Annotated in this window: 49 protein-coding genes, 1 tRNA gene and 2 pseudogenes (2 of these 52 only partly in view); 25 read left to right on the top strand and 27 right to left on the bottom strand. The window is 70.5% G+C overall.

What is annotated here, in order from left to right; translation table 11 throughout:
- From MUN76_RS14220 to MUN76_RS14205, 4 genes are all read left to right on the top strand, one after another.
- Positions 1-251, top strand: the 3' portion of a protein-coding gene (locus tag MUN76_RS14220) for an NADPH-dependent 2,4-dienoyl-CoA reductase (RefSeq protein ID WP_244685585.1). The gene continues 1,786 nt to the left of window position 1, outside the view; only the last 251 of its 2,037 coding nucleotides appear in the window; its start codon lies beyond the left edge, outside the window; it ends in the stop codon at positions 249-251.
- 41 nt (positions 252-292) lie between these two features.
- The gene (locus MUN76_RS14215; protein ID WP_244685583.1) at positions 293-1,639 is read left to right on the top strand and encodes a M20/M25/M40 family metallo-hydrolase; all 1,347 of its coding nucleotides are present in this window, start codon (positions 293-295) and stop codon (positions 1,637-1,639) included.
- Positions 1,640-1,722: 83 nt separating this feature from the next.
- A complete protein-coding gene (locus MUN76_RS14210) occupies positions 1,723-3,180 on the top strand; it encodes an MFS transporter (RefSeq protein WP_244685581.1) in 1,458 nt (485 codons plus the stop codon).
- Positions 3,177-4,055 (top strand): SDR family NAD(P)-dependent oxidoreductase, encoded by an 879-nt coding sequence (locus MUN76_RS14205; protein ID WP_244685580.1) that lies wholly within the window; start codon positions 3,177-3,179, stop codon positions 4,053-4,055. The genes MUN76_RS14210 and MUN76_RS14205 overlap by 4 nt, the downstream gene beginning before the upstream one ends.
- Before the next feature lie 32 nt (positions 4,056-4,087).
- Here MUN76_RS14205 and MUN76_RS14200 read toward each other — a convergent pair whose 3' ends face one another.
- Entirely contained in the window at positions 4,088-5,326 is a 1,239-nt protein-coding gene (locus tag MUN76_RS14200) for a flavin monoamine oxidase family protein (RefSeq protein ID WP_283248108.1), read from the bottom strand.
- A 113-nt stretch (positions 5,327-5,439) separates the two neighbouring features.
- On the opposite strand from MUN76_RS14200, the gene MUN76_RS14195 reads away from it, so the two are divergent.
- On the top strand, positions 5,440-6,942 hold the full coding sequence (locus MUN76_RS14195) for a PucR family transcriptional regulator (protein ID WP_244685578.1): 1,503 nt from the start codon (positions 5,440-5,442) through the stop codon (positions 6,940-6,942).
- Positions 6,943-7,006: 64 nt separating this feature from the next.
- On the opposite strand, the gene MUN76_RS14190 is transcribed toward MUN76_RS14195, so the two are convergent.
- Positions 7,007-7,567: a TetR/AcrR family transcriptional regulator gene (locus MUN76_RS14190; RefSeq protein ID WP_244685576.1), complete on the bottom strand. Its 561-nt coding sequence runs from the start codon at positions 7,565-7,567 to the stop codon at positions 7,007-7,009.
- Between the two features lie 361 nt (positions 7,568-7,928).
- Between MUN76_RS14190 and MUN76_RS14185 the strand changes: the two are divergent.
- The 4 genes and pseudogenes from MUN76_RS14185 (at position 7,929) to MUN76_RS14170 (ending at position 13,001) form a co-directional block, all read left to right on the top strand.
- Positions 7,929-9,571: pseudogene (locus MUN76_RS14185) on the top strand (ABC transporter substrate-binding protein).
- 9 nt (positions 9,572-9,580) lie between these two features.
- Positions 9,581-10,603, top strand: coding sequence for an ABC transporter permease (locus tag MUN76_RS14180; RefSeq protein WP_244685574.1), 1,023 nt, complete (start codon positions 9,581-9,583; stop codon positions 10,601-10,603).
- A complete protein-coding gene (locus tag MUN76_RS14175) occupies positions 10,600-11,454 on the top strand; it encodes an ABC transporter permease (protein ID WP_244685572.1) in 855 nt (284 codons plus the stop codon). Before MUN76_RS14180 ends, MUN76_RS14175 begins: the two co-directional genes overlap by 4 nt.
- Entirely contained in the window at positions 11,451-13,001 is a 1,551-nt protein-coding gene (locus MUN76_RS14170) for an ATP-binding cassette domain-containing protein (RefSeq protein ID WP_244685570.1), read from the top strand. Before MUN76_RS14175 ends, MUN76_RS14170 begins: the two co-directional genes overlap by 4 nt.
- A 193-nt stretch (positions 13,002-13,194) precedes the next feature.
- On the opposite strand, the gene MUN76_RS14165 is transcribed toward MUN76_RS14170, so the two are convergent.
- From MUN76_RS14165 to MUN76_RS14145, 5 genes are all read right to left on the bottom strand, one after another.
- Positions 13,195-13,458 (bottom strand): Rho termination factor N-terminal domain-containing protein, encoded by a 264-nt coding sequence (locus MUN76_RS14165; RefSeq protein ID WP_244685568.1) that lies wholly within the window; start codon positions 13,456-13,458, stop codon positions 13,195-13,197.
- A gap of 200 nt (positions 13,459-13,658) precedes the next feature.
- The gene (locus MUN76_RS14160; protein ID WP_244685567.1) at positions 13,659-14,663 is read right to left on the bottom strand and encodes a DNA topoisomerase IB; all 1,005 of its coding nucleotides are present in this window, start codon (positions 14,661-14,663) and stop codon (positions 13,659-13,661) included.
- The gene (locus tag MUN76_RS14155) at positions 14,656-15,819 is read right to left on the bottom strand and encodes a carboxylate-amine ligase (RefSeq protein ID WP_244685565.1); all 1,164 of its coding nucleotides are present in this window, start codon (positions 15,817-15,819) and stop codon (positions 14,656-14,658) included. The genes MUN76_RS14160 and MUN76_RS14155 overlap by 8 nt, the downstream gene beginning before the upstream one ends.
- Positions 15,820-15,969: 150 nt before the next feature.
- A complete protein-coding gene (locus tag MUN76_RS14150) occupies positions 15,970-18,327 on the bottom strand; it encodes a bifunctional alpha,alpha-trehalose-phosphate synthase (UDP-forming)/trehalose-phosphatase (protein ID WP_244685563.1) in 2,358 nt (785 codons plus the stop codon).
- A gap of 58 nt (positions 18,328-18,385) precedes the next feature.
- Positions 18,386-19,873 (bottom strand): YibE/F family protein, encoded by a 1,488-nt coding sequence (locus tag MUN76_RS14145; RefSeq protein WP_244685562.1) that lies wholly within the window; start codon positions 19,871-19,873, stop codon positions 18,386-18,388.
- A 150-nt stretch (positions 19,874-20,023) separates the two neighbouring features.
- Between MUN76_RS14145 and MUN76_RS14140 the strand changes: the two genes are divergently transcribed.
- Positions 20,024-20,374 (top strand): glycine zipper domain-containing protein, encoded by a 351-nt coding sequence (locus MUN76_RS14140; protein ID WP_244685560.1) that lies wholly within the window; start codon positions 20,024-20,026, stop codon positions 20,372-20,374.
- 193 nt (positions 20,375-20,567) lie between these two features.
- Here the strand turns inward: MUN76_RS14140 and MUN76_RS14135 are convergent.
- The 3 genes from MUN76_RS14135 to typA all read right to left on the bottom strand — a co-directional run bounded on the left by MUN76_RS14135 (position 20,568) and on the right by typA (position 23,509).
- A tRNA-Pro gene (locus tag MUN76_RS14135) sits at positions 20,568-20,641 on the bottom strand.
- Positions 20,642-20,801: 160 nt separating this feature from the next.
- Positions 20,802-21,458, bottom strand: coding sequence for a maltokinase N-terminal cap-like domain-containing protein (locus MUN76_RS14130; RefSeq protein ID WP_244685558.1), 657 nt, complete (start codon positions 21,456-21,458; stop codon positions 20,802-20,804).
- 146 nt (positions 21,459-21,604) lie between these two features.
- Positions 21,605-23,509, bottom strand: a complete 1,905-nt coding sequence (gene typA, locus MUN76_RS14125) for a translational GTPase TypA (RefSeq protein ID WP_244685557.1) — start codon at positions 23,507-23,509, stop codon at positions 21,605-21,607.
- A gap of 165 nt (positions 23,510-23,674) precedes the next feature.
- Here typA and MUN76_RS14120 point away from each other — a divergent pair, with 165 nt between their 5' ends.
- Complete coding sequence (locus tag MUN76_RS14120; protein WP_244685555.1) at positions 23,675-24,871, top strand: multidrug effflux MFS transporter; 1,197 nt, start codon at positions 23,675-23,677, stop codon at positions 24,869-24,871.
- A gap of 154 nt (positions 24,872-25,025) precedes the next feature.
- On the opposite strand, the gene MUN76_RS14115 is transcribed toward MUN76_RS14120, so the two are convergent.
- The 4 genes from MUN76_RS14115 to MUN76_RS14100 form a co-directional block, all read right to left on the bottom strand.
- Positions 25,026-26,747, bottom strand: a complete 1,722-nt coding sequence (locus MUN76_RS14115) for a dipeptide ABC transporter ATP-binding protein (protein WP_244685553.1) — start codon at positions 26,745-26,747, stop codon at positions 25,026-25,028.
- On the bottom strand, positions 26,744-27,739 hold the full coding sequence (locus tag MUN76_RS14110; RefSeq protein WP_244685551.1) for an ABC transporter permease: 996 nt from the start codon (positions 27,737-27,739) through the stop codon (positions 26,744-26,746). Before MUN76_RS14110 ends, MUN76_RS14115 begins: the two co-directional genes overlap by 4 nt.
- On the bottom strand, positions 27,732-28,658 hold the full coding sequence (locus MUN76_RS14105) for an ABC transporter permease (protein ID WP_244685549.1): 927 nt from the start codon (positions 28,656-28,658) through the stop codon (positions 27,732-27,734). Before MUN76_RS14105 ends, MUN76_RS14110 begins: the two co-directional genes overlap by 8 nt.
- Positions 28,659-28,832: 174 nt before the next feature.
- Positions 28,833-30,440: a peptide ABC transporter substrate-binding protein gene (locus MUN76_RS14100; protein WP_244685548.1), complete on the bottom strand. Its 1,608-nt coding sequence runs from the start codon at positions 30,438-30,440 to the stop codon at positions 28,833-28,835.
- A 367-nt stretch (positions 30,441-30,807) separates the two neighbouring features.
- Between MUN76_RS14100 and MUN76_RS14095 the strand changes: the two genes are divergently transcribed.
- Positions 30,808-31,635, top strand: a complete 828-nt coding sequence (locus tag MUN76_RS14095) for a CPBP family intramembrane glutamic endopeptidase (RefSeq protein ID WP_244685546.1) — start codon at positions 30,808-30,810, stop codon at positions 31,633-31,635.
- Positions 31,636-31,655: 20 nt separating this feature from the next.
- Here the strand turns inward: MUN76_RS14095 and MUN76_RS14090 are convergent, their stop codons facing one another.
- The 9 genes from MUN76_RS14090 to MUN76_RS14050 all read right to left on the bottom strand — a co-directional run bounded on the left by MUN76_RS14090 (position 31,656) and on the right by MUN76_RS14050 (position 38,721).
- Entirely contained in the window at positions 31,656-32,327 is a 672-nt protein-coding gene (locus MUN76_RS14090; RefSeq protein WP_244685544.1) for a hypothetical protein, read from the bottom strand.
- Positions 32,328-32,336: 9 nt separating this feature from the next.
- Positions 32,337-33,263 (bottom strand): homocysteine S-methyltransferase family protein, encoded by a 927-nt coding sequence (locus tag MUN76_RS14085; protein ID WP_244685543.1) that lies wholly within the window; start codon positions 33,261-33,263, stop codon positions 32,337-32,339.
- A complete protein-coding gene (locus tag MUN76_RS14080) occupies positions 33,260-33,481 on the bottom strand; it encodes a DUF4287 domain-containing protein (protein ID WP_244685541.1) in 222 nt (73 codons plus the stop codon). Before MUN76_RS14080 ends, MUN76_RS14085 begins: the two co-directional genes overlap by 4 nt.
- 96 nt (positions 33,482-33,577) lie before the next feature.
- Positions 33,578-34,339, bottom strand: coding sequence for a phosphotransferase (locus MUN76_RS14075; RefSeq protein WP_244685539.1), 762 nt, complete (start codon positions 34,337-34,339; stop codon positions 33,578-33,580).
- 96 nt (positions 34,340-34,435) lie between these two features.
- Positions 34,436-35,152 carry a GTP pyrophosphokinase gene (locus tag MUN76_RS14070; protein WP_244685537.1) on the bottom strand — a complete coding sequence of 239 codons (717 nt, stop codon included), beginning with the start codon at positions 35,150-35,152 and terminating at the stop codon, positions 34,436-34,438.
- Between the two features lie 102 nt (positions 35,153-35,254).
- Positions 35,255-35,896: a DUF1345 domain-containing protein gene (locus tag MUN76_RS14065; protein WP_244685536.1), complete on the bottom strand. Its 642-nt coding sequence runs from the start codon at positions 35,894-35,896 to the stop codon at positions 35,255-35,257.
- A gap of 31 nt (positions 35,897-35,927) precedes the next feature.
- Entirely contained in the window at positions 35,928-37,184 is a 1,257-nt protein-coding gene (locus MUN76_RS14060; protein WP_244685534.1) for a DUF6357 family protein, read from the bottom strand.
- 15 nt (positions 37,185-37,199) lie between these two features.
- Entirely contained in the window at positions 37,200-38,273 is a 1,074-nt protein-coding gene (gene ychF / locus MUN76_RS14055; protein WP_244685532.1) for a redox-regulated ATPase YchF, read from the bottom strand.
- Positions 38,274-38,292: 19 nt separating this feature from the next.
- Positions 38,293-38,721 carry a DUF1761 domain-containing protein gene (locus MUN76_RS14050; RefSeq protein ID WP_244685530.1) on the bottom strand — a complete coding sequence of 143 codons (429 nt, stop codon included), beginning with the start codon at positions 38,719-38,721 and terminating at the stop codon, positions 38,293-38,295.
- Between the two features lie 367 nt (positions 38,722-39,088).
- Here MUN76_RS14050 and MUN76_RS14045 point away from each other — a divergent pair, with 367 nt between their 5' ends.
- Both MUN76_RS14045 and MUN76_RS14040 read left to right on the top strand, forming a co-directional pair.
- A complete protein-coding gene (locus MUN76_RS14045) occupies positions 39,089-39,673 on the top strand; it encodes an exonuclease domain-containing protein (protein WP_244685528.1) in 585 nt (194 codons plus the stop codon).
- 55 nt (positions 39,674-39,728) lie between these two features.
- Complete coding sequence (locus tag MUN76_RS14040; protein ID WP_244685526.1) at positions 39,729-41,048, top strand: DNA recombination protein RmuC; 1,320 nt, start codon at positions 39,729-39,731, stop codon at positions 41,046-41,048.
- Here the strand turns inward: MUN76_RS14040 and MUN76_RS14035 are convergent.
- Positions 41,029-42,345 carry a PucR family transcriptional regulator gene (locus MUN76_RS14035; protein ID WP_244685524.1) on the bottom strand — a complete coding sequence of 439 codons (1,317 nt, stop codon included), beginning with the start codon at positions 42,343-42,345 and terminating at the stop codon, positions 41,029-41,031. The genes MUN76_RS14040 and MUN76_RS14035 overlap by 20 nt on opposite strands.
- A 126-nt stretch (positions 42,346-42,471) precedes the next feature.
- Between MUN76_RS14035 and MUN76_RS14030 the strand changes: the two genes are divergently transcribed.
- The 5 genes from MUN76_RS14030 to MUN76_RS14010 are packed head-to-tail and all read left to right on the top strand — an operon-like array spanning position 42,472 to position 47,365.
- On the top strand, positions 42,472-43,944 hold the full coding sequence (locus MUN76_RS14030) for an APC family permease (RefSeq protein ID WP_244685523.1): 1,473 nt from the start codon (positions 42,472-42,474) through the stop codon (positions 43,942-43,944).
- Positions 43,941-44,663 (top strand): SDR family NAD(P)-dependent oxidoreductase, encoded by a 723-nt coding sequence (locus tag MUN76_RS14025; protein WP_244685521.1) that lies wholly within the window; start codon positions 43,941-43,943, stop codon positions 44,661-44,663. Before MUN76_RS14030 ends, MUN76_RS14025 begins: the two co-directional genes overlap by 4 nt.
- Positions 44,663-45,487, top strand: a complete 825-nt coding sequence (locus MUN76_RS14020) for an SDR family NAD(P)-dependent oxidoreductase (protein ID WP_244685519.1) — start codon at positions 44,663-44,665, stop codon at positions 45,485-45,487. Before MUN76_RS14025 ends, MUN76_RS14020 begins: the two co-directional genes overlap by 1 nt.
- 23 nt (positions 45,488-45,510) lie before the next feature.
- A complete protein-coding gene (gene speB / locus MUN76_RS14015) occupies positions 45,511-46,479 on the top strand; it encodes an agmatinase (RefSeq protein ID WP_244685517.1) in 969 nt (322 codons plus the stop codon).
- Positions 46,469-47,365 (top strand): polysaccharide deacetylase family protein, encoded by an 897-nt coding sequence (locus MUN76_RS14010; protein ID WP_244685515.1) that lies wholly within the window; start codon positions 46,469-46,471, stop codon positions 47,363-47,365. The genes speB and MUN76_RS14010 overlap by 11 nt, the downstream gene beginning before the upstream one ends.
- Here MUN76_RS14010 and glpX read toward each other — a convergent pair.
- Positions 47,362-48,345 (bottom strand): class II fructose-bisphosphatase, encoded by a 984-nt coding sequence (gene glpX, locus MUN76_RS14005; protein WP_244685513.1) that lies wholly within the window; start codon positions 48,343-48,345, stop codon positions 47,362-47,364. The two genes, MUN76_RS14010 and glpX, sit on opposite strands and share 4 nt — an antisense overlap.
- 77 nt (positions 48,346-48,422) lie before the next feature.
- Here glpX and fbaA point away from each other — a divergent pair, with 77 nt between their 5' ends.
- The 4 genes from fbaA (at position 48,423) to MUN76_RS13985 (ending at position 53,495) form a co-directional block, all read left to right on the top strand.
- The gene (gene fbaA, locus MUN76_RS14000; protein WP_244685511.1) at positions 48,423-49,454 is read left to right on the top strand and encodes a class II fructose-bisphosphate aldolase; all 1,032 of its coding nucleotides are present in this window, start codon (positions 48,423-48,425) and stop codon (positions 49,452-49,454) included.
- A complete protein-coding gene (locus tag MUN76_RS13995; RefSeq protein WP_244685509.1) occupies positions 49,451-50,335 on the top strand; it encodes a DUF6264 family protein in 885 nt (294 codons plus the stop codon). Before fbaA ends, MUN76_RS13995 begins: the two co-directional genes overlap by 4 nt.
- Positions 50,336-50,571: 236 nt before the next feature.
- Positions 50,572-52,017 (top strand): MFS transporter, encoded by a 1,446-nt coding sequence (locus MUN76_RS13990; protein ID WP_244685507.1) that lies wholly within the window; start codon positions 50,572-50,574, stop codon positions 52,015-52,017.
- Positions 52,014-53,495, top strand: a complete 1,482-nt coding sequence (locus MUN76_RS13985; protein WP_244685505.1) for a pyridoxal phosphate-dependent decarboxylase family protein — start codon at positions 52,014-52,016, stop codon at positions 53,493-53,495. The genes MUN76_RS13990 and MUN76_RS13985 overlap by 4 nt, the downstream gene beginning before the upstream one ends.
- 60 nt (positions 53,496-53,555) lie before the next feature.
- On the opposite strand, the gene MUN76_RS13980 is transcribed toward MUN76_RS13985, so the two are convergent.
- The gene (locus tag MUN76_RS13980) at positions 53,556-54,587 is read right to left on the bottom strand and encodes a 4-hydroxy-3-methylbut-2-enyl diphosphate reductase (protein ID WP_244688798.1); all 1,032 of its coding nucleotides are present in this window, start codon (positions 54,585-54,587) and stop codon (positions 53,556-53,558) included.
- 116 nt (positions 54,588-54,703) lie between these two features.
- On the opposite strand from MUN76_RS13980, the pseudogene xseA reads away from it, so the two are divergent.
- A pseudogene (gene xseA / locus MUN76_RS13975) lies at positions 54,704-55,914 on the top strand (exodeoxyribonuclease VII large subunit).
- A gap of 30 nt (positions 55,915-55,944) precedes the next feature.
- Positions 55,945-56,466 carry an Lrp/AsnC family transcriptional regulator gene (locus MUN76_RS13970; RefSeq protein WP_244685503.1) on the top strand — a complete coding sequence of 174 codons (522 nt, stop codon included), beginning with the start codon at positions 55,945-55,947 and terminating at the stop codon, positions 56,464-56,466.
- Between the two features lie 162 nt (positions 56,467-56,628).
- Here MUN76_RS13970 and MUN76_RS13965 read toward each other — a convergent pair whose 3' ends face one another.
- Positions 56,629-57,123: the final stretch of a class II histone deacetylase gene (locus MUN76_RS13965; protein ID WP_244685502.1), read on the bottom strand. The gene runs 627 nt beyond the window's last position; the window shows 495 of its 1,122 coding nt (coding positions 628-1,122); the start codon falls outside the window, past its right edge; the stop codon is at positions 56,629-56,631.

The following is a 57,123-nucleotide window of genomic DNA, read 5'->3' as shown; positions in this document are numbered from 1 at the left end:
CGCAGTACCTCGGCATCGACGACGCCGGACTGCACGTGCGGATCAGCGGCCGGGACGGCGAGATCGAGGACCGCACGCTCGCCGTCGACTCCGTCGTGCTCTGCACCGGCCAGGAGCCGCGACGCGCGCTGCACGGGGAGCTCGCCGGCCTCGGGGTGACCGCGCACCTCATCGGCGGCGCGGACGTCGCCGGTGAGCTCGACGCGAAGCGGGCCATCGACCAGGGCACTCGGCTCGCGGCGGCGCTCTAACGGCGGTGCTCCCACGGAGTACGGCAGGATACGGTGGTGACATGATCGACCAGGGTGAGCCGACGACGGTGCGCGACGGCGCTGCCGAGCGGCTGTCGCGCATGATCCAGATCCCGACGGTCTCCGCGGAACTCGACGAGCGCGGGATCGAGCCGTTCGAGCGCTTCGTCGTTCTGCTCGCGGAGCTGTACCCGCGCGTCCACGAGCACCTGGAGCGCGAGCGGATCACCGACTTCGGGCTGCTCTTCCACTGGCGCGGGATCGACGCCGCCGCCGACCCGGCCGTGCTGATGGCGCACTACGACGTCGTGCCCGTCGATGAGAGCGACGCGTGGACGCATCCGCCGTTCGCGGGCCGCATCGCCGACGGCTACGTCTACGGCCGCGGCACCCTGGACGACAAGGGCCCGCTGCTCGTGGTCCTCGAGGCGGTGGAGAACCTGCTGGCGGCGGGCTTCACCCCGGCACGCGACGTGTTCCTGTCGTTCGGTGGCAACGAGGAAACCTTCGGCGACGCGGGCCTGCGGATCTCCGAGGTGTTCGAGGAGCGCGGCATCACCCCCTGGCTCGTGCTCGACGAGGGCGGGGCCGTGGTGGACGCGCCGCTGCCGTTCGTGCGGGGCACGGCGGCGATGGTGGGGGTCGGCGAGAAGGGCGCGACGACCGTGCGGCTGAGCGCCCGCGGCCAGGGCGGGCACGCCTCGGCGCCGCCGTCGCTCACCGCGGTGGGTCGTGTCGCACGCGCGGTGCAGCGCCTCACGCCGACGACGTTCCCGGCGCGCACGCCCGCCGGAGTGACGCGCATGCTCGGCCTGTTCGCCGAGCGCAGCCGCGGCCCCGCCCGGCTCCTCTACCGGACCCTCGCGGCGTCGCCGCCGCTCGCCGCTCGGGTCTTCAGCCTGCTCGGCGGCGAACCCGCGGCCCTCGTCCGCACCACGGTCGCGCCGACCATGCTCGCCGGGGGCACTGCGGCGAACGTCCTGCCGTCGCAGGCCAGCGCCACGATCAATCTGCGGATCGCCCTCGGCGAGAGCGTCGCGAGCACGGTGCGCCGGATCCGCCGCAGGATCCGCGATCGTCGGGTCGAGGTCACGGTGCTCGACGCGGGCGAGCCCTCCCCCGAATCGGCGACGGACAACGCGCAGTTCGCGTGCATCGAGCGCGCGGTCGGCCGGTCCCACCCCGATGCGCGTACCGTCCCCTACGTCATGATGGCCGCGACCGACTCGCGGCACTTCCACCGCTTCACCCCCGCGACCTACCGATTCGCGCCGCTCGCCATGTCGGCCGAGCTCCGCGCCACGATCCACGGCGTCGACGAGCGCGTGGCGGTCTCGGAGCTCGCGCGCGGTGAGATCTTCCATCGCACCCTGCTCCAGAGCCTCTGAGACTTGGAGGTCCGGGCCAGCGGTCCCGGATCCGGGCCCCCGATGCCCTAGGATCTGCTCAGGTGGTGAACAAAGGGGTGAGCATGCACCGAGTGACCCTCGGAACGCTGGCGGGTGTCGTCGGGTTCCTGGCATTCGTCGAGCTGACGAGCGGCTTTCTGCAGGGGTACTACACCCCCATGCTCACCGACATCGCGCGGCACCTGAGCGTCAATGACGCCGACGTGAACTGGCTCGAGGGGTCGCAGCTGATGCTCGCGGCCCTCGTGGTCCCGGCGCTCGCCAAGCTCGGCGACATGGTCGGACACAAGCGGATCCTGCTGTGGTCGACCGCGATCACCGCACTCGCGACCCTCGCGCTGCCCTTCACCGACTCCTTCGTCCTGTTCCTCGTCGCGTGGACCCTCCAGGGATTCTACGTCGTGTGGCTCCCCCTCGAGATCGCACTCATCTGGTCGCGGTCGCGGAGCAGGGAGGGCCGCTCGCTGGTCACGGCGCGAGCGGCGGGGATCCTCGTCGCGGCGCTCGAGACGGGTGCGATCACCGGGGCGCTGCTCGGCGGCCAACTCGTCGACACGCTCCCGCTCACCGTGGTCCTGCTGATCCCGGGGATCCTCGTCACCCTCTGCTTCTTCGTGATCCTGTTCGGCGTGCAGGAGTCGCCGGACCAGCTCGGCGGCCGGCTCGACCTCGTCGGCCTCTCCCTCATCTCGCTCGCGCTCATCGCCTTCACGGGCGGCCTCAGCCTGCTCCGGCTGAACGGCGTCGGGGACCCGATCTCCTGGATCGTCGTGGTGCTCGGGATCTTGCTCATCATCCCGTTCGCGCGCTGGGAGCTGCGCCACCCCGACCCGCTCATCGATGTGCGGCTGTTCCGCTCCCCCGCGCTCGCCCCGGTGTTCCTCACGGCGGCGCTCTTCGGCATGAGCGTCCTCGGCGCGCAGGCCCCGCTCTCGACGTTCCTCCGCACGGACCCCGAGGTGTACGGCTACGGCCTCGGGACCACGGGCTTCGTGACCTCGCTCGCCATCGGCCTCTACCTGATCGCGATGATCATCGGTGCGCTGCTCTACCCCTGGGTCGCCCGGATCGCGACGCCCCGGCTCACCCTCGTCGGCGCGGCCGGTCTCGTCGGGGTCGGGTACCTGCTCTTCGTGCCGCTCCACGACACCTACGCGCAGATGGTGACGAACATCATGGTCGCGGGCCTCGGATCGGGGGCGCTCGTCGCCGCGCTCCCCGCAGCCGCGGCCGCAGCCGCCCCTGCCCACCAGACCGGGGTCGCCACCGGGCTCACGAACTCGACGAAGACCGTCGGCGGGGCGATCGCCTCGGCGGTGTTCGGGATCGCGCTCATGCACGGCGCGTCGGGCGGGGCGACGGGAGGCACCGCGGGCTCCTTCGAGGGCTACGTCACCGTGTGGCTGGTGTGCAGCATCTCCGCGTTCGTGGCCGCGGCGGCCCTCCTCTTCGTAGTGCCGAAGCACGCGTTCCAGGATCGCGGCGCCCCCGTCCCGGTGCCGGCCTCGGAGCTGCCATGAGGCGCCATCTTTTCCCCCGCTCCGGCACCTCGGCGGGCACCGCACGCGGCGTGATCCCCGGCGCGGTCGTGCTGATCACCGGCGCCGCCCGCGGCATGGGCGAGCTCTACGCTCGCGCCGCACGGGCCCAGGGCGCACGGGCGATCGCGATCTGGGACCGCGACGAGCCCGCCGCCCGCCGGGTGGCGGAGGAGCTCGACGGCCCGGAGTGCACGGTTCGGGCGTTCATCGTCGACCTCGCCTCGCTGACGGACATCCGGCGCGGAGTGGCCGAGGTTCGCGCGCAGCTCGGCTCGGTGGACGTGCTGGTGAACAACGCCGGCATCGTCACCGGCCGACCGTTCTGGGAGCACGACGCCGAGCGCGACATCCGCGGCACGCTGGAGGTCAACACCCTGGCACCGATGTGGCTGACTCGGGAGCTGCTGCCCGAGATGCGCGCCGATGCGAGCCGCCCGAAGCGGATCCTCAACATCGCCTCCGCCGCCGGCACCCTCGCGAACCCCAACATGAGCGTCTACGCGGCGTCGAAGTGGGCGCTCATCGGGTGGAGCGAATCCCTCCGCCTCGAACTCGAGCGCGACGGGGCCCCTCACCTCGCCGTCACCACGTTCTGCCCGAGCTACGTGTCGACCGGCATGTTCGCCGGGGCGCGGGGTCCGCTGCTCACGCCGATCATGCGCCCGGGGGTGGCGGCCCGCGCCGCCTGGACCGGAATGCTCCGCGGGACCCCGGTCGTGATGAAACCGTGGACCGTCAAACTGGCGATGGCGCTCCGTGGCGTCCTCCCGACGCGACTGTGGGACCGCATCGCGGGACGGATCTTCCACGTGTACTCCTCAATGGACCGCTTCACCGGGCGCGCCCCGCGCTGACCCGCTGGGATCAGAGGGTCGGGATCGCGGGGTCAGCCGGCCAGGATCGCGCTCGCAGCGCGCACTCCGCTCCGCAGCGCGCCCTCCATCAGTCCCGTGAACTCCGGGTCCACGTACTCCCCCGCGAAGTGCAGACGCCCGACCGGGGCCTCGAGCGCCTGCGCATCATCCGCGTCGAACCCGGGAGCGTGCGCCGTGTACGCTCCGCGGGCGAGCGGATCGAGCGGCCAGGCAGTCATGACGGCGGGTGAGGCGGCGAGCGCCAGGTCCGAGCGCAGCGCGCGGACCCGCGCCTCCCACTCGGCGCTCCCCGACTCGATCCCGAGCGCGCGGAGCTTGCCGAGTTCACCGCCGAAGCAGTGCAGCACAGGGCCCACGCCACCCCCGAGTTCGTTGGCGGTCCAAGTCCAGAAGCGATCGCCGACGCTCATGACGGCGCTCGGCTCGGGAACCTCATCGAGTGCGAGGTGCAGCTTGGCGGCGTTGCCCTGCACGACCCCGGCGAACGCCGCGCGCTTCCACTCGGGCAGCTCGAGGCGCACCGCATCTCCCGCGGTGAGTACCCCGAACGGCAGGGCGATCACGGCGGCGTCGTACGTGTCCTCGCTGCCGCCCGACACCACGCGCACCACCGCATCGTCCTGCACCACCGCCTCCACTGCGGCCCCGAGCCGCACTCGGCTGCCGAGCGCCGCAGCCATCGCATCGGGCAGACCCTGGTTGCCGCCGCCGATCCGCCAGCTCGGCCGGGGTTCGAACGAGGCCACGTGCTCGAGCGTGTGCTCGGCAGTGACCTGATCCACCCGCGCGGCCGTCGACATCTCGATGCGGGCCTCGAGGGCCTCGCGCGCCGGACCCGCGACACCGATGACGTCGAGCACGTCGGCGACGGAGCGGGCGCCGGTCCCCTCGGCGGCCGCCCGAGCGGCGACTCCGCCGAGCTCGGCCATGTCGGCGGTCGTGACACTCGGGCGATCCGCGGGCGTGCGCACGTAGTAGCTCATGCCCGTGTCGACGAGTTCGAGCCCGTGCTCGGCGCATAGACCGCGCAGCACGTCGTACCCGGCGAGCACGAACTCCGCGCCGCGCTCGATCGGGTGCGGCACTCCGGACACCTGGAGCGTCTCGCTCCAAACTCGACCTCCGACCCGATCCCGGGCCTCGTACACGACGACCTCGGCTCCGCCTTCGACCAGGCGCGCGGCGGCAGCGAGACCTGCGAGCCCGGCGCCGATGACAGCGACCCGGGGAGGGGTGGTGACAGTGGACATGCGCGGAGCTCCGTTCGGTTCGAGGGTGGTACCGTCAGGCTAGGCTGCCGCCGTAGTTCGCCACCACGGTGAAAAGTGTGGATTTTGCCGTGTTTTTATACAATGTGATCACCATGCCCCCTTCACCGCCTCTCACCGCACTCACCGTGCGCGACCTCGTCGCCGATGCCACGCTCGGCACCCGGGTCGTGGCGGGGAGCGGCGGACTCGACCGCGCGGTGCTCTGGGCGCACGCGAGCGAGATCCCTGAGCCCGACCGCTGGCTCGGACCGCACGAACTGCTCATGACCGTCGGACTCTGCGTTCCGTCCGGAAGTGCCGCGCAACGCCAGTTCATCTCGCGGCTGGCCGACGCCGGGCTCGCGGGCGTCGCCATCGGCGAGGACGGCATCGCGCCGCGGCTCACCAAGGCCATGCTCGCGGAGGCGGACGCGCGGGGGTTCCCCGTCCTCGCGACCGGGGGTGATGTGCCCTTCGCCGCGATCGGCCGCACCGTCGCCGCGGCGAATGCCGATCGCCAGACCATGTCGGTGCTCCAGCTCGCCAGGCTGTACCAGGCCGTCGCTCGGCAGGACACCGACGGTCGCCGCTCGGGGCGGTACCTCCGGGACCTGTTCGGCGCGGATCTCACCGTCGTCGACGAGGCGACGGGCTGCGTCGTGATCGGGCCCGGGACGATCCGGTTCGATGCGTCCCGGTCCGCCGCCCCGTCCATCGCACCGCTCTCCAGTCGATCCCGATCCACGGCCCTGCGGTCCACGTCTCTGCGGTCCACGTCTCTGCGGTCCAGCCCGCCGACGCGGCTGCTGATCGCCGGCGAGGTCGCGCTCGACAGCCTCACGCTCGCCCACCTCACCCAGGTGCTCGCCGTGGAGGCCACTGCGATCCTGCAGGCGGCGTCCGATCAGATCGGGGGCTGGACGCATCGACTCGACGGTGTGCTCGCGGGGCGCATCGAGGCGGTGCGGGCGGCCCGCCACCACCTCGGTGACATCGCCGCGGACGCGGACGCGCTCCAGGTCGTCGCGGTGCCGCTCGGCGTGCCGGATCAGGTGGCTCTGGCCGTTGCTCTCGCAGGGATTCCCATCCTCGGTCTCTCGGTTCGGCGCGACACCGTGGTGATCGCCGCTCCATCGGCGCAGATCGCGCGGCTGCGGGAACTGCTCGCCGAGCTCGGGCATCCGGCGGGCGGATCGGCTCCGCACACCCGACTCGAGGACCTGCCGAGCGCGGTGGAGCAGGCGACCGAGGAACTCCAGCGCGCACAGGCGGAGGGCTCTGCGTGGAGGGAGTATCGCGGCGCTCCCTTGACGCTCCTGACCCGCTCGGACAGCGAGGCCCGGCACGCCATCGCGTCGGTGCTCCGAGGCCTCGCCGATCCGGACCCCCGTGCGACGGCGCTGAGGGAGACGCTGTTCTGCCTGCTCGACCACGATCTGCGCTGGGGAGCGACTGCCGACGCCCTCGGCATCCACCGGCAGACCCTCGTGCACCGCATGCACCGCGTCGAGGAGACCACCGGGCGCTCCGTGCGCTCGACCGCGCACGTGTCCGAGCTCTGGCTGGCCCGCACTGCGTGGCGACGCCTGGAATTCGTCGAAGGTTCCGCGAGCTGAGGATCGGCCACTTCGGACGTCAGCGGGGCCAACGCAGCGATCTCAGCGGAGCAGCGCAGCGATCTCAGCGGAGCAGCGCAGCGACTTCCGCGAGCCCGTCGGCCACCTGCGCCTCCAACCGGTGGCGCCCCGCGCCGAGTCCCGCCCAGCGCCACACGGACGCGATGAGCGCGGCGGCGATCGCCCCGGCGGTGATCTGGGCGCGTATCGACGCGGTGCCGTCGCGCTCCAGGCGCTGTGCGACAAGGTCGGCGATCCGGAGCTGCCGCACCGCGCGCCCGAGTGCGAGCTCCTCCTCCACCCGCATGGTGCGCGCCTCGACGATCGCGAGCGCCAGGGTCTCGGGCACGGGTCCCCCGCCGAACGCCGCGAGTGCGTCGTCGACCGGGGTAGCCGGATCCTCGAGCGCGGCGGCCAGTGCGTCGATCTGCGCGTCGAGCACGAACCAGAGGATCGCCGACTTGCTCGAGAAGTAGTTGAAGAAGCTCGAGCGGCTCACCCCGGTTCTCCGGGTGATCTCCGTGACCGAGGTCGCCTCGTAGCCCTGCTCGAGGAACAGCTCGCAGGCGGCGTCCGCGAGCATCGCGTGCGAGGAGGCGTGCGGGCGGCCGCGCGTAGAGGACATGCCAGCAGCCTAGAGGATCGATTCCGAGGGTTCGGTGGTCGACGCGGCCGGTGGTCGTGCCCGCTTGACTGCGGTACTGTCCAGCCCCTCCTTTGACGTCGAACGCCTCCATTCGCGCCGAACGCCTCCGAAGTGAGCGCGCAGATCGGGGGCGTTCGGCATCAAGAGGGGCGTTCGGCGAAGAAGGCGGGGATCGGCGCGCGGCGGATGCGCGCGGCAGCGACGCCAGCGGGTGCGCGCGGCGGATGCGCGCGGCAGCGACGCCAGCGGGTGCGCGCGGCAGGTGCGCGCGTGACCAGATCGGCATGCCGGGTGCGCTAGGATTCATTTGTTGTACCGAATCTAACAAGTAGGGATCGTCATGCCACGCACCTCTCCTCGCTCGCTCGCCGTGCTCGCCGCGGCCGCGGTCGGCGCCCTCGCCCTGAGCGCCTGCACCAGCGGACCCTCGGACGCCACCACCACCGCCGTCGACGGCGGCACGCTCGTCTACGCCACGGGCGACGCGGAGCCCACCTGCCTCGACCCCCACGTGGGCGGCAACTACCCGCAAGCCCTGATCTCGACCCAGTACCTGGAGCCGCTCGTCGGGCGCACCGCCGATGGCACGATCACCCCGTGGCTCGCGACCGAGTGGGAGACCAGCACGGACGGCCTGACCTGGGACTTCACGCTGCAGGAGGACGTCACGTTCACCGACGGCACCCCGCTCGACGCGGAGGCCGTCAAGGCGAACATCGAGCACCTGCAGGATCCCGAGACCCAGTCGTCCACCGGCTATCTCGCGGTCGAGAAGATCACCGAGGTCGAGCCGGTCGATGCAACGCACGTGCGGTTCCACCTGTCGTCCCCCGACTCGGCGCTGCTCGAGTCGATGAGCCAGCAGTGGACCGCGATCCAGTCCCCCGCCGGCATCGCCCGCGGCATGGAGGAGAACTGCGCGGCCCCCATCGGCACCGGCCCGTTCACGGTCGAGGAGTGGACGCCGCAGCAGCAGGTCACCCTCGTGCGCAACGAGGACTACCGCACCTCCGGCCCGAGGCAGACCACACCGGTCCGGCGCACCTCGACCGCATCGAGTGGCGCTTCATCCCGGACGCGGCGACCCGGTACGCCGCGCTCACCTCCGGCGAGGTGCACGTGATCGACAACCCCCAGCCGGACTCGATCGTCGCCGCGGAGCAGGACGGCTCCGGCATCGAGCACATCGACGCCCCGCGCCCGGGTTCGGTGAACCGCATCGAGCTGAACGCCGGGCAGGCGCCGTTCGACGACGTCCGTGTGCGCGAGGCGTTCATCCGGGCAGCGGATCCGGAACCCGGCATCGAGTCCCTCTATCTCGGTACCGCCGATCGCTCGACCTCACCCCTCGCGAGCACCGAGCCGACCGCGGTCAGCGACGCCGCGCTCTTCGACACCGACCCGGCAGCCGCCGAACGCCTCCTCGACGAGGCGGGCTGGAGCGCCACCGACGAGGACGGCATCCGCGTGAAGGACGGCCAGCGACTCACCGTCCGGTTCCCCGTCAGCACCAACCAGTCGGTCGCCGCCGAGCAGTCGCTCTTCGAGCAGATCCAGGCGAACGCCGCGGCGGTCGGCTTCGACGTGATCCTCACGCCGGTCGACCTGAGCACGTGGTACGGCGCCCTCGGCGCGAACGAGTACGAGGCTGTGAGTGCGCCCTATACGAAGGTCGGCCCGGACGTGCTCCGGATCCTGTACCACTCCGACGGGATCGTGCCCGCGCCCTCCGGCTACTTCGCCAACCACGCCCAGCTCTCCGATCCCGAGCTCGATGCGATCCTCGACGAGGCCTCCGCCACGCTCGACGAGGCCCAGCGCGCCGAGCTGTACGCCGATGCGCAGCAGCGGATCCTCGAGAGCTTCACGGTGCTGCCGCTCTACGACCAGCAGAACCACTTCCTCGTGCGGGGTGCGAGCGGCGTCACGACCCTCGGCACGGTCGCCACGCCGACCTTCATCAACGCGCAGCTCGCCGAGTAGGCTGGCCGGGTGAGCGAGCGGGCGGGCGGCCGACGGGGCGGGCGAGCGACACGCCTCCTCCGCGGCGTGCTCGCCCGCGTCGGCTCCGCGCTGCTCGTCGTCTGGATCACGGCGACCGTCGTCTTCGTCGCGCTGCGGGCCTCGGGTGATCCGCTCGAGGCGATCATGGGCGGCCCCGGCTCGCAGGCGGGGCCGGAGGCGGTCGCCCGCGCAACGGAGGCCTACGGGCTCGATCAGCCGGTCTTCGTGCAGTACCTCGCGCAGCTGTGGCGCATCGCGACGCTCCAGTTCGGCGACTCGTACGCGCGGAAGCAGCCCGTCGCCGATCTCCTCGCGGAGAACGTGCCGCCGACGATCCTGCTCGCCACCCTGGCGCTGGCCCTCGCTTGGGTGCTCGCGGTGATCGGCACCCTGATCGCTACGACGAGCCGCGGGCGGGCGGGCTCGTTGGTCCGCGCGACCCTGTCGGCGATCGAGACCGTCGCGAGTGTCGTCCCGCAGTTCTTCCTCGGGGCCGTGCTCATCCTCGTCTTCTCGACCGGGCTCGGGATCCTGCCCGCGACCAGCTCCGGTGCGCAGCCCGCGGGGCTGATCCTCCCGGTCATCACCCTCGCCGTACCGATCGCGGGCTACCTGGCGCACATCCTCCACGGCTCCCTCGCCGAGGTCGACGACGCTCCGTTCGCCACGACGGCTCGCTCGCGCGGGGCCTCGGAATCGCGCGTCTTTCTGACCCACACCCTCCGGCACGCCGCACTTCCCGCGATCGCCCTCTCGGGCTGGGCGTACGGCTCCCTCTTGAGCGGTGCCGTGGTCGTGGAGGCGCTCTTCGCCCGGCAGGGGCTCGGGCGGCTCCTGCTCGAGGCCGCGACCGTGCGCGACGTGCCGGTGGTCATCGGGGCGGTGACAGTCATCGCGCTGCTCTACGTCGCCATCCTGCTGCTGTCGAGCGCGATCGAGGTGCTCGTCGACCCGCGGCACTCCGCCCGGCCCGGAATCACCCCGGCACCGACCGAGGCGGTGGGGGCGTGAGCGCGCCGGCGACCGCGGCTCGGACCGCGGACACGGGGCGCAGATGGCCGCCCGCGCTCGACTGGGGCCTGGCGCCCGCGCTCGTCGTGCTGGTGCTCACGGCCGTCACCGTGGTCGCGCCGGGGCTGCTCGCGCCCGGCGATCCGCTCGCCATCGACCCGCGCGCGTCGCTGCAGCCCCCGTCGCTCGCGCACCCGTTCGGCACCGACGAATCGGGGCGCGACCTCTACACGCGGGTGGTGCACGGCGCCGCCGCCTCGATCGGCATCGGGCTGGCCGCGACCGGGATCGGGATCGGGATCGGCGCTGTCCTGGGGTTCGCCGCCGGGCTCGGACCGCGGATTCTCGACGCGTTCCTCGCCCGGGTATTCGAGGTGCTCTTCGCCCTGCCGACCCTGGTCATGGCGCTGCTCTTCATCGCGGTCATGGGCGGTGGCCCCGCAACGTCGACCCTCGCGATCGGGCTCGCGACCATCCCCGGGTACGCGCGGATGCTGCGAGCACGGGTGCGCGGCATCTCCCAGAGCGGGTACGTGGAGTGGGCGAGGCTCGACGGCACGGGTCCGCTCCGCCTCTTCACCCGGCACATCGCGCCGAACTCGCTCTGGCCGCTGGCCTCGGCGGCGACTCTCGGGGTGGGGCAGGCGATCATCTGGGTCTCCGCCCTCGGCTTCCTCGGGCTCGGCGCGCTGCCGCCCTCCCCCGAGTGGGGGGCCATGCTCAACTCCGGTCGGGTCTACATCGCGACGGCGTGGTGGATGACGGTGTTCCCGGGCCTCGCGATCGTCGCGACCGCGGCGGCGCTCACCGCCCTCGGCCGACGGCTCGGCGCGAGCGGAGGCCTCCGATGAGCACTGCACCACTGGATCCGACGACACCGCTCGATCCCGTCGCGCCCGTCGACCCCGCCGCACCGCTCGACTCCGCCGAGCCCGTGCTCGCGGTGCGCGGACTGCGCGTGGCGCGTCATGACCGACGCCATCCGCAGCGACCGCCGATCCTCGACGGCGTCTCCCTCACCGTCGCGGCCGGAGAGTGCCTCGCGATCGTGGGGGAATCCGGCGCCGGGAAGTCGGTGCTGACGCGCACCCTGCTGGGGCTCACTCAGGCGGAACCCGGTTGGGACGTGGCCGCCGAGGCCTTCACGCTGTCGGGCACGGACGTCCGCCGAGCGCGCCCGCGCACCTGGCGGACGCTGCGGGGCGCGACGGTGTCGCTCGTGCTGCAGGACGCGCTCCAGTCACTCGATCCCCTGCGCACCATCGCGGCCGAGGTCGGGGAAACCCTCACCATCCGCGGGATCCGCGGGACAGCGCGACGCACCCGGGTACTCCAGGCCCTCCGTGACGCGGGGCTGCCGCACGCCGAGCTGCGCGCATCCCAGCGCTCGGACCAGCTCTCGGGCGGGATGCGCCAGCGCGCGCTCATCGCCTCCGCACTCATCGGCGAGCCCCGACTGCTCATCGCCGACGAACCGACGACAGCGCTCGATCCGTCGACGGCGTCGATCATCCTGGAGGAGTTCCGCGCGATCACCGCCCGCGGCACCGCGCTGCTGCTGGTGAGCCACGACCTCGGCAGCGTTGCGCGCGTCGCGGATCGCATCGCCGTGATGGATCGCGGCCGCATCGTCGAGACGGGCTCCACTGCCGAGCTCCTGGCAGACCCGCAGCACCCGGTCACGCGACGCCTCATCGACTCCATGCCCGCCGGGCCGAAGCCGGGGCCGCCGCCCGCACCGGGTGGCACCGTGCTCGAAATGCGCGGCATCCACCGCAGGTTCCCGGCGCACGAGGGCGGGACGGCCGCCCTCGTCGACGTCGACCTCACCCTCGCCCGGGGCGAGGCCGTCGGCGTCGTGGGCGAATCGGGGGCCGGCAAGACGACCCTCGCGCGGGTGCTCGTCGGCGCGGAACGCGTCGACTCCGGCACCATCACCCGCGCGGATCCCGCCCTTCGGATCCGGCTGATCCCGCAGGATCCGCTCGCGACGTTCGATCCGCGGTGGCGGGTCGAACGGATCCTCGCCGCTTCGAACCGGCTCCCCGGCACGAGCACGGCCGACCTGCTCCGACGCGTCGGCCTCGATCCCGAGCTCGCCCACCGCCGCCCGAGCACCCTCTCGGGCGGGCAGCGGCAGCGGATCGCGATCGCCCGCGCGATTGCCGCGGATCCCGACGTGCTCGTCTGCGACGAGCCCGTCTCGGCCCTCGACGTCTCCACGCAGGCGGGGATCCTGGCGCTGCTGCGGGATCTCCAGCGCGAGCGGCGGCTGACGCTCGTGTTCGTGTCGCACGACCTCGCAGCGGTCCGGGCGGTCACCGACCGGGTGCTGGTGATGCGCGACGGCCGCGTGGTCGAGTCGGGGCCGACCGAGGCGGTGCTCGGCGGTTCGTAGGGTGCGGCGGCATGGCCGGCGGCTCGTGGATGGCGGTCGGGATCGGCCACCAGCACCCATCAGGCGTCAATGCGTGCGGAGATCTCAGCAATTACGGAGCGAAACGCTGAATTCGCTCCGCTATACGTGAGATCTCCGCCGCAATCGGCGCTGCACGCCACGGTGTGTGGCGCTGCACCCCGGCGCCACAGGCTCAGTGCTCGCGGAGCAGGTCGATCAGCTCCTGCTTGCGGAGCTTCGAATACCCCGACAGCCCCAGCTCGCGGGCGCGAGCCCGCAGCTCCGGCACGGTGCGGTCCTCGTAGTCCTCGGCGTTGCCCCCGCGCCGCCCGACCTTCGAACGCCCCTCCTTCGCCGCAGCGTTGGAGATGCGCGCGGCCTTCTCCGCGGAGGCACCCTCGCTTCGAAGCGTCTCGTAGAGTTCGGGATCCTTGAGGCTCGGGTTGTGCTTCGGCACGGTGGTCTCCAATCGGCGATACGGGGCGGATGATGACTTGCGCACCGGTCGCGCGGTGCTCTCCTGCCACGCTACGGGCGCGCGACCGCGTGCGGCGAGGCCTCGACATCTCCCCGTCGACCGGTTAGCCTGCGCCCAAAGTCGGCACCCGGGCCCAGCGCCCAGGACCCGGCATCCGAACCCCGGATCCCGGCACCCGCCTACGTGCCCCGGAGCAACCGCACCGTGCACTGCTCGTCGGCGCTCCAGTGGCGTCGGTCGCGTAGCCGCGCGCGGGATCGGCGCAGGCGCGCGAGCAGCGCGGGATCCTCGGCGGCCGCAAGCACCCGCGGATCGATGTACGACGACCGGGTGACCGCCGGGGTGTTGCCCAGCCGCTCGGCCACCGCCGCGACCACGCCGCGGACGGCCCGGGCCGTCGACGTCGGCGTCTCGAACTCCACCGGATCCACCTCGAGGAGGCGGGACGTGGCGAGCATCGTGCCGCCCCAGGTGCGGAAGTCCTTCGCGGTGAACTCCTCCCCCATCACTCGCTTGACGTACGCGTTCACGTGCCGGCTGTCGACGTTCCGCACGATCGGTTCTCCCCCGGGCTCCTCCTGGTCCAGGAACCGGAACAGCTCCGCCCCGGGCAGCTCCTCGAGCCGCGCGATGAGCGTGGCGACCCGGCGATCCCGAATCGTCCGCGTGTGCCGCTTGCCACCCTTGCCGACGAAATCGAACGTGACCGAGGTGCTCGTCGCGGTGGCGTGGGAGGTGCGCAGCGTCGTGGCGCCGTAGCTGCGATGGCGCCGCGCATACGCCGCGTTGCCCACGCGGAAGTACTCCTCGTCGATGATGCGGAGGATGCAGGCCACCACACGCTCACGGCTGAGACTGCGCTTGCGGAGGTCGCGGTCGACCTGCGCGCGCAGCGCGGGCAGCTGGTCGGCGAAACGGATCAGGCGGGTGAACTTCGCGCGATCCTGCTTGCGTCGGAACGCCGGATGATAGATGGCCTGCACCCGCCCCGCGGCGTCGAGTCCGCGGGCGAGCACCTTCGCGGAGGGCGAGCGCGCGATCTCGACGTCGACCCAGGCGGGCGGGATCGCCAGGGCGTTGAGGCGCTCGATCTCTCGCACCCGCGTGATGCGACGCCCGCGGAGCCGATAGATCGGTGATCCATCGACGATCTCGCGGGTGATGGGGCGGCGGGCGCTAGCCACGCGACGGCCCGGAGCGCTCGGAAGGGTCAGGGGGCCCGGGATCTTCCGCGGCGCCCGCGCCTCGCCCGGATCCCGCAGCGTACAGGTCGAGCAGCCCGGCGATGCCGGCGTCGGCGAAGCGAGCCTCCTGCACCCGCGCCGGGCTCCCGAGCCGTCGTCGCCGCTCCAAGTACGCCGTCACCCGGCCGAGGTCGCCGGCCGCGTCGAGATCCGCGGTGACCGACTCCCGCATGCGGTCCACGAGGTCGAAGGCCGGCTGCGCCACACCCAGCAGCGGATCGACGAGCCGCCCCTCGAGCCCATCGCGCGCGGCGAGCCAGATCGCCCCGTCGACGGTCGTCGGTGTGAGGCGCGGCGCCCGGATCCCGGCTTCGTGCTCCCGCAGCGCCGCCGACACCAGGGCGCGGGCGAGCAGCGCGAAGTCCACCGCGTCGGCCGCGGCGAGCTGAGCATCGGCGATCCGCAGCTCGACCGTCGGATAGCGCTCGGAGAGGCGGGCGACCCAGGTCACGAGCCCGGGATCGATCAGAATGTCGCTCGCGACCAGCTCGGAGATGGTGCGCGTGTAGTCCGCGCCGCTCTCGAACGGCGGCGGGTATCCCGTGACCGGCCACTGCAGCGCATTGATGTGACGCCAGCTCGCGAATCCCGTCGGTTCACCGCACCACAGCGGCGAGTTCGCGGTGAGGGCGAGGAGCGCCGGGCTCCACCGCGCGAGCCGGGCCAGCACATCGACGCCCGCGTCGCGGGACGGAACGGCGACGTGCACATGGGTGCCCGTACCGTACTGGTGCGCCGCCGCCGTTCGCACCGTCGCCTGGATCTCGCGGTAGCGGGACTTCGGGGTCACGGTGCCGGCGACGTCGCCGCCGAGCGGCGGGAGGCCTGTGCCCGCGAGCACGGCGCCGTGCGCGGCGGCGATCCGGGAAGCGGCGCGTCGGAACTCCGTGAGCGACGCCTCCGCCTCGTCCGCGCGGGTGCAGACCGCCGTCGCGGTCTCGAGCTGGCTGGAAAAGAACTCGCGATCCGCGCGGTCGCCGGGGATCGGCAGCTCACGGATGATCTCGGCCGCACGATCGGCTGGTCGGCCGGTCTCGCGGTCGAGCAGGAGATACTCCTCCTCGACGCCGAACGTCAACTCATCGGGTGCGTGCATCGTCGGTCCTTTCCTCCGGGGCCCGGCGTCGCTCGGTCCCCAGCGGGCCTCCTGTCGGGGCCCGGCACCAGCCTGCCCGGCGCACCGGGGGCCCGGCAAGGGCTTGCGCGGCGGATCGCGGATTGGCTAGTGCGGCAGATCGCGAATAAGTTAGTGCGGCGCGATCCCGTCGGTGCCGATCACGATGCCGGTGCGCAGCTCGCTCAACTGCGCGAGCACCATCGCCGCGGCCTCGGGGTCACTCACCCGCTCCTTCGCCGCGGTGTCCCCCGCCCCGACCTTGATCCCGAGGTCGTCGGGGCCGAGCACGCGGAACACGTCCTCGTCCGTCACGTCGTCGCCGAGGAACAGCACCGGCGCCGCCGGCAGCAGCGCGCGGATCTGCTGCAGCGCCGACCCCTTGTCGCTCGTGCGCACCGAGAACTCGCGGACCTGCTTGCCCTCGCGCATCTGGATCCCCGGCACGGCACCCAGCTCCACCGCCGCCGCGAGCAGCTCGTCCGCGCGCTCGGCCTCCGCCACCTCGCGGGTGTGCACGACGATCCCGAACGGCTTCCGCTCGAGCCGCACGCCGTCCTCGTCGCGGAAGACCCGATCGAAGCGACGCGACAGGCGCGAGAGGCGCTGCTCCTCGTCATCGCTGAGCGGGCCCGTCGCGGTCGATGCCACGCCCTCGGTCTCGGCGCCGGACCCGGTCCCGGCACCCGCCCGGCCACCGGTCGCCGCCTCCAGCCCGGTGAGCTCGGCGCCGTGAGACGCCGACAGGATCCAGGCGTCGGACTCGAGTCCCGTGACCTGGAGCCCGTCGATGGAGCGCCCCGTGAGCAGGATCACCTGCACCCCGGGCGACTCCTGCAGCACGTCGAGCGCCTGGCGGGCTCGGGGCAGGATCCGCGCGTCCTGCGGACGGCCGACGATCGGCGCGAGCGTGCCGTCGAAGTCGCTGGCCACGATGAGGGTGGGGGCGGTCGCGAGCCGCCGCAAGCGCGCCCGCAGCGCGCTGGAGACGAACACCTCGGGTGCGGCGGTCGGCTCGGGCCCCTCCGGGCTCTGCGCCTGTTCCAGCACCCGGGACCGGTTCTCCGCGACCGCCGCGACCGATCCGAGATACTGATTCGCCCAGTGCGCGACATCGTTGTCGTACACTGCACGGCGCAGCGACCGCATACGACGGCGCTGCTCATCTCGCGGCAGGTGGATCGCACGCAGCATCGCGGCTTTGACCCCCTCGATGTCGTGAGGGTTGATGAGCAGGGCGTCGCGCAGTTCATCAGCGGCGCCGGTGAACTCGCTCAGGATCAGCGCGCCGCCCTCGTCGGCGCGGCAGGCGACGTACTCCTTGGCCACGAGGTTCATGCCGTCGCGCAGCGGCGTGACGACCGCGACGTCGGCGGCGAGGTAGAGCGCGGCCATCTCGTCGCGCGAGTAGCCCCGGTGCAGGTAGACGAGCGGGGCATGCCCGATCGATCCGTGGGCGCCGTTGATCCGCCCGACCGTCACCTCGACTTCTTCGCGCAAGCGCTGATAGGCCTCGACCTGCTCACGACTCGGGCTCGCGACCTGCACGAGCACCGTGTCCTGCGCGCTGATCTCGCCGTCCTCGAGCAGTTCCTCGAAGGCCTTCAGGCGGTGCCGGATCCCCTTCGTGTAGTCCAATCGGTCGACCCCGAGCAGGATCGTGCGATCCGTGCCGAGCTCTTCCCGGATCTCCTGCGCGCGGTGCCGCACCTCGGGGCTCGCGGCGAGCGCCTCGAAGCCGCCGGCGTCGATGGAGATCGGGAATTCCTGCGCCAGCACCGAGCGCGACGGGCGCCCCGGTGCCTCCGGGATCACGATGGTGTTGCCGCGTGCCGGAGCACCGGCGTAGCGCTCCGTGACGAAGCGGAAGTTCACCGCGTCCTGCACGCGCTGGAAGCCGATCACGTCGGCGCCGAGCAGACCGCGCGTGATCTGCCGCCGCCACGGCAGCTGCGCGAACAGGCTGCGCGGCGGGAACGGGATGTGCAGGAAGAACGCGATCGTGACGTCGGGGCGGAGCTCGCGCAGCATCTCGGGCACGAGCTGCAGCTGGTAGTCGTGGACCCAGACGATGGCCCCCTCAGCGGCCTCCTCGGCGACGCGCTCGGCGAAGCGGCGGTTCACCCGCTGGTAGGAATCCCACCAGGTGCGGTGGTACACCGGCGCCGAGATCACGTCGTGGTAGAGCGGCCAGAGCGTGCCGTTCGAGAAGCCCTCGTAGTAGGACGCCATCTCATCGCTGCTGAGCGGGATCGGCGCGAGGCGCATCGACCCGATCTCGAACGGCTCGATCTCCTCGTCCGTACTGCCGGCCCAGCCCACCCAGAGGCAGCCGAGCTCGCGCACGATCGGCTCGACCGCGGTGACGAGCCCGCCGGGCGACGTGCGCCACTCGGCCGAGCCGTCGGGCAGCCGCACCCGATCGACCGGCAGTCGATTCGACACCATCACCAGTTCGCGGCCGCGAGCGACATCGCGCAGATCGAACATTCCAACGCCCCCAACACCTGTAGCGTTCAGCGAAACCGTTCCGTGCCTCCCAGTCTAGTCACGACCGCTCGGGCACGACGGCCGCGTCCGTCGAGCGCCACCGCTCCGGCAGCTCGTCGAGCCCCGGCGGGGTGAACAGCGTCGCCACCCAGGTCGTGATCGGCACGGCGAGCACCAGACCGATGGAACCGCAGAACGTCCGCACGAGCTCGACCGCGATGTCCTCCTTCGTCAGGAGCGACAGCACCGGTCGATCGGTGAGGTACAGCAGCAGGAGCACGCTGAGCGCGGCGCCGACATAGGAGAAGAACACGGTGTAGACGGTCGACGCGATGTGGTCGCGACCGATCCGCATCGCGCGGGCGTAGATCTCGCGCCGCGCCATCGCGGGGGCGGCCGCGCGCAGCTCCCACACCGCCGAAGCCTGGGTGATGGTGACGTCGTTGAGGATCCCGAGCCCGGCGATGATGATGGCGCAGGTGAGGAGCCCCCGGAAGTCGATCTGGGTGGTGACGCCGGAGAGGACGCCGGATGCCTCGTCTCCGATGCCACTGAGTCGGGTGGTATGCACGGCGATGAGGGAGATGGCGGCCATGATCAGGATGCCACAGAGGGTGCCGATCAGCGCCGCGGTCGTGCGCATGGTCGGCCCGTGCACGAAGTACAGGGTCGCGAACATGATCGCGCTCGATCCGACGAGCGCGACCGGGAGCCCCGGCTGCCCCGTCACGAGCGCGGGCAGGATGAACGCGAGGAGCACCCAGGCGCTCACGGCGAGAGCGACGAGCGCGAGGAATCCGCGGATTCGACCGATCCAGACGACGACCGCGACGAAGAGCAGCGCGAGGAGGGCGAGCGGCAGTCCGCGGAAGACGCCGGAGACGCCGTAGTTCGCCGCGGAGACGTCGTACTCGGTGGCGGGGGCGTCTGCTGCGGCGTCGGTCGCGGGGTCGGTCGCGGCGCCGGGCTCGGCGCCGGGCTCGGCGTCGTCCGCTGCGGCAGCGCCGCCCGGGGTGTCCTGTGCCACCGCCGGGGCGACCGTATAGGCGATGAGCTCGACCCGGTCGCCGGTCTGCAGTCCGGCTGCGGCGAGCGCGCCACGGACCGGCAGGCTGAGCATGCGGCCGGAGTCGGGGCCGGATCGGACGCCCACGCTCGCCGTGATGCAGCGCTCCCCCACGCTCATGCCGGCATCCGACTCAGGTGATCCCGGTGTCGCGCACTCCTCGGTGATCCCGAGGATCTCTCCCTCCTCGTACCGCACGTCCTGGGCCGTCGTGCCGCTCTGGGTCGCCACCTCCGATACCTGGTTCCCGTTCGGCCAGAGCGACACGAGCCCCGCCACGGTCGCGATGGCCACGGCCGCCAGCACGGCGAACGTCACGATCCGGACGACCCGGCTCGTGGCGACGGCACTGCTCGGCAGATCGTGTGAGTGACCGTGCCCGTGGCCCGAACCGGTCCTGTTGCCGGATCCTGATCCCGATCCGCTCCCGGGCGAGGTCCCGCGTTCGGTGCGATCGGTGCGGGCCCATCTATTGAACATGGTTCTCAATCTACCAACGGCGGATCGATCCACCGTTCCCGAACCGGGGCGCGGCGAGATCCGCCGCGGGGCGGAGAGGATCCCCCGACCGAGGGAAGTGCGAGCCCGAGCCCGCGATGAGAATGGGACGTACGCAGAAGGGAGCACCCCATGAACGCATCGCAACGGTCTCGGTCGAGCTCACCGCAGTCGAACCCCAACTACGGTTTGTCGCTCGGTATCGGCATCGGCCTGCCGCTCGGCCTCGTGATCGGCCTGCTGACGGACAACGTCGGGGTCTGGTTGAGCGCCGGCCTGGCCATCGGAATCGCCTTCGGGCTCATCTCCGACGAGCGGCAGAAGAAGGCGCGCGCGGCTCAGCGGGTGAAGGTGCTCGATGGCGCGACGTACACGCTCGTCATGCGCACGGATCCGTTGCCCGGCCAGCGCCATCACTTCTGGCTGGGCGACAACGGCCGCGAGCTGGAGCTGACCGACGCGGAGGCGGCGGAGCTGGGCTGAGCGGCGGGCTGGCGGCGGGCCGGCGGCGGGCCGATGATGCAGCACGCCCGTTGCGGGGTCAGTTTGGCGTGGTGCGACGCGGTCGACACTCCCCCGAAGTGACCCCGGAACGTCGGGCCGGAAACACCACAGCCCACCAACAACAGAGCCCCGGAACTCCACTGAAATCTCAGCGGTGTTCCGGGGCTCTCTGTCGGGATGACAGGATTTGAACCTGCGACCCCGTCGTCCCGAACGACGTGCGCTACCAAGCTGCGCCACATCCCGATCGCGCTTTCACGCAAGGAATACTCTATCGGGTCGTCGGCAAAAAACGAAAACGGGCGGGCACTGGAGAGCGCCGCACGGCGGGTCGCGACGCACCGCCGCGAACCACCGATGCACGGCACCGCCGCACGGCACCGCCGCACGGCACCTCAGCGCGGCGCTACACCACCAACGCCGCGAGCACCGTCGGCTCGAGCTGCCCCGGCCACGTGGCGCGCAGCACCTCGGTCGTCGGCACCGCCAGCGACGGGATCGCCGGGGACGGCACCGCCGGATCCACGACCCGCCGTACGGCGAGCGTCGCGAGCGGCGTCGAGAGCTCCACCCAGTCGCCGTGCTCCTCCGCGACGGCGTCCCACAGCCCGGGCACGGGCGCGCCCGCGGATCCTGAGCCCCGCACGTGCACGGCCCGCTCGAGTGCCGACTCGGCGCCGTCGGCGTTCCGCAGCACGAGCTGAGCCTCCGATCCCCCCTGGGCGACCGCGGTGGCGAGCACGGCGCGATACACCGGGTCCCCGGTCGCGTCGCTGATCCACCGCGTGCCGAGCACCCCGTGCTCGGAGGTGCCGACGAGGGACGCCTCACCGCCCTCGAGCAGCGCCCCGCGATAGCTGAGCGGCACGTGGTACACGGTGTCGCCACCGGCCGTCAGCAGGTAGCCCTCGAGTCCGACCTCGCCCTCCGGGTCGTCGAAGCGGTATGCGCCGAGCGAGCTGAGTTGCGCGATGTCGCCGGAGAACCACGGCTGGAGCGGCAGCCACTCCGCGAGCAGTTCGAGCTTCGACGGGTGCATGGTGGTGGCGTGGATCACGGACATGCCCAGATCATACGCCTCGCCGCCGACACCGCGCATACGCCGACACCGACACCGCGCACCGACACCTACCCGCCCGTACAGCACAGCGCGGGGCCGGACACACGTTGCTGCGTGTCCGACCCCGCGCTGTCACGGGCGGGAAGGCCTTACTTCTGGTTCTTGATCCGCGATGCGGAACGCGCACGAGCGTTCGCATCGAGCACGACCTTGCGGATGCGCACCTCTTCGGGGGTGACCTCCACGCACTCGTCCTCGCGGGCGAACTCCAGGCATTCCTCGAGGGTGAGCTGGCGCGGCGGGGTCATGGACTCGAAGGAGTCGGAGGAGGCCGCACGCATGTTGGTGAGCTTCTTCTCCTTGGTGATGTTCACGTCCATGTCCTCGGAGCGCGAGTTCTCGCCGATGACCATGCCCTCGTAGACCTCGGCCGTCGGCTGCACGAAGAACGACATGCGCTCCTGCAGGTTGATGAGGGAGAACGGGGTCACGACACCCTGGCGGTCGGCGACGATCGACCCGTTGTTGCGGGTGACGATCGGGCCGGCCCACACGTCGTAGCCGTGCAGGATCGCGTTCGCGATGCCGGTGCCGCGGGTGGTGGTCATGAACTCCGAGCGGAAGCCGATGAGCCCGCGCGACGGCACGATGAACTCCATGCGCACCCAGCCGGTGCCGTTGTTCACCATGTTCTCCATGCGGCCCTTGCGGTTCGCGAGGAGCTGCGTGATCGCACCGAGGTGCTCTTCGGGGGTATCGATCGTGAGATGCTCGTAGGGCTCGTGCGTCTTGCCGTCGACCTGCTTGGTGACCACCTGGGGCTTGCCCACGGTGAGCTCGAAGCCCTCGCGGCGCATGTTCTCGACGAGGATCGCGAGCGCGAGCTCGCCGCGTCCCTGCACCTCCCACGCGTCCGGGCGCTCGGTGTCGAGCACGCGCAGCGACACGTTGCCGATGAGCTCGCGGTCGAGGCGATCCTTGATCATGCGCGCGGTGAGCTTGTGCCCCTTGACCTTGCCGACGAGCGGCGAGGTGTTGGCGCCGATCGTCATGGAGATGGCCGGCTCGTCGATCATGATCGCCGGGAGTGGGCGCACGTCGTCGGCGTCGCTGATGGTCTCGCCGATCGTGATGTCCTCGATGCCCGCGATCGCGACGATGTCACCGGGGCCCGCCTTCTCGGCCGGGTAACGGGTCAGCGCCTTCGTCAGCAGCAGCTCGGTGATGCGCACGTTCTGCACGCTGCCGTCGAGCTTCACCCAGGCGACGGTCTCGCCCTTGTGGATCCAGCCGTTGTGCACGCGCAGCAGCGCGATACGGCCGAGGAACGGCGAGGAGTCGAGGTTCGTGACGTGGGCCTGGAGCGGCGCCTCGTCGTCGAAGCTCGGAGCCGGCACGCGGTCGAGGATCGTCTCGAAGAGCGGCTCGAGATCCGGGTTGTCGGGCAACGACGCGTCGGCGGGACGGTTGTGGCTCGCGGCGCCGGCGCGGCCCGAGAGGTACACGGTCGGTACATCGAGCACCGCGTCCACGTCGATGTCGGGGTGATCCTCGGAGAGATCGGACGCGAGGCCGAGCAGCAGATCCTGCGCCTCCCCCTCGACCTCTTCGATGCGCGCGTCGGCGCGGTCCGTCTTGTTCACCGCGAGGATCACGGGGAGCTTCGCCTCGAGCGCCTTGCGCAGCACGAAGCGGGTCTGGGGCAGCGGGCCCTCCGACGCGTCGACGAGCAGCACGACACCGTCGACCATGGACAGCGCGCGCTCGACCTCGCCGCCGAAGTCGGCGTGGCCCGGGGTGTCGACGACGTTGATGACGATCGGCGTGCCCTTGGCGTGCGCACCCTCGTAGGTGATGGCCGTGTTCTTGGCCAGGATCGTGATGCCCTTCTCACGCTCGAGATCATTCGAGTCCATGACCCGATCGTCCATCTCGGCGTGGGCGTCGAACGAGTTCGTCTGCCGCAGCATGGCATCGACGAGCGTCGTCTTTCCGTGGTCGACGTGTGCGACAATAGCGACGTTACGGAGGTCTTCGCGTGTGGCGAGAGCCATAAAAGTGGAGTCCTAACGAGACGAACGGATCGCCGGCACAGCGGGTTGCCGGGCACGGCCAGAGATGAACCTGGGCAGGATGCCAGGGACGGCCGACGCACAATTCTAACGGATACCTGGCGCCGCTGCGTCAAAATACCACAGGGAAAGGCGACGCCGACGATCATGAGGCCGGAATCGCCCCGACTGACCCCCGGCCTGCTCGTCGTGCTCGCGGTGATCGCCGCGGTCGGGCCGCTCGCGACCGACATGTATCTGCCGGCCTTCACGGACATCGCCACCGACCTCGGCTCGAATCCCTCCTCGGTGCAGCTCACCCTCACCACGTTCATGCTCGGGCTCGGGATCGGCCAGCTCTTCCTCGGCCCGCTCTCCGACCGCTGGGGGCGGCGCGGGGTGCTCATCATCGCGCTGGCGGTGTTCGCGGCGTCGAGCATCGCGATGACGTTCACCCCGAACGTCGAGATCTTCATCGCCCTGCGCACCGTGCAGGGGTTGTCGGGCGCCGCCGGCATCGTGCTGAGCCGCGCGGTGATCGCCGACACCGAGAAGGGCTCCGCCGCGGTGCGCGCGTTCAGCCTGCTTGCCATGATGGTGGCGATCGCGCCCCTGATCGCGCCGCTCGCCGGCGGGGTGATCAGCGAGTTCTGGGGCTGGCGCGGTGTGCTCGCGGTGGTCGCGGCCGTGACGGTGCTGATGTTCGCGCTCGCGTGCCTCTTCGTGCACGAGTCGCTCCCGCGGGACCAGCGCCACGTGGGCGGCATCAGCCGCACCCTCGCGAACTTCGCGCGCTTGATCCGGGATCGGAACTTCTTGCTCCTGATGGTGGTCGTGGGCATGGCGTTCGGCACGCTGCTCGCCTACATCTCGGCGTCGCCGTTCGTCGCCCAGGTGATGCTCGGCATGTCGCCGACGCAGTTCTCCCTCGCGTTCGCGGTGGGCGCCCTGTCGATGGTCGCTGCGAATCTGCTGAACGCGCGCTTCGCCGGGCGTGCCAGCCCGATCCGGATGCTCCTCATTGGCAGTGGTCTCGTGCTGCTCGCCGCGGTGGCGATGACGGTGTTCGCGACGACCGGCACGCTGACGGCGGCGGGATTCATCCCGAGCGCGTTCGTGCTGAGCGGCGGGGTGGCGCTCGTCATGGCGAACACTTCGGCGATCGCACTGGGCCTCGCCGATTTCGCCCGCGGGTCGGGATCCGCGCTCCTCGGCGCCTCCCAGTTCCTGGGCGGCAGCATCGTGTCCCCGATCGTGGGCGCGTGGGGCGAGCACACGGCGCTGCCGATGGCGCTCACGATGCTGACGACCTCGGCCATCGCGATCGTGTGCGTGCTCGTGGTTCTGCGGTCCCGCCGCGTCTAGCCCGCGCTTTCCGCGCCGCGCCGCGCCACACCAAGCCGCGCCACGCGCCCCCACCCATCCCCACACCACCCCGAGTGAACGTGAATGCCCCGTGTGAGACTCCACACGGGGCATTCACGTTCACTCGAAGAGGAAAAGGGAGAGGATGGCCTCGCTACACCCCGAGCTCGATATGTGCACCGGGGATCGCGGCCAGCAGGTTCTTCGTGTACTCCTGCTGCGGGCGCTCGAAGACCTCCTCGGTCGTCGCCTGCTCCACGATCCGTCCCTTCTGCATCACGCACACACGATCCGCGATGAGCCGGACGACCGCGAGGTCGTGCGTGATGAACAGGTAGGTCAGCCCCAGCTCGCGCTGCAGCTCCGCGAGGAGATCCAGAATCTGCGCCTGCACCAGCACGTCGAGGGCCGACACCGCCTCGTCGAGGATGAGGATGTCGGGCTTCAGCGCCAGCCCGCGCGCGACCGCGACGCGCTGCCGCTGCCCGCCCGAGAGCTCGTTCGGGTACCGGCTCGCCAGCTCGCGCGGCAGCGCCACCTGATCGAGCAGCTCGAGCACCCGGGCCTTGCGGCTCGCAGCGTCGCCCACGCCGTGGATCTTCAGCGGCTCCATGATCGTGTTGCCGATGTTGGTGAGCGGATCGAGCGAACCGTAGGGATCCTGGAACACCGGCTGCAGCGTGCGCCGCAGATCGAAGAGGCCCTTGCCGGAGAGCCCGGCGGTCTCCTTGCCGGCGATCCGGATGCTCCCCGAGGTCGGCTTCTCGAGCTGCAGCACCATCTTCGCGATCGTGGACTTGCCCGAGCCGGACTCCCCCACGAGCGCGAGTGTCTCGCCCTTGTTCACGGTGAACGTGGCGTCGGACACGGCGTGGAAGTCCTCGGAGCTGAAGTTGCCCTTCCGGATCTTGTACACCTTGCCGAGATCCGCGACCTCGATCATCGGCTGACCGTGCGCCACCGTCTCGCGCGCGCTCGCGGTGAGCGCGGCGACGTCGAACGACTCGGTCGGCGCGGCGGGCAGCTCGGCATCGCTCCCGATCCGGCGCGAGGCCAGACTGGGCGCGGCCGAGACGAGCCGCTTCGTGTACGGATGCTGCGGACGCTCGAGGATCTCGCGGCTCGGCCCCGACTCCACGATGTTGCCCTTGTACATCACGATCAGCTTCTCGGCGCGCTCGGCGGCGAGGCCGAGGTCGTGCGTGATGAACACCACGGCCGTGCCGAGCTCGCTCGTCATCTTCGCGAGGTGATCCAGGACCACCCGCTGCACCGTGACGTCGAGCGCCGAGGTCGGCTCGTCCGCGATCAGCAGCTGCGGGTCGGCGGAGAGCCCGATGCCGATGAGCGCACGCTGCTTCATGCCTCCCGAGAACTGGTGCGGGAACTGCTTCATGCGCTTCTCGGCGTCCTGCAGCCCGGCCTGCTGCAGCACCTCGACGGCGCGCTCGCGCACCGCCTTGCGGCCCTTCGCGACGCCGTTCGCCCGGATCGCCTCCTCGACCTGGAACCCGACCGACCACACCGGGTTCAGGTTGGACATCGGGTCCTGGGGCACGAGACCGATCTCGCGACCGCGGATCGACTCCATGTCGCGCCGGTGGATCCCGACGAGCTCGCGCCCGTTCCAGAGCACCGAGCCCTCGGTGATCCGGCCCGTGCCGGGAAGCAGGTTCATGACCGCGTGCATCGTGGTCGACTTGCCGGAACCCGACTCGCCGACGATCGCGACGGTCTCGCCCGGGTAGACGTCGAGATCGATGCCGTGCAGCACCTCGTTCATCGCCCGATCGACCTTGAACGCGACCTTCAGGTCGCGCACGCGGAGCAGCGGCTGCATGAACGCCTCGCCCCCCTGTGGGTTGTGTTCGCTCATCGCCGAGCCCTCGCCTTCGGATCGAGCGCGTCGCGAACGACCTCGCCCAGCAGGATGAAGCCCAGCACGGTGACGGTCAGCGCGATGGACGGGTAGATCAGCGGCATCGGATCGGTGCGGAGCGAGAGCTGCGCCGCACTGATGTCATTGCCCCAGCTGATGTAGTCGCCGGGGGGCAGCCCGACGCCCAGGAACGACAGCGTCGCCTCGGCCACGATCGCCGACGCGAGCGAGATGGTCGTGACGACGATCGCGGGGGCGATCGAGTTCGGCAGCACGTGCCGCAGCAGCGTGCGGGGGCGCGACAGCCCGAGCGACTCCGACGCCATCACGAAGTCCGCGTTCTTCACCCGCAGGATCTCGCTGCGCACGATGCGCGCGGTGATCGGCCACGAGAACCCGCCGATCGCGAGCGCGATGACGAACGGGTTGCGGTGATCCGACAGCACGCTCATCACGACGACGGCCGCGAGGATGTAGGGGATCGAGAAGAAGATGTCGCCCAGACGGGACAGGATCGTGTCCATGATGCCGCCGAAGAAGCCGGCGAGCGCGCCCATGACCGTGCCCACCACGAACGTGATGAGGATCACGAGCAGACCGACGGAGACCGACGTCGAGGCGCCGTAGACGATGCGCGAGTAGACGTCGCAGCCCTGCTTGTTGAACCCGAGCGGGTGACCGGCCTCCGGCCCCGCGTTCGAGAACGCCAGCGAGCAGGCCCGCGGATCCACCTGCGTGAAGAGACCCGGCAGCAGCGAGACGAGGCCCACGAGCAGGATGATCGCGGCGGAGATCCAGAACATCGGGCGGCGGCGCATGTCGCGCCACGCGTCGAGCCAGAGCGTCGACTTCTTCTCGGCGATCCGGACCGCGTCGACGGCGACGACGGGCGTCTCGTCGATCGGGGCCACGAAGTGGACGATGGGCGGCTTCGCGCCGCGCGCGGGCTGCTGCGGAGCAGACTGCGGTGCGGAGTGCGACTCAGACATAGCGGATCCTCGGATCGAGCACGGCGTACAGGAGGTCGACGACGAGGTTGACGCCGAGGTAGATGAGCACCATCACGGTCACGAAGGAGACGACCGTGGTGTTCTCCCCCTTCAGGATCGCGTTGAACAGCACGTTGCCGACGCCGGGCACGTTGAAGATGCCCTCGGTCACCGTGGCACCGACCATGAGGATGCCGAAGTCGGTCGCGGTGTTCGTGATCGTCGGGATCAGCGAGTTGCGGAGCACGTGCACCGGGATCACGCGGCCCCGGCTCAGTCCCTTCGCGTACGCGGTGCGCACGAAGTCCTGATTGAGCGTGTCGATGACCGACGCGCGCGTCAGGCGCATGCTCGTCGCGTACAGGCTGACGCCCAGCACGATGGCGGGGAGCAGCAGATCCTGGATCGGCGCCCCCGCCCCGACTGTGGGGCTGAACCAGCCGAGTTTCAGGCCGAGGCCGAACTGGGCGATGAAGGCGATCACGAAGATCGGGATGCTCATGAAGATCAGCCCGATGATCAGGTTGATGTTGTCGAAGAGCTTGCCCTTGCGCAGACCCGAGAACAGGCCGATCACGATCGCGAGGCCCAGCGAGATGATGATCGCCATGACCGCGAGGCGGATGGTCACCGGGAAGGTGCGCGCCAGGATCTCGGAGACGGGCTCACCGGAGAAGCTCATGCCGAAGTCGCCGACGAAGATCCCCTGCAGGTACAGCAGGTACTGGATGAAGAACGGCTTGTCGAGGTTGTACTGCTCGCGCAGCCGCTCGAGCACGGCATCGCTCGGGACCTTGTCGCCGAACATCGCGGCGACCGGGTCGCCGGGCATGGCGAAGACCATGAAGTAGATCAGGAAGGTGGTGCCCAGCAGCACTGGGATCACCTGGAGGATGCGGAAGAGGATGTATCTCAGCATGCGCCGCTCCTCCGCTCAAAAGTGGATGGCATGGTGCGTCGTCTTTCGGGTGGCTCACATGTGGCGAGGATCGGACGGCTGTGTCCGGATCCTCGCGGGAATCGGCCCCGGACAAGACCGGGACCAACGATGCCGAGGCCCCGAACGCGATGTCCGGGGCCTCGGCGAAGAGGGTTAGCCCTTCGTGATCTCGTTGAAGATCGGCACGGAGTTCCACCCGAAGGCGACGTTGTCGACGCTCTCGCTGTGGCCACCCGTGGTGCCCTGGTACCAGAGCGGGATCGACGGCAGGTCGGCGAGCAGGATCTCCTGCGCCTCGTTCAGCTTCGCGATCCGCGCGTCGTGATCGGACTCGCGCGACGCCTCGTCGAGCAGCGTGTCGAAGGCCTCGTTGGAGTAGAAGCCGTGATTCGAGCTGGAGCCGGTGTAGTACAGCGGCTGCATGTAGTTGTACGCACCCGGGTAGTCGCCCTGCCAGCCGGCGCGGAACGGGCCGCCGACGACATCGGCTTCACGATCGTCCAGGAACGCCTGGAAGGTCGGGTAGAGCTTCGGCGCCGCGGTGATCCCGAGGTTGTTCGCCCACTGGTTCGCAACGGCCTCGATCCACACCTGGTGCGGGCCGTCGGAGTTGGTCGCCACCTCGAGGGTGCCGGTGAACGGGCTGATCGCATCGGCCTCGGCCCAGAGCTTCTTCGCCTCGTCGGCGTTGAACTCGAGCACCTCGGCACCGGCGAGATCGTCGGCGTAGCCGTCGACCACCGGCGAGGTGAAGTCGGTCGCGGGGATGTTCGTGCCCTCGAAGATCACGTCGATGATCTCATCGCGATCCAGCGCCATGGAGAGCGCCGCACGACGGAGCTTGCCCTCTTCACCCGTGAAGTGCTCGAGGTTCTCCGAGATCGTGAGCGTCGTCGTGAGCGCGCCGGCCTGGTTGATCGCACGATCGCCCAGCTCCTCCTGGAACACCGAGAAGGAGGTGTCCGGGATCTGGTCGAGCACGTCGAGGTTGTTCGCCAGCAGATCGGTGTACGCGGCGTCGAGCGACGCGTAGATCTTGAAGTCGATGCCCTCGTTCGCGACCTCGCGCGGGCCCACGTAGGTGTCGTTCTTCACGAGCGCGATCGACTCGTTGTGCTTCCAGGCGTCCTCGCCATCGAGCTTGTACAGGCCGTTGCCGATCGGGTTCTGACCGAACGCCTCCATGTCCTCGAACGCGACGTCCGGGAGCGGGTAGTAGGCCGAGTAGCCGAGGCGGTCCGGGAAGTCCGGGGTCGCGGCGACGGTGAAGGTGTGGTCGTCGACGATCTTGAGCCCCGACATGGCCTCGACGGGCTCGGTCTCGCTGAAGCCCTCGATGACGCTGAAGAAGTACTGGTTGCCCATCGCGTTGTCGACGTTGGCCGCGTAGTTCCACGCGTCCACGAAGTTCTTCGCGAGCACCGGGGTGCCGTCCGAGAAGACCGCGTCGTCGCGGAGCTTCACGGTCCAGGTCACCTGGTCGTCGGACTCGATCGACTCCGCAACACCCATCTGCGTGACGCCGTCAGCGTCGTAGTAGACGAGGCCCTCCCAGAGCGCGTCGACGACCTTGCCGCCGCCGACCTCGGTGGTGTCCGCGGGCACGAGGCCCTTCTGCGGCTCGGTGTTGTTGACCGTGATGATCCCCGAGCCGGCTGCGCCGCCGCCCGAGCCCTCGCCGCTCGACGAGCAGCCCGACAACACAAGTGCGCTTGCGGCCGCCAGAGCGATAAAGCCCAGCGCCTTCTTCGAACGCTTCACAGGTATTCCCCTTTGCTTTCCCCGCGTCGCACGCCGATTCAGATTTCCAGATGCCGCACGCCTCTCGCACCAATGTGTGCGATTCCAGCTGCGTATCCCGCTCAATCTGCGCGCGAACGGAACGTAATTGACGCTTCTCACCCTAGCTGGCGTGTCTGAAGATCATCGACTCAGGCCGCGTTCGCAACCGACTCGTGACGACAGTTTGTGGATCCCGAGGAATTTCACGCGAATTCAGACGAGCGGATTGTCGTATTCGAATATCCGCTGGAGCGGCTCAAGACGCTGTCTGGTACAACCCGTTCGCGCACCGGATCCGGGATCCCCCTCGGGCGCTCGCCCGAAGAACCGACGCTACGCTGAGTCCGTGACCACCCCCACGGCGACCACGCACCCGCGCCCAGATCTCCGCACCCGCATCCGCTCCCGACTCCGCTGGGAGATCGGGATCGTGCTCGCGCTGTCGTTCGGCGCCTCCGGTGTCTACGCGATCGTGAACATCGTCGAGCGGCTCACGCGCGAGGCGGCGCTCTCCGCCCAGACGGCGACGATCAATCGGCCGCTCGCCGAGCGCCCGACGTTCGACCTGATCTACCAGCTGCTCGGCTTCGCCTTCGGCCTCGCGCCCGTCGCGCTCGTGATCTTCCTGCTCTGGAGCGACCGCCGCCCCCACCTGCGACGGCTCGGCTTCGGCCGGCCCGTCAACGGAGGGCGACTGTGGTGGTTCCGCGAGACGGGAGGCGGCTTCCTCCTGGCCGCGGCGGTCGGGATCCCCGGGATCGTGTTCTACGTGTTCGCGAAGACGATCGGGATCAACACGACCGTCGTCCCGGCTGCACTGGACGCCGCCTGGTGGACCGCGCCGATCCTGATCCTCCAGGCGCTCCGCGCGGCACTCGGCGAGGAGCTGATCGTGGTTGCCTACCTCTTCGACCGTCTCAAGCGGCTCGGCTTCGGCACGCTCTCCATCATTCTGTCGAGCGCGCTGCTGCGCGGCAGCTACCACCTCTACCAGGGCTTCGGCGGGTTCATCGGCAACGTGGCGATGGGGCTGCTGTTCGGCTGGGCGTACCACCGGTTCGGCCGAGTGCTCCCGCTCGTCGTGGCGCACTGGATCCTCGACATCGTGAGTTTCGTCGGGTATCCCCTGGCCGTCGCGCTGCTTCCGGCGCTGTTCGCGGCGCCCGCGGCGTAACCCCCGCGTCGTGGCAGTCGCTACGCCGGCTTGATCGTCGTGACCCAGGCCGCGACGAGACCCCAGACCTCGTCGTAGAGCTCGGGCGCCGCGGCGCACCGGGTCGCGGGCTTCCGCACCTCGTACGTGCCGTTCTCGAGCAGCGTCGCCCCCCACGCGGTGCGCATGTCGGCGCACTCGTTCGGGAACGAGTCGAGCAGCGCCGAGGACAGCACCAGGTTCGAGCCGTCGGGAATCGAGAAGCTCGTGGACCCCAGTTTCTGCGAGAGTTCGGACGTGGCGTTCCACGGCCCGATCGGCATGTTGTTCGTCGGCCCCACCTCGACCGCCGGCACCTCATCGGGGTCGGGCGTCGGATCGTCGGTCTCCGTCGGCTCGGTGGTCGCCGGAGTCGAGGGCGAGTTCTCAGTCGTCGGCTGCGTGGTCGTCGGCGCCGGCGTCGCGGTCGTGTCCCCTCCCCCGCGCGCGAGGTTCACCATCACGATCGAGCCCACGAGCGCGAGCACCGCGACGACCCCGACGATGATCCAGGGACGGAACTTGGCGATGCGGTTCGTCGACTCCGGCTTCGTCTCCAGCTGCGCCGTGCGCACCCGCTCGGCCTGCTCGTAGGCGAGGCGGTCGCGTGCCGGAACGGGGCGGGGCTCCTCTCCGGCCGGGCCGAACAGTTCCTCAAACGGATCTCTAGTCACGCACTCAGCCTAACGAGTTCCTGACTGAGGGTCTCCCTGACGATCCGCGTGCGCGACGATGCGCGCCGCGAGCTCGGCGAGGTGCGACGTGTCGGTGCCGCAGCAACCGCCGAAGGTGGCCGCGGTCGGCACCACGCTCGAGAGCCGCCACTCCGCCTCCGCGAAGTCCGCAGGCGCGTCACCCGGGCCGTCATCGCCGTGACGCGCAGCGTTCAGCCGGAAGCCGATGAGGCGGTCGAGCTCGGGCGATCCCGCGCTCCCCTCGAGCCCCGTCCGCACCTCGTCCGGGTGCGCGCAGTTCACGAGGAACCCCAGCGCCGCGGCGTCCGTGGCGGCGTCGACGGCGGCGATGGCGTCGACGAGGGAGCTGCCGTCGGCCAACCGGCCGTCCGCGCCGACGACGAACGACACCGCGGCGGGGATGCGCACCGCGACCGCGGCCCGCACGACGCCGATCCCCTCGTCCGCGTCGAGTGTGGTGACCGAGGTCACACGGTCGGCACCGGCTTCCGCCAGTGCCGTCACCTGCGGTGCGTGGTACGCCGTCGCCTCCTCCGCGCTCATGCGCGCGTCTGCGACGTAGTCGTCCCAGCGCGGACCGACGCAGCCGTTGATGACCGCGCGACCGGCGTCGTCGCACGACCGCACGAGGGCGACCGCGTCCGCGTTCGCCGCCGCCAGGCGCTCCGCGTCGTATCCGAGCAGCGCACCCCAGTCGGCGTTCGCGCGCCACGTCGGGGTGTCGAGTGTGAGGGGCAGATCAGACGCCTCCGCGAGTTCGACATAGGGCCGGAAGTAGGCGCGCAGAGCGTCCCGTCCCTCGACCGAATCGAGCAGCACGAAGGCCGCGAACTCCGGGAGCTCATGTCCGAGGGCCTCGGCGAGCGACGTCTCGATCCCGCCATCCGCGAGTCCGACGGCCGACGTGCGCGTCATGCCGCGCCTTCGGCACCGCCGTGCTCGGCGCGGAACACGGCGACGAGGGCATTGGCGTGGCCGTGCCCCATCCCCTGCTCCTTGAGGAAGGCCACCTGCTCCATGTGCTTCTGCCCGGCGGTGGGGCGCAGCACCTCGATCCACTCGTCGATCGATTTGCCGTACGTGGCCTCGATCGAGGGGAAGTAGGACTTCGGTCCCTTGACGGTCTCACTCATCGCTGTTGCTCCCTTGCTGCGTGACTGCATGCTGCGTGACTGCATGCTGCGTGACTGGTCGGCCGCTGCCAGTGTGACACAGTCGCCGTGCCACCGTCACGCCGGCAGGTGGTCGAGGATCGCCGCGCGTCGGTCTGCGAAGGCCGCCACGCGGGCGAGGTGGCGGTCCATGATCCCGGCGTCGCGGAGCGCGATGGTGCCCGGGTCGCCGCGCTCGAGCCCGGCCCGCCAGCGCTCGGCGATGAGACCCATGCGGTCCGAGACGGCGTCGAGCAACCGCGCGGGAGCGACGTCGCCGTACGCCTCCGCGACGGCGGCGAGACGATCCGCCGCCTCAGCCGCGGGAATGGGGCGCAGGAGAGGGACCCCGGACCACACCAGGAACGCCAGGTCGTCGAGCGGGCGGCCGGGCCCGGCGCGATCCCAATCGATCATGCCCGCGAAGTCGTCGTCGACGACGACCCAGTTGTAGAGCCCGGGGTCGTTGTGACAGATCACCTCGTCGGGCCCGAGCTCTTGCAATCCCTGGCGCCACTCGAGGGCGCCGGGCCGGAAGTCGCGCACGGCGTCGTGGAACCTCCGGAGCCACGCCGCGGCGTGCACGAGGGCGCGGGCGCTCGGCTGCTCGGTCTCGGGATCGAGGGTGCGGCCGGGCAGGTAGCTCAGCACCTCGCGGTCCTCGTCGTCCCGCCCGATCACGCGCGGGATCCCGTCGAGGCCCCGCTCGGCGAGGTGCGCGAGCAGCGCATGCACGGCGGGGGTCCAGGCGCCCGTGGGGCGGTGCACGCGGGTCTCGCCGTCGGGCAGGCGCACGCGCCACACGCCGCCGGATCCGCCCGGGAGGTATTCGGTTTCCACGCTTCGACGCTACCGCACGGCGGTCGGTGCGGAGCGCACCCGGTGCGCGGCGCCGCGGCCGCCGCTACACGTCGCCGCCGCTAAACGTCGTCGCCGCTACACGGAGTGGATGCGCGGTTCGACCGGGTGCAGGCCGATCTCGGGGCGCGGGGAACTCGGGTCGCCGTGGAGCTGCACGTGCAGGCTCTCCATGCGGGTGTCGAGCTCCGCAGCGGTGTCGGCGGCGGTCTTGAGCTCGTGGATCAGCGCGTCCGGCACCTGGCGGTCGTACTTGTAGTAGATCTTGTGCTCGAGCGTCGCCCAGAAGTCCATGGCGATCGTGCGGAACTGCACCTCGACCGGCACGTCCACGCGACCGGTCGAGAGGTAGACCGGCACCGAGATGATCGTGTGCAGGCTCTTGTAGCCGTTCGCCTTCGGCTCGTCGATGAAGTCCTCGACCTCGAGCACGGTGATGTCGTCCTGCTGGGTCAGCAGATCGAACAGCCGGTAGACGTCGCGGATGAACGCGCAGGTCACCCGCACGCCCGCGATGTCGTGGATCTCGCGACGGATCACGTCGAACTCGCTGCTCACCCCGCGCCGGCTGAGCTTGTCCACCAGGCTGTCGACCGACTTCACCCGGCTCGAGACGTGCTCGATCGGGTTGTACTCGTGCATGTGGAGGAACTCCTCCTGCAGGATCGCGAGTTTCGTCTCGACCTCCTGCATCGCGAATCGGTATTCGAGCAGGAAGCGCTGCATCTGGTCCCCGAGGGACCGCAATGCACTCGCGGATATGGTGATCTCGTCGTCGACGGCGGGAGTACTCATGGCGCCAGCGTAGCCAAGATGCTGACGAAGCGCCTGAGATGATCCGGATCCCGGCGTGGCGCGCGGGGCCCACTCGGCGCGCCGCGCATTCCGCCAGGCCGCTCAGCCCAGGCCGGCGATGAGGTTGATGGTGGTGGCGATGATCCCGGCGCCGAAGAGGTAGCCGAGCAGGGTCTGGGCGATCACGATGCGACGGATCGCGTTGCGCGAGATGTTCGTGTCGGCCACCTGGTACGCGATCCCGAGCCCGACGGCGAAGTAGATGAAGTCGGAGTACTCCGGGTCCTCGCGTTGGTTGAAGTCGATGCCCCCGGCGTCGTCCGCGTAGTACTCCTTGGCGTAGCGCAGCATGTAGTCGGTCTGGATCAGCAGCCAGGAGGAGAGCACGCTCAGCACGGCGACGCCCGCGAGCAGATAGGCGTCGAGGCCGTTGGAGTGGCGCGAGTGGAGCACCACGGCCGCGACGGCGCCGAGGCTGACGACGCTCCCGACGATCGCGATCGTGCGGGCGACGCGGTGGCCGGGGTCTTCTGCGGTCGCGTGGGCGCGGGTCTCGCCCGCGTCCATCCGCCACACCTGCAGGAGCGTCCAGGCCGCGCTCACGATGGCGAGTGCGGACCAGCCCGCGAGCAGGCCCGCGGCGACCCCGAGCACGGCGGCGACGGCGATGCCGGCCGCCACCCCGACGAGCAGGGCGACGGTCCAGCGCATGCGCACCTGCGCCCGCAGCGGGAGATCACTCATACCCGGATCGTAGCGCGTCGGGGCCGAGCGCTCAGCGGGTGCGGCGGGCGGCCTCGAACGCGTCGGCGTCGTCGTACCACCGGCACAGCCCGTCGAGCGCGTCGAATCCGCCCGCGACGAAGCCGCGCACCGCCGCCCGATACTGCGCCAGGTCGTCGACCATCCCGTACTCCACCCGGTACACGGGCTCGGATCCCCCGCGGGCGGGCACCATCGTGCTCACTCGCGCCAGGGCGTCGGCGTACAGCAGCAGCTGGATCCCGTCCCCCGCCGCCTCGTCCTCAACGGTGAAGACCTCGTTCTTCGAACCATAGTGCTCTGCCACGAACCCCCAGAAGGCCTCGACGGCCGACGGGGCGGAGCCGGGCCACCAGGATCCGTCGTGGCCCGCATCGTCGCTGAACGCGAGCACGCGGTCGAGGGTTCCGGATCCGGAATCCACGGGCGACCCCGCGTCACCGGCGCCCTCCGGGTCGTACGGCAGATCCCGCGCGGCGTGCGCCGCCTCCGAGCAGAGCAGGAAGCTCACCGTGCGCACCGCATCTCGCGCGAGGCCCGGGTGCTCCTGCCGCAGCGCCGCTTCGACGGCCGTTTCCATGCGGGTCCAGTCCGCTTTGTCGGTGCCCCGCGCGCCCCGGCGCGGATCCCGCGCGATCCGGAGCCCCGCACTCGCGCGCTCCGCGGTCTCGACCACCCGCAGCACATCGGGTAGCCGCGTCGGATCAACGGCGTCGGGCAGGCGGCGCGGCAGGGTCGAGCCGTGCAGGAACTGCCCGGTGTAGCGCAGCACGGCCTCGTCGAGCGGCGCCAGCGTCACGCCCCGCTGCGCCCGGCGGCGATGCGCGTCGTCCTCCTGCGCGCGCGACCAGTCCGCGGTCTCGCGCGCGGACCGCATCGCCGCGTGCACCTTGCCGCGGTCGAGCAGAGCGAGGTCGGCCCCGTGCGCGACGAGCTGGCCCCGATCCCACCGGGCGGCCGCGAGCGCGGCATCGACCTCGTCGGGCGCGCCGAGCAGCAGCGGATCGAGGAGCGCGACAGCCGCGCCCTCGTCGAGCGGCCCGTCGATCCCGGCGTCGCGGCAGAGCGGCAGCAGCGCACTGCACAGGATCAGGTGGCGGGCGAGGTCCGAGCGGATCGCCTCGAGGTGCGCCGCCTCGATCGGCAGGCTGAAGACCCGCGGATCGTGCAGCGCGTCGGCCCCACCGACGACCTCGAGCCGCAACCCGGCAACGCCGCGCAGCACGCGCGGCAGCCAGCCGTTGTCACGCCGGAACTCGACGGTCTCCACGCGGCCCCCGTTCGGTCAGACGTTGAAGCGCCACTCGCAGACGTCGCCGTCCTGCATCACGTAGTCCTTGCCCTCCATGCGCGCCTTGCCCTTCGCGCGGGCCTCGGCGACCGAGCCGGTCTCCACGAGGTCATCGAAGGAGATGATCTCGCCCTTGATGAACCCCTTCTCGAAGTCCGTGTGGATCGCGCCGGCCGCCTGCGGCGCCGTCGAGCCCTTCTTGATCGTCCAGGCGCGCGTCTCTTTGGGCCCGGCGGTCAGGTAGGTCTGCAGTCCGAGGGTGTCGAAGCCGACACGGGCGAGCTGATCCAGCCCGCTCTCCTCCTGCCCGATCGACGCGAGCAGCTCGGCCGCGTCCTCGTCGTCGAGCTCGATCAGCTCGCTCTCGAGCTTCGCGTCCAGGAAGATCGCCTTCGCGGGAGCGACGAGCTCGGCGAGCGCGTCGAGGCGCGCCTGATCGCCCAGCACCCCCTCGTCGACGTTGAAGACGTAGAGGAACGGCTTCGCCGTGAGCAGTCCGAGCTCGCGGATCGGCTCCAGGTCGAGCCCGGCGGTCGAGAGCAGCGTGCCCTCGTTGAGCACCTTCTGGGCGGCCTGCGCGGTCTCCACTACCTTCGCGTCGATCTTCTTCGACTTGAGCTCCTTCTCGAAGCGCGGCAGCGCCTTCTCGAGGGTCTGCAGGTCGGCGAGGATCAGCTCGGTGTTGATCGTCTCCATGTCGCTCGCCGGGTTCACGTCGCCGTCGACGTGGATCACGTCGGGATCGGTGAAGCCGCGCACGACCTGGGTGATCGCGTCCGCCTCGCGGATGTTCGCGAGGAACTGGTTGCCGAGCCCCTCGCCCTCGCTCGCACCGCGCACGATGCCCGCGATGTCGACGAAGCTCACGGGCGCCGGGAGGATCCGCTCCGAGCCGAAGATCTCGGCGAGCTTCTCGAGCCGCGGATCCGGCAGGTTCACGACGCCGACGTTCGGCTCGATCGTCGCGAACGGGTAGTTCGCGGCGAGCACCTGATTGCGCGTCAGCGCGTTGAAGAGGGTCGACTTGCCGACGTTCGGGAGACCGACGATTCCGATAGTAAGAGCCACGAGGGATCAGTCTACGCGTCTATCCGATCGCGGGCGGCCAGACGCCGAGGATCACCGACATGACGAGCACCGTGACGAGTTCGTGCGCGACGTTCATGACCGTGAGCGCGGCCGGGCGCCCCTCGAAGGCGTCGTGGGTGATGAAGCGCGCCGCGGTGAAGCCGGCCCACAGGATCAGCCCCGTGAACACCGCCGCCACGAGAAAGGATCCGCCGTAGAAGTCGAAGGCGATCCAGCTCGCCCCCGCCAGCACCCACGCGGAGATGAAGCTGACGACCAGTGTGATGAGGATCGGCCGCACGGCGGCCTTGGGGTCGTCCCCCGGCGTCACCTTCGCGAGTGCCATCCAGCGGTTCCCGAACACCTTCGGGGTGTACCAGATCGATCCGACGACCATGGTCGAGAGTGTTGCGACGATGACGGCCCAGTAGTTGATGTCGGGAATCATGAGTGTCTCCTCTGCCTCCGCTGCGCACCTTTGCGCCGCGCGATGTGAACATCATGCCACCGGCACGGGACATCCGAGCGGATTCCCCCTGTCGCCCGCGTCGACTCCGGGGATAGGATCGCCGCATGACTGACAACGATGCCGTACACGAGAAGATCCGCGAAGAGCGCGAGCGCGCCCAGAAGGAGAAGGATCGCCTGGAGGCCGCCGAGCAGCGCCGCCTCGATGACGAGAACCGCTGAGCCGCTGAGCCGCTGAGCCGCTGGAGTATTGCAGCGCTGAGCACGTGCGTCGCTGAGCCGGTGCACCGCCGCGTGGGATCGGGCCTGTCGGCGTCAACGTCAGTGGCGTGTGCCAGGATCGAAGCGTGCCCGTAGATTTCACCGCGCTCGATTTCGAGACCGCGAACAGCCACCCGTCCTCCGCCTGCTCGGTCGGGCTGGTGCGCGTCCGCGACGGCACGGTGGTCGAGCGCACCTCCTGGCTGATCCATCCGCCCGAGGGGCACGCGCAGTTCCTGCCGTTCAACATCAAGATCCACGGCATCACCCCGAGCATGGTGGTCGATGCGCTCCGGTGGGAGGAGCAGCTCGCCGACCTCACCGCTTTCATCGGCGACGACGTCGCGATCGCCCACAACGCCAGCTTCGACATGGGGGTCATTCGCGCGGCATGCGCGGAGACCATCACCCCCACCCCCCGCTTGAAGTACCTCTGCAGCGTGCAGGTCTCGCGCAAGACCTACGACATCCCGTCGCACCGTCTCCCGCTGTCGGCCGAAGCAGCGGGCTTCGGGGCCTTCGCCCACCACGACGCGCTCGCCGACGCGGAGGCCTGCGCCGCGATCATCAGCGATGCGGCCCGCCGCCACGAGGTGGGAGACGTGCTCACCCTCGCGAAGAAGACGGGCCTCCGAGTGCAGCAGCTGAAGGCGATCCCGCTGAAGCTCTGACGCCACTCGCGTCGAAACTCCCCGCATTGTCCGAGGCCCGTGGGAGCATGCAGCCATGACCGCGCTCCTCACGTTTCTCCTCGTCGCTGTGACCGCTCTACTCGCCGCTGCGGCCGGGGCCTTCGTCGGCGTCGCCGTGCGCGGCCGAGCCGCCGCGCAGCAGCTCACCGAGGCCGCGGCCGCGGCGGAGCGGGATCGCGGCCTCGCCGTGCAGCAGGCGCGACTCGACGCCGAGGCGGGCGCGCGCCTCCTCCGAGAAGAGCTCGCGGCCGCCGAGACGCGGGTGCAGGGGCTCGAAGAGCGCTTGCACGACGCGCACGTGCACGCACAGCAGCGCTCCGCGCTCGACCGGGAGGAGCAGCGGGTGCTGCAGCAGCTGGCTCCGCTCCGCGAGACCCTCGGCAAGCTCGAGGGCACGGTCGCCACGATGGAGCAGCAGCGGGCCGCCCAGCACGGCGAACTCACGGAGCAGCTGCGCCAGGCGGCCCGCGCCGAGGAGAAGCTGCGCGGCACGGCCGAGGGGCTCGCCGCGGCGCTCCGCTCGAACAACACGCGGGGGCTCTGGGGCGAAACGCAGCTGCGCCGCATCATCGAGGCCGCGGGCATGCTCGAGCGGGTGGATTTCGAGGTGCAGCAGCACCTCGCGTCCGAGCGGGGAGCGCTCCGCCCCGACATGGTCGTGCATCTCCCCGGCGGCAAGTCGATCGCCATCGACGCGAAGGTGCCGTTCGATGCCTATCTCGAGGCGCAGCATCTCGGCAACGCTCCGCGCTCGAGCGAGGCCGACGACGCGGCAGCCGACGCCCGCCGGGCCGTGCTGCTCGGCAAACACGCCAAGGCGCTGCGCGAGCACATCGTCGCGCTCAGCACACGCGACTACTCTGCCGCCCTCCCCGACTCCCCCGAGTTCGTCATCGCCTTCGTGCCGAGTGAGGCGCTCCTCTCGAGTGCTCTCGACACGGATCCGCTCCTGCTCGAGTACGCGTTCGAGCGCCGGGTGGCCCTTGCCTCCCCGGTGAGTCTCTGGGCGATTCTGAAGTCGGTGGCGCACAGCTGGCGGCAGGAATCGCTCACCGCCGAGGCCCGCACGCTGTTCGACCTCAGTCGCGAGCTGCACGCCCGCCTCGGACGCACGGCGGGGCACCTCGACAAGCTCGGCCGCACGCTGAGCCGAGGGGTGCAGGACTACAACGCGTTCGTGGGATCGCTCGAACGGCAGGTGCTGCCGACGGCCCGCAAGATCGGCGCGCTGAACGGCGAGCGGATCGGCACCGAACCGACCCAGCTCGACGACGCGGTGCGCCCGCTCGTGGCCCCCGAGCTGCAGGTCGCGGTGGAGGACGATCCGCGCGGTGTCACGCCAGCGGCCGAATGAGACGGTGCCCGATGGCCCGACGCCGCTCCGCGGCCCACAGCGCAATGCGCAGGTCCGTGAGCCCGGCGAGGGTCAGCGGGTCGCGTCCACTGAGTTCGTGCACGCGCCCGAGGCGGTGCCGCACGGTGTTGACGTGCACATAGAGGCGCGCGGCGGTCTCTTGGAGGTGCCGGTCGCACTCGATGAAGGCGGTGAGTGTGGAGACCAGGTCGCCGCGCCCCTCGTCATCCGCTTGCAGGATCGGGGCGAGCAGTTGCTCGATGAACGGCGCCAGCTGCTCGCTCGACTGCTGCTCCAGGAGCGCCTCGAGCGACACCAGTTGCTCCGGCCCAGCCACCCCACCGCGGCTCCGCGCGAGCTTCACCGCCGACCGCGCCTCGCTCAGCGCCCGCCGGAGATCCAGGAGATCGACGACGGCGCTGTACCCGCAGACGAATCCCGGCGTGCGGAATGCGGCGACGGGCGTCGGGCCCGAGACCATCACGGTCCCCAGCGCCGAGATCCCGACGATGGCTTCCGGCCAGTGCACGGCGAGGGCGCCCTCGCTCCCCCGCGGCCAGCAGCTCACCCGCAGCCGCGACCGGTCGAGGCCCCGCGATTCCACCTCGGGGAGGATCGCGGCGGGGTGCGCCAGCCCGCTGGCGATCAGGTCGATCAGCTGCCCGAGCTGCGCGAGCCGATCCGCGGAGTCCCGCTCGCGCTCCCGGCGCGAGAACTCGAGCAGACTGTCGAGCTGCTCCCGGAATTCTCGAGACGGACCCGGCGCCTCCGGCACCTCGAGCGTCGCCGAGGCGCGTCGGCGCAATTCCGCCTCGGCGGCACCGTTTCGCGCCAGTTCCAACAGCTCCGAGATCAGCGCCGTCTCCTTCCGCCTCGCTTCACCCTCCAACTCGCTCCGTCGCTTCAGTACCGCATCGTTGACTGTGAGAAACGGCACGCCGTGCGGCACGACCACGAGGGGCACCTCGTGCGCGCGGCACGCGTCGACCAGTTCGCGCGGCGGCTGGAGGTGGACCTCGCCGAGCCCCAGCGCGATCCCGGTCACGCCGGCTGCCGCGACCGCCGACGCGAACTGCTCGGCGGTCCCCGGCCCGACGAGCGCACTCCCCAGGGTGCACACGAGCTCGTGGGCTCGGAGGTGCGGCCGGGGGTCGATCTGCTCGGTCGCGTGGACCCACGAGACCGGCCGTCGCCCCGCGTCCGCGGGGACATACGCCGGTTCGAGTTCCAGTGACGCATCGGCCATGAGGTCGGCGAGCGTGACCAGAACGTCACGGTCCGAGCGTGCGATCTCCATGTCCCGAATTGTAGCTTCACACAACCACCATCGCGAAGTCTGGAGAAAACACCTCGATTCTCCCGATTTCGAATGGACGAGTGAATAATTGCGGGAGCACGCTCGATCTGGCCAAAGGAGACCATCGTGACCTCACTCCCCACCGAGGCGCCCTCGTCGGCGCAGACCCTGAAACGCGAGTTCTCCTTCGGGTCGGCCTTCGCGTTCTCCTTCGCCTTCATCTCACCGATCGTGGCGCTCTACGGCATCTTCGGCCTCGCCATCACCGCGGCCGGCCCGTCGTTCTGGTGGGGCTTCCTCATCGTCTTCGGCGGGCAGCTCCTCGTCGCACTGGTCTTCGCCATGCTCGTGTCCCGCTGGCCGCTCGAGGGATCGATCTACCAGTGGTCGAATCGTATGCTCGGTGCGGGTTACGGCTGGTTCGCGGGGTGGTTCTACATCTGGACGCTCACGATCGCCATGGCGACCGTCGCGCTCGGCGCCGCCGGCTTCATCGCCAACATCCTCGGCATCCACGAGCCGAGCGGCACGCAGGTCGCGCTCATCGCGTTCGTCGTGCTCGCCCTCGGCACCCTCATCAACCTCGCGGGTCGCGGGATCCTCAAGGGGTTCATGTTCGCGAGCATCATCGCGGAGGTCGTCGGATCGATCGGGCTGGGTGTGTGGCTGCTGATCGCGCACCGCGAGCACGACCTGTCGGTGCTCTTCGACGGCGGTGCGAGCCTCGACGCGGCCGAGGGGTACTTCGCGGTCGGCGGCCCGTTCCTGCTGGCGATGGTCTTCATCGGCTTCTCCTTCGTCGGGTTCGAGAGCGCCGGATCGATCGCCGAGGAGGTGCACGAACCGCGCAAGAACCTGCCGAAGGCCGTGCTCTTCTCGATCAGCTTCATCGCGGTGGTGGTGATGTTCTCGAGCCTCGCGATCATCCTCGCGACGCCGGAGAACGCCAGCGAGCTCCCCGGGTACGATGTCGACCCGGTGTACGCGGTCCTCACCGCTCAGCTGGGCGCCGGGATCGCGCTGCCCCTGCAGGCGCTGTTCGCCATCGGTTTCATCGCGAGCTTCCTCGCGCTCCAGACCTCGGCCTCCCGCCTCATCTGGGCGAAGGCCCGCGATGGCGCGCTCCCCTTCTCCACCGCTCTCACGAAGCTCAGCCGGGTGCAGCGGCAACCGGTCGGACCGATCCTCATCACGACCGTGATCGGCACCGCGCTCTTCCTGCTGAGCAACGTCGCCGAGAATCTGTACACGATGATGGTCAACTTCACGTCGGGCGGGTTCTACCTGAGCTTCCTCTTCCCGGTTGTCGCATTCGCCGCAACGGTGCTCCGACGGGCCTGGCGCCCGGGCCCCTTCTCGATCGGCCGGTGGACCCCGGTGGTCGCCGTCGCCGCGCTGGTCTGGGTGGTGTTCGAACTCGTGAACATCGCGTGGCCGCGCGAGCTCAACGGCAACGCGTGGCTGGACTGGTCGGTCATCGTCGGGGCGGCCGCGCTGACCGTCATCGGCGCGCTCATCTACGCTCGGGTACGCCGCCGGATCGTCCCGGTCGACTCGAGTGCGATCCTCCTGCCCGTGTCGGACGGAGCCGAGCGATGAGCACGGAGCGCACGACCGGCCCCGCCGGCGGACCCGTCGCGATCGTCACGGGGGCCGCCGGAGGCATGGGGAGCGCCATCGCGCGACGGCTCGCGACCGGCGGCATGACCGTCGTGGGGCTCGACCGGGCGGCAGCGCAGGACTGCCACCGGTCCGAGGTGCTCGATGTCGCGGATCAGCGTGCCGTGCGGTCCGCGATCGACGGGATCATCGCCGAGTTCGGGCCCATCGACGCCCTCGTGAGCACCGCCGGCCACTACCGCAGCGTGCCGTTCACCGACGTGTCGGACGAGGATCTGCGCACGATGCTCCGGGTGCACCTCGGCGGATTCTTTGCTGCCAGCCAGGCGGTGCTCCCGGGCATGCTGGCTCGCGGGCAGGGATCCATCGTGGCGATCGCGAGCGAACTCGCCGTGGGCGGGGGCGCCAGGGATTCTCACTACGCCGCGGCGAAGGGCGCCGTGCTCGGCGCGGTGCGCAGCCTCGCCGCCGAGGTCGCCGACGCCGGCGTGCGGGTCAACGCGGTCGCGCCCGGTCCCACGAACACCCCCATGCTGGCCCAGGATTCCCCCTGGCGGGAACCCGGGTACCTGCGCACGCTGCCGACGCGCGCGCTCGCGGAACCGGAGGAGGTCGCGCTCTGCGTCGACTTCCTCGTGCGTTCCGGCGGATTCATGACGGGCGAAGTCCTCAATCCCAACTCAGGGGCGGTGATCTGATGGCACAGCATTCCTCTCACGATTTCGACGGGCGCAACGGGCTCGACGGGCGCAACGGGCTCGACGGGCTCGACGGGCTCACCGCCCTCGTCACCGGCGCGACGGGAGGGCTTGGGGTCGCCGAGACCACGGTCCTCCGCACCGCGGGTGCGCAGGTGCTGGCCCACGCCCGCACCTCAGACGAGCGACTCCGGAGGCTCGAGGAGTCGACGGGAGCGATCGGGGTCGTCCAGGATCTCAGCACCCCGGAGGCCTGCCGCGCGCTCGTGCGCACGGCCGCCGAGATCCACGGCGCCCTCGACGTTGTCGTGGCCAATCACGCGGCCATGTCGATGTCCCCGCTCGTCGACGCGGATCCGGAGGAGTGGTGGCGCGTCGTCGACGTCAACCTGGTCGGCACCTTCGCGCTGGTGCAGGAGGCGGTGCGTGTCATGCGGGAGCAGGGCCGCGGCGGTCGGATCATCGTGATCGTGAGCGAGTGGGGCGTGACCGGCTGGCCCAACGCCTCCGCTTATGCGGCGTCGAAGGCGGGCCTGATCAGCCTGGTGAAGTGTCTCGGTCACGAGCTCGCCCCCGAGGGGATCCTCGTGAACGCGATCGCCCCCGGGGTGATCGATACCCCCCAGCTCACTGTCGACGCCGCGGACGCCGGGCTCACCCTCGATGCCATGCACGCGCAGTACGCCGAGCAGATCCCCGCGGGTCGCATCGGTCGTCCGGAGGAGATCGCCGCCGCCGTGGCGTTCCTCGCTCAGCCGAGCCTGCGGTCGATCGCGGGTCAGACCCTCCAGCTCAACGGCGGCTCGACGCGCAGCCGCGTGTAGCCCCTCGACCAGAAAGGTTCTCCGTGAACACCACTCCCCCGATTCCCCCGGTCGACGGTCAGGTCTCCCCGCGGTACGCCGGGCTCACCAGCTTCGCCCGGCTACCTCGACTGAACGATGCTCCGGACTACGACATCGCCGTCGTCGGCGTGCCCTTCGACACGGGCGTCACGTTCCGCCCCGGAGCACGCTTCGGTCCCGGGGCGATCCGCGAGGCGTCGCGTCTGCTCCGACCGTACAACCCCGCGCTCGACGTGGCACCGTTCGACAGCGTGCAGGTCGTCGACGCGGGCGATGTCGACTGCAACCCCTTCGATATCACCACCGCACTCACCGAGATCGAGGCGGGCATCAGCGGCCTCATCGCCGGTGGCAAGCGGGTGATGGTGCTCGGCGGCGACCACACCATCGCGCTGGCGTCCCTCCGGGCCCTGCACCGCGAGCACGGTCCGGTCGCCCTCGTCCACTTCGACGCGCACCTCGACACCTGGGGGCCGTACTTCGACACCCCGGTGACGCACGGCACACCGTTCCGGGTCGCCATCGAAGAGGGGCTGCTGCTCAAGGAGCACTCCGCGCACGTGGGCATTCGAGGGTCGCTCTACAGCGCCGACGACCTGACCGATGACGCGGAACTCGGGTTCACCATCGTGCACGCCCGCGAGTTCCACACCACACCCTTCCTCGACATCATCGCCCGCATCAGTGAGCGGATCGGGGACGCTCCGCTGTACATCTCGATCGACATCGACGTGCTGGATCCCGCGCACGCCCCCGGCACCGGCACACCCGAGGCGGGAGGCCTCACGAGTCGTGAGCTCCTTGAGCTGCTCCGCGGTCTCCGGGACAAGAACGTCGTCGGTGCGGACGTCGTCGAGGTGGCACCCGCCTACGACCACGCGAGCATCACCGCCGTCGCCGCCGCGCACTGCGCCTATGATTTGGTCAGCATCATGAGCGAGCGGATGACGGAGGAGATCGATGGGCGCTGACGTCGTCTGGCCGGACGCCGCGGTCTGCGCCGCCTCGTTCTCCTTCGACGTCGACGGCGAGGCGGCGGCCATCGCCGCTGATCCCGCAACGGCGCGCAGCATGAGCGCGATGAGCCACCAGGCCTACGGGCCGCTCGTGGGAGTCGCACGGCTGCTCGACATCCTGGATCATCGGCGGGTGCGCAGCACCTTCTTCGTGCCCGGCGCCACCGCCGACCGCTACCCGGGTGTCGTCCGTGACATCGCAGCCGCCGGGCACGAGATCGCGCACCACGGGTACCACCACGTCACCCCGACGACGCTCTCACCCGCGGAGCAGGCCGAGCAGCTCGACCGCGGTTCCGACACGCTCGAGCAGTTGACGGGGCTCCGGCCCGTGGGCTATCGCGCACCGATGTGGGACCTGTCGTGGGAGATGCCGGGGCTCCTCGCCGAGCGCGGATTCCAGTATGACTCGAGCCTCATGGACGGCGATGTGCCGTACGCACTCGCCACGAGGTCGGAACGGCCAGGTCGTGCACCGCTCATCGAGATCCCGATCCAGTGGGCCCTCGACGACTGGGAGCAGTACTGCTATCTGCCCGGGGTCACCGAGCTCGGCCCGATCCAGACACCCGAGCACGCGGTGGCGCTCTGGCGGAGCGAACTCGATGGGATGCGCCGCTTCGGCGGCTGCTGGGTGCTCACGAACCACCCGTTCCTGTCCGGGCGTCCGGGACGCGCCGCGGCCCTCGACGCGCTCATTGCCGAGGTTCTGGAGCTCCCCGATGTGTGGGTCGCTCCGCTCGCGGACATCGCCGACCGGGTGCGCGGGAGCGTCGGGGCACCCCGCGCGGTGGCCCCGATCCCGAGCAGCATGCTGCGGACGGCGCCCCGCGAGGACTAGTTCCAGCGGTTGGGATCCATGTCGCTGATGACGTGGCGGATGGTGCCCGAGTGCGAGCGCATCACGATGCTCTCGGCGCGCACGAAGGGCCCGCGGCGCTGCACGCCGTCGATGAACTCGGCGTCGGTGATCCCGGTGGCCACGAAGTAGGCGTTGTCGCTCGAGACGAGGTCGTTCGCCTGCAGTACGCGGCTGAGGTCGTGGCCGGCGTCGATCGCGCGCTGGCGCTCCTCGTCGTCCTTCGGCCAGAGGCGGCCCTGGATCACTCCGCCGAGCGCCTTCACTGCGCAGGCGGTGATGATGCCCTCGGGGGTGCCGCCGATGCCGACGCACATGTCGATGGCCGAGTCCCAGCGGGCCGCGTTCACGCCCCCGGCGACGTCGCCGTCCATGATCAGTCGGGTGCCGGCGCCCGCGGCGCGGATGTCGGCGATCAGCTGGTCGTGACGGGGGCGGTCGAGCACGGCGACGCGGATGTCGGAGACGTCGACCTGCTTGGCCCGCGCGAGGGCCCGAATGTTCTCGCCGATGGGGCGGTCGATGTCGACGACGCCCACGCCCTCCGGCCCGCAGACGAGCTTGTCCATGTAGAAGACCGCCGAGGGGTCGTACATGCTGCCGCGGTCCGCGACGGCGATGACCGAGAGCGCCCCCGGGCGGCCCTCGGCCGTGAGGCGGGTGCCGTCGATCGGGTCCACGGCCACGTCGCACTCGGCACCGTCGCCATTGCCCACGACCTCGCCGTTGTAGAGCCAGGGGGCGTCGTCCTTCTCGCCCTCGCCGATCACGACGGTGCCCTTCATGTTCACGGTCGAGAGGAACCGCCGCATCGCGTCGACCGCTGCGCCGTCGGCCGCGTTCTTGTCGCCGCGCCCGATCCACGGTGTCGCGCGCATCGCTGCCGCCTCGGTCGCGCGAACGAGCTCCATCGCAAGGTTACGGTCGGGCTGCCACTCGCCCAGAGAATTCGGTTCAGTCATGTCCCTAAGCCTACCGCGTAGACTTGGGGCGACAGCGGCCTCGAGCCGATTCGACACGACGCCAAGGAGCTCACCACATGCCCGTCGCAACCCCGGACCAGTATGCCGCGATGCTCGATGCTGCGAAGTCGGGAGCCTTCGCGTTCCCGGCCGTCAACGTGTCGAGTTCGCAGACCCTGAACGCGGCGCTGCAGGGCTTCTCCGAGGCGGGATCCGACGGGATCATCCAGGTCAGCTTCGGCGGCGCGGACTACTTCGCCGGGCAGTCGGTGCAGAATCGCGTCGGCGGGGCCATCGCGTTCGCCAAGTACGCCGAGGAGGTGGCGAAGGCGCACGACGTCACCGTCGCGCTCCACACGGATCACTGCCCGAAGCAGCACCTGGAGAACTTCGTGCTCCCGCTCGTCGCCGCGAGCGAGCAGCGGGTGCAGGAGGGCGGGCTGCCCTACTTCCAGTCGCACATGTGGGACGGCTCGGCGATCCCGCTCGGCGAGAACCTCAGCATCGCGCAGGAGCTCCTGCCCCGCATGGCCGCGATCGACATCGTGCTCGAGGTCGAGATCGGCGTCGTGGGCGGCGAAGAGGACGGCATCAGCCACGAGATCAACGATCAGCTCTACACCACGCTCGACGACGCGGTCGCGACGGTCGAGGCCCTCGGACTCGGTGAGCGCGGCCGCTACCTCACCGCGCTCACCTTCGGCAACGTCCACGGCGTCTACAAGCCGGGCAACGTGCGTCTGCGCCCCGAGCTGCTCGCCGAGATCCAGTCGGGCCTGCAGGCCAAGTACGGCACGGGTGAGAAGCCCCTCGACCTCGTCTTCCACGGCGGCTCGGGATCCACTCCCGAGGAGATCGCCGAGGCGGTCGCCAACGGCGTCATCAAGATGAACATCGATACTGACACGCAATACGCGTTCACCCGGCCGATCGCCGACTTCATCCTCAAGAACTACGAGGGCGTGCTGAAGGTCGACGGCGAGGTCGGCAACAAGAAGCAGTACGACCCCCGGGCCTACGGCAAGGTCGGTGAGGCCGGCATGGCCGCGCGCATCGCGCTCGCGGCGCAGCAGCTCGGGTCGGCCGGCCGCTCGGTGAGCGCAGCATGACCGATCAGCGCGACGATTCGACGCCCGAGGGTTCCGCGCCTGAGGGTTCGACCTCCAAGGGTTCGACTTCCGAGACCGCGCCCGCGCAGCCGGCGCCCGCCGCTCGGCCCCGACCCGCGTTCGGCGAGTACGCGCCCGAGGGCTGGGAGTGGAAGCCGGAGGACTCGACATCCGACGCGTCCGCGTCGGGATCCTCGGCACCGTCCGTGACGCCGCCGGCTGGCCCATCGGCGCCTGCCGCAGATGCGGGGCGCATCGCCGGTGTCCCCCACAATCTCGGCGCGGGATCCGGTCGCGGCTCGTCCGCGTCTGCGGCTCCTGCCGCTCCGGCGCCGTCCTCCTCATCTTCGTCCGCACCGTCGGCCCCCGGGCCGGGCTCAGCGTCATCGCGCAACGGGGATCCCGAGCCGTATCGGGCCACCGCGGCACCCGCGGTGGCGCAGTCGGCACCGACCTACGCGCCCGGCGCACCGAAGCCGCGCACCGGTGACCGGATCACCACCATCATCCTGCTCGTCGTCGGCGCGGTGGGCGCGCTCATCTCGGCGCAGTCGATGCTCGCGCTGCCGTCGAGCTTCTCGCTCATGGGGGACGCGGTGGGGCTCACCGATTTCGAGGTCCCCTCCTGGCTCGGCACGCTCGGCACCGTCAGCGCGCTGGCGTTCATCGCGGTCTACGCGGTCACGCTGATCTTCTCGATCCAGCGGATGCGCGCGCGCAAGATCACGTTCTGGGTGCCGCTGACCGCCGGCGCGGTGGTGTTCGTCGCGATGTTCGTGCTCACGACCATCGCCATCACGAGCATGCCGGAGCTGATGAGCCAGTTGTCGGATCCCGACGCGACGCAGCGGATGCTGGACTACCTGTCCACCACGCCCTAAGTTGGTGAGCCGGCACCGGCGTTCATGCAGAGATCTGCGTTCCTGCTGAGGGACTCAGGCCTTCCCGTCAGCGGGAGTGCAGATCTCAGAGTCAGTGCGCGTCCGTGCGGTGCCGCAGCACCGCTGGTGTGGGCCCGGTGCGAGTTCGCGAACGCTTCTCAGCCGGGATCCCGAATCCAACCCGGTTCCCGTCGAGCTTCACCGGGAATGTCCGCGGCCCGCGCTACGCTGAGCCCATGGATTCACGGTCGAGTTCGTCCTTCGGGAACGACCCGGTGGAGCACACCCGGCTCCCCCGTCGGGTCGTCGCGCGCTACGCCACCGGATCGCTCGGCACCGGTGGCTTCGCGACCCTGCCCGGACTGGTCCTCGTCTACTACCTGACGGATTCACTCGGGGTCGCGGCGTTGCTCGCCGGAGTCATCGTGACCCTCGCGAAACTCTGGGACGTGATCATCGACCCGGTCATCGGTGGTCTGAGCGACCGGGCGCTGGCGCGATCCGGGACCCGGCGCGGGCCCATGCTCATCGGCGCCATCGGGCTGCCGATCGCGTTCGTGCTGACCTTCGCAGTGCCGGCCGGGCTGCCGGTCGCGGCGTCGACGCTCTGGGTGCTCGTCGCCTTCATCGCGGCCGCCACCTTCTTCAGCCTGTTTCAGGTGCCCTACATCGCGCTGCCGGCAGAACTCACCTCTGGATACCAGGAGCGCACGCGGCTGCTGACCTGGCGGGTGGTCGTGCTGACGCTCGCGATCCTGCTCTTCGGCGCCGGCGGGCCGGAGCTCCGCGGCCTCTTCCCCGCCGATCCCCTGCTCGGGTACCTCGTCATGGCGATCATCGCAGCCGTGGTGCTCGCGATCGGCCTGCTCGTCGCGACCTCGGTGGCGCCACGCGGGCTCTCGTCGATCTCACCGCACCCCCGCCCCGGGGTGCTGTCGATGGAGCACTATCGCGCGGGACTCGCCGTGCTCCGCGAGAGCCAGCCGTTCCGAGCACTCCTGCTGACCTTCATGCTGCAGGGGCTCGCGACGGGGCTCATGCTCGCGGGCGCCCAGTTCGTCGCCACGTGGGTGCTCCGCGACGAGGGTGCGGTGACGGTGCTGTTCCTCTCGCTCATCGCGCCCGCGCTCGTGTTCGCCCCCGTCTGGCGCCGGATCGCGGATCGGCTCGGCAAGGAGCGCGCGTTCCGCCTCGCGAGCCTCGTCTTCCTGATCGCCACGCTGGTGCTCGTCGGGATGACCTGGGCCCCCGGTTGGTGGATCGTTGCGCCGGTCGCGGTGGCCGGTGCGGCATACGCGGGTATGCAGTCGCTTCCCCTCGCCATGCTGCCCGACGTGATCAGCGTCGACCGTGAGCGCTTCGCGGAGATCACCCCGCCCGGCCCGTGGAACGCGCGCCCCACCGGCATCCCGGTCGAGTCCCGTGCCGGCGTCTTCGGCGGCGTCTGGACCGCGGGCGAGACCGCGGGCATGGCGCTCGGCGCCACGGTGCTCACGCTAGTGCTCGCGCTCTCCGGCTACGTGGAGTCCTCAGCCGGTATGAGCGTCACGCAGCCCGCCCAGGCGATCGCCGGGATCTCGCTCTCCTTCAGCCTGCTGCCCGCCGCGCTGATGTTCCTCAGTCTCGTCACGCTCAGGCGCTACCGGCTCCGCGAGCACGACGTGCGCGGAGCCGCCGCGTGACCCCCGCGGAGGTCCTCGCGGAACTGCGCGAGCTCCGCGAGCTCGACGCGCCGACCCACGGCGGCCGCGTGCTCGCCTACGTGTACGACTCCGGCCTCGACGAGCTCGACGCGCTCGCCTCCGCCGCGGCGGAGATCGCCCGCCCCCTCAACGGACTGGACCCCACCACTTTCCCGTCGATCGCCGCAATGGAGCGCGACGTCGTGGCCTTCACCCGGCGGGCGCTGCACGGCGGCACACGGCCGCTCGGGCGTCGGATCGTCGGGAGCGTGACCAGCGGCGGTACCGAGAGCTGCCTGCTGGCGGTCAAGACGGCTCGGGATCTGTGGCGGGCGCAGCACCCCGAGCGCGCGGAGCAGCGCCCCCGGCTCGTGGCCCCGGCGACCGCGCACGCCGCCTTCCAGAAGGCAGCACGGGTGCTCGACGTCGAGTGGGACCCCGTGCCCTGCGAACCCGACGGCTCGGTCCGGGCAGACGAGGTGATCCGCCGGCTGCGCTCCGACGTCGCCCTCGTCGTCGTCTCCGCGCCGGCCTACCCGAGCGGGGCGCTCGATCCGGTGCGGGAGGTCTCGTCGGCGGCCGCGGCCCGCGGCATCCTCTGCCACGTGGACGCCTGCTTCGGCGGCTTCGCTCTGCCCTGGTGGCCCGGGCTCCCCGCGTGGGACTTCCGTCTGCCGGGCGTGACCAGCATCTCGGCCGACCTGCACAAGTTCGGCTACGCCCCGAAGGGTGTCTCGGTCCTGCTGCACCGCGGCCGTGACCGTCACCGCACGCAGTTCTTCGCCACGACGCAGTGGCCCGGCTATCCCGTGGTGAACCCGACGCTGCTGGGATCCCGCTCGGCATCCCCACTCGCCGCGGCCTGGGCCATCATCCGCTACCTCGGCACGGCGGGCTACGCGGACCTGACGGCCGCATGCATCCGCGCCACCGAAGACATCGCGCACGCGGTCGCGCCGATCCCGGGCCTCGCCGTGCAGGGGCTCCCCGTCGGCCCCGCGCTCTCCCTGATCGCGGACCCGTCGGTGCCGCCCGCGCAGCAGGTGGATCCGCACCACCTGGCCGACGCGGTCGCTCGGAGCGGCTTCAAGATCCAGCACCAGCCGGGGCTCCGCCAGCCGAACGGCACGCGCCTCCCCCACAGCGCCCACCTCACCATCACCCCGGTGACGGAGCGCTCGATGCCCGAGCTCATCGGTGCGCTCACCCGGGCCGCCGATGCGGTGCGCGGCACGCCGCAGGCTGATCCTCGGCTCGAACTGGCAGCACTCCGCGCGCTCGGCTACGGCTCGGGGACGCGCGTTCCCGGCCCGGCGATGGCCTGGACGATCCTGCAGCTTGCGGGCGCGGGCGGTGCCGCGAAGGGGCGGTCGCTCCCGGGTCGACTCGCACCGCTCATGGCGCTGGTCGAGCGTCTGCCCGCGCCGGTGGCAGAGGCGCTGCTCACAGAACTCTTGGCGCGCGTCTCCGAACCATAGAGCGGCCGTGCGTCCGCAGAGCCGTCGGGCGTCTCAGCACACGCGGGGCCGTCAGCCGAGCTAGCGGACGCGGCCGCCGAGAGCGCGCGCGTCGCGCTTGCCGTTGACGTCCTGGCGCAGCTCCTTCGGCAGCGAGAAGACAAGATCCTCCTCGGCCGTCACCGTGGCGCGCACGTCGGAGTACCCGGCATCGGCGAGATCGTCGAGGAGTTCCTGCACCAGCACCTCGGGCACCGAGGCACCGCTCGTCACGCCGACCGTGCGCACGCCGTCGAGCCACTCCTGCTTCACCTCGCTCGCGAAGTCGACCCGGTAGGCGGCCTTCGCACCGTACTCGAGCGCGACCTCCTTGAGGCGCACCGAGTTCGACGAGTTCGACGATCCGACGACGATCACGAGATCGGCCTGCGGGGCGATCTTCTTGATGGCGACCTGGCGGTTCTGCGTGGCGTAGCAGATGTCATCGCTGGGCGGATCCTGCAGGTTGGGGAAGCGCTCGCGCAGTCGACGCACCGTCTCCATCGTCTCGTCGACCGAGAGGGTGGTCTGCGACAGCCAGACGAGCTTGTCGGGATCCTGCACCTCGAGCGTCGCGACGTCGTCGGGCGAGTTCACGATCGTGATGTGCTCGGGCGCCTCGCCGGCGGTTCCCTCGACCTCCTCGTGCCCCTCGTGCCCGATCAGCAGGATCTCCATGTCCTGCCGGGCGAAGCGCACGGCCTCGCGGTGCACCTTGGTGACGAGCGGGCAGGTCGCATCGATCGCGTGCAGGTGCCGGTCCTCTGCCGCCGAGACCACCGCGGGTGAGACCCCGTGCGCCGAGAACACGACGTTCGCGCCCTCGGGCACCTCGTCGACCTCTTCGACGAAGATCGCTCCCATGCGCTCCAGCGTGCGCACGACGTGCACGTTATGCACAATCTGCTTCCGCACGTAGACCGGGGCACCGTAGCGATCCAGTGCCTTCTCCACCGCGACCACGGCGCGATCCACACCCGCGCAGTATCCGCGCGGCGCGGCGAGCAGCACCTGCTTCGCACCGTCGACCGGGAGATCCTTCAGACGACCGGCATCGCGCCGCAGCCGGGGCATCGCCAAGCTCACCACGGGCGCACCGATGGTGCGCTGGTCTTGCACGGACACCTGCGTTTCAGCCATGCACCCAGTCTACGCCGCTCCCTCTGGGAGCAGGCGGGTAGTGTCGAGGCATGGCAGACGCGTCGAACACCCCCGCCACCCGAGAGGCCCCGTGGCCCGTCGCGACCATGAGCGAGAAGATCGCCGCGTGGATCGATCGGCTCGGCACCGTGTGGATCGAGGGCGAGGTCACGCAGTGGCAGGTGCGCGGCGGCCACGTCTACGGCAAGCTCCGGGACCTCACGCAGGATGCGACGGTGAGCTTCACCGTGTGGCGCTCGGTCGCGCAGAAGCTGACGAGCGAGTTCGCGCAGGGCGACCGGGTGATCGCCCTCGTCAAACCGAACTACTGGGTCAAGGGCGGCTCGCTGACCGTGCAGGTCTTCGAGCTCTCGCACGTGGGACTGGGTGAGCTCCTCGAGCGTCTTGAGAAGCTGCGCCGCCAGTTGCAGCAGGAGGGGCTCTTCGACGCCTCGCGCAAGCGCGCGCTCCCCTTCCTGCCCGCGAAGATCGGCCTCGTCACGGGGCGCGACTCCGACGCCGAGAAGGACGTGGTGCGCAACGCGACGCTGCGCTGGCCGGGCGTGCGGTTCGGGATCCACTACGCCGCGGTGCAGGGCGACCGGGCCGCGGGTGAGGTCGCCGCGGGCATCGCGGCGCTGGATCAGGATCCCGAGGTCGACGTCATCATCGTGGCGCGCGGCGGCGGCGACTTCCAGAATCTGCTCCCCTTCAGCGACGAGCGCGTGCTGCGTGCGGCGAGCGCCGCGACCACCCCGATCGTCAGCGCCATCGGGCACGAGGCCGATCGCCCGCTGCTCGACGAGGTCGCGGACCTGCGCGCCTCGACCCCGACCGACGCCGCGAAGCGGGTCGTCCCCGACGTCGGGGAGCAGCTCGCGGGCCTCGACCAGGCCCGCGCCCGCATGAGCTCTCGCCTCGGACACCTGCTGCAGCACGAGACCGATCGCATTCTGCAGTTGCGGGGCCGTCCCGTGCTCATGCACCCCGAGCGCCTCGTCGATGAGCGCGCGGAGGAGCTCGTGCGCTGGATCGCGCGCGGCACCGAGCTCGCGGAGCGCGGGATCGAGGACCGCGCGACCGCCCTGATCGAGACGCGCGCCCGCCTGACCGCGCTCTCCCCCGGGCAACGCTGGAGCGGGGCTACGCCATCGCGCAGCTCGCCGACGGCGCCGTGCTCCGGGATCCGGCGCAGGCCCCCGGCGGCACCGAGCTTCGCGTCACGCTCGCGGGTGGGCGGCTCGCGGCGACGGTCGACTAGGTTCGACGGCGGCGTGGGATACTGCATCCTATGACCCAGGGATCGAACACTCCGGACGCCGCCGCAGCACCGCGCGCGGAGGCTCCCGAGCCGTCCGGCGCGCTCGACGCGCTCGACGAGCGCCTGATCCTGCTCCTCGAGCGCGACGGACGCATGAGCTACGCGGATCTCGGGAGTGAGGTGGGTCTCACCCCCGGCGGCGCCCGGGCGCGCGTGAAGCGACTGCAGGAGCGCGGGGTCGTGCGGGTCATCGGCGTGACGAGCCCGCACGCCGTGGGGCTCAGCAGCATCGCGAGCCTGCAGATCGAGGTCTCGGGTGACATCGACGCCGTGGCCGACCGGATCGCCGGATTCGATGGGGTTCGCTACGTCGTGCTCGGCTCGGGTCGCTTCAGCATTCTCTCGGAGGTCTACGCGACGTCGCCGAGCGAGCTCTTCACGCTGATCAACCGGCAGATCCGCGAGGTGCCCGGGGTCTCGCACATCGAGACGTTCCTGTACGAGGCGGTGCACACGCACCGCCCGATCTTCCCGCTCGCGAACGGCCGCTAGCGGAGCAACTCACCCACTCACCCACGCACGAGTGGACGCAAGTGCACCGCGTGGTGAATCACGTGGTGCACTTGCGTCCACTCGAGGGTAGGCAGAGACGATAGGACCCCGGGCCGCACGGACAGCGCCGGGCGCAGACGGGCCGCCCAGCCCCGCCAGGCCTCAGTCGACGACGAGGCCGAGCGCGCGGGCCAGCTCGGCCGACCGCTCGATCACGTCGGTCTGCCACTCGGTGAGCTCGCGCGTCGGCGAGTTGCCCACCGAGACGTTGAACGGGTCCTCGACGTCGGTGCGGATCCCGCTGAGCGCCTCGAGCACCGCGACCCCGCAGAACGGCACGTGCACAGCGGAGTAGCCGCCCTCGTGCGAGAACACGATCTTGCCGTCGCAGGCCTCGTCGGCGATCGCGAGCAGGCGCTCGGCGATCCCCCGGAAGCCGCCGGAGGTCACACTCATGCGCCCCAGCGGGTCGAGCGCCGACGGGTCGAAGCCGCTCGACACGAGAATGATATCGGGCTTGAACGCGCGGATCGCCGGCCAGGCGACCTCGTCGACCACCGACCAGTACGCACCATCACCGGATCCCGCGGGCAGCGGCACATTGATGTTCGTGCCGGCTCCGGGCCCGGTGCCCTGCTCATCGACCATGCCGCTGTC

It is taken from the genome of Leucobacter rhizosphaerae (assembly GCF_022919175.1).
Classification (GTDB): Bacteria; Actinomycetota; Actinomycetes; order Actinomycetales; family Microbacteriaceae; genus Leucobacter; species Leucobacter rhizosphaerae.
This window is presented reverse-complemented; position numbering and strand designations above follow the sequence as displayed.

What these genes read in the sequence shown, in the direction of transcription:
- MUN76_RS14215 (WP_244685583.1), top strand. Translation starts at nt 293, where the DNA reads ATGATCGACCAGGGTGAGCCGACGACGGTGCGCGACGGCGCTGCCGAG.
- MUN76_RS14210 (WP_244685581.1), top strand. Translation starts at nt 1,723, where the DNA reads ATGCACCGAGTGACCCTCGGAACGCTGGCGGGTGTCGTCGGGTTCCTG.
- MUN76_RS14205 (WP_244685580.1), top strand. Translation starts at nt 3,177, where the DNA reads ATGAGGCGCCATCTTTTCCCCCGCTCCGGCACCTCGGCGGGCACCGCA.
- MUN76_RS14200 (WP_283248108.1), bottom strand. Translation starts at nt 5,326, where the DNA reads ATGTCCACTGTCACCACCCCTCCCCGGGTCGCTGTCATCGGCGCCGGG.
- MUN76_RS14195 (WP_244685578.1), top strand. Translation starts at nt 5,440, where the DNA reads ATGCCCCCTTCACCGCCTCTCACCGCACTCACCGTGCGCGACCTCGTC.
- MUN76_RS14190 (WP_244685576.1), bottom strand. Translation starts at nt 7,567, where the DNA reads ATGTCCTCTACGCGCGGCCGCCCGCACGCCTCCTCGCACGCGATGCTC.
- MUN76_RS14170 (WP_244685570.1), top strand. Translation starts at nt 11,451, where the DNA reads ATGAGCACTGCACCACTGGATCCGACGACACCGCTCGATCCCGTCGCG.
- MUN76_RS14155 (WP_244685565.1), bottom strand. Translation starts at nt 15,819, where the DNA reads ATGCACGCACCCGATGAGTTGACGTTCGGCGTCGAGGAGGAGTATCTC.
- MUN76_RS14150 (WP_244685563.1), bottom strand. Translation starts at nt 18,327, where the DNA reads ATGTTCGATCTGCGCGATGTCGCTCGCGGCCGCGAACTGGTGATGGTG.
- MUN76_RS14145 (WP_244685562.1), bottom strand. Translation starts at nt 19,873, where the DNA reads ATGTTCAATAGATGGGCCCGCACCGATCGCACCGAACGCGGGACCTCG.
- MUN76_RS14140 (WP_244685560.1), top strand. Translation starts at nt 20,024, where the DNA reads ATGAACGCATCGCAACGGTCTCGGTCGAGCTCACCGCAGTCGAACCCC.
- MUN76_RS14130 (WP_244685558.1), bottom strand. Translation starts at nt 21,458, where the DNA reads ATGTCCGTGATCCACGCCACCACCATGCACCCGTCGAAGCTCGAACTG.
- typA (WP_244685557.1), bottom strand. Translation starts at nt 23,509, where the DNA reads ATGGCTCTCGCCACACGCGAAGACCTCCGTAACGTCGCTATTGTCGCA.
- MUN76_RS14120 (WP_244685555.1), top strand. Translation starts at nt 23,675, where the DNA reads ATGAGGCCGGAATCGCCCCGACTGACCCCCGGCCTGCTCGTCGTGCTC.
- MUN76_RS14115 (WP_244685553.1), bottom strand. Translation starts at nt 26,747, where the DNA reads ATGAGCGAACACAACCCACAGGGGGGCGAGGCGTTCATGCAGCCGCTG.
- MUN76_RS14110 (WP_244685551.1), bottom strand. Translation starts at nt 27,739, where the DNA reads ATGTCTGAGTCGCACTCCGCACCGCAGTCTGCTCCGCAGCAGCCCGCG.
- MUN76_RS14105 (WP_244685549.1), bottom strand. Translation starts at nt 28,658, where the DNA reads ATGCTGAGATACATCCTCTTCCGCATCCTCCAGGTGATCCCAGTGCTG.
- MUN76_RS14085 (WP_244685543.1), bottom strand. Translation starts at nt 33,263, where the DNA reads ATGACGCGCACGTCGGCCGTCGGACTCGCGGATGGCGGGATCGAGACG.
- MUN76_RS14080 (WP_244685541.1), bottom strand. Translation starts at nt 33,481, where the DNA reads ATGAGTGAGACCGTCAAGGGACCGAAGTCCTACTTCCCCTCGATCGAG.
- MUN76_RS14070 (WP_244685537.1), bottom strand. Translation starts at nt 35,152, where the DNA reads ATGAGTACTCCCGCCGTCGACGACGAGATCACCATATCCGCGAGTGCA.
- MUN76_RS14065 (WP_244685536.1), bottom strand. Translation starts at nt 35,896, where the DNA reads ATGAGTGATCTCCCGCTGCGGGCGCAGGTGCGCATGCGCTGGACCGTC.
- MUN76_RS14050 (WP_244685530.1), bottom strand. Translation starts at nt 38,721, where the DNA reads ATGATTCCCGACATCAACTACTGGGCCGTCATCGTCGCAACACTCTCG.
- MUN76_RS14040 (WP_244685526.1), top strand. Translation starts at nt 39,729, where the DNA reads ATGACCGCGCTCCTCACGTTTCTCCTCGTCGCTGTGACCGCTCTACTC.
- MUN76_RS14035 (WP_244685524.1), bottom strand. Translation starts at nt 42,345, where the DNA reads ATGGAGATCGCACGCTCGGACCGTGACGTTCTGGTCACGCTCGCCGAC.
- MUN76_RS14025 (WP_244685521.1), top strand. Translation starts at nt 43,941, where the DNA reads ATGAGCACGGAGCGCACGACCGGCCCCGCCGGCGGACCCGTCGCGATC.
- MUN76_RS14020 (WP_244685519.1), top strand. Translation starts at nt 44,663, where the DNA reads ATGGCACAGCATTCCTCTCACGATTTCGACGGGCGCAACGGGCTCGAC.
- MUN76_RS14010 (WP_244685515.1), top strand. Translation starts at nt 46,469, where the DNA reads ATGGGCGCTGACGTCGTCTGGCCGGACGCCGCGGTCTGCGCCGCCTCG.
- glpX (WP_244685513.1), bottom strand. Translation starts at nt 48,345, where the DNA reads ATGACTGAACCGAATTCTCTGGGCGAGTGGCAGCCCGACCGTAACCTT.
- fbaA (WP_244685511.1), top strand. Translation starts at nt 48,423, where the DNA reads ATGCCCGTCGCAACCCCGGACCAGTATGCCGCGATGCTCGATGCTGCG.
- MUN76_RS13995 (WP_244685509.1), top strand. Translation starts at nt 49,451, where the DNA reads ATGACCGATCAGCGCGACGATTCGACGCCCGAGGGTTCCGCGCCTGAG.
- MUN76_RS13990 (WP_244685507.1), top strand. Translation starts at nt 50,572, where the DNA reads ATGGATTCACGGTCGAGTTCGTCCTTCGGGAACGACCCGGTGGAGCAC.
- MUN76_RS13980 (WP_244688798.1), bottom strand. Translation starts at nt 54,587, where the DNA reads ATGCCCCGGCTGCGGCGCGATGCCGGTCGTCTGAAGGATCTCCCGGTC.
- MUN76_RS13970 (WP_244685503.1), top strand. Translation starts at nt 55,945, where the DNA reads ATGACCCAGGGATCGAACACTCCGGACGCCGCCGCAGCACCGCGCGCG.